General features: G+C 32.2%; 59 protein-coding genes and 1 tRNA gene (2 of these 60 cut by a window edge). 37 read left to right on the forward strand and 23 right to left on the reverse strand.

Features of this window, described 5'->3' with window-relative positions:
• From mnmG to GTZ96_RS00875, 3 genes are all read right to left on the reverse strand, one after another.
• A protein-coding gene (gene mnmG, locus GTZ96_RS00865; protein WP_161640489.1) for a tRNA uridine-5-carboxymethylaminomethyl(34) synthesis enzyme MnmG crosses the window boundary here: on the reverse strand, positions 1-1,398 show its 5' portion. Its footprint begins 474 nt before the window's first position; the window shows 1,398 of its 1,872 coding nt (coding positions 1-1,398); the start codon lies at positions 1,396-1,398; its stop codon lies beyond the left edge, outside the window.
• Between the two features lie 97 nt (positions 1,399-1,495).
• Positions 1,496-1,915 carry an rRNA maturation RNase YbeY gene (ybeY, locus tag GTZ96_RS00870; protein ID WP_161640490.1) on the reverse strand — a complete coding sequence of 140 codons (420 nt, stop codon included), beginning with the start codon at positions 1,913-1,915 and terminating at the stop codon, positions 1,496-1,498.
• Positions 1,912-5,190, reverse strand: a complete 3,279-nt coding sequence (locus GTZ96_RS00875) for a hypothetical protein (protein WP_161640491.1) — start codon at positions 5,188-5,190, stop codon at positions 1,912-1,914. Before GTZ96_RS00875 ends, ybeY begins: the two co-directional genes overlap by 4 nt.
• A 177-nt stretch (positions 5,191-5,367) precedes the next feature.
• Between GTZ96_RS00875 and gltX the strand changes: the two genes are divergently transcribed.
• Complete coding sequence (gltX, locus tag GTZ96_RS00880) at positions 5,368-6,873, forward strand: glutamate--tRNA ligase (protein ID WP_161640492.1); 1,506 nt, start codon at positions 5,368-5,370, stop codon at positions 6,871-6,873.
• Between the two features lie 33 nt (positions 6,874-6,906).
• Here the strand turns inward: gltX and GTZ96_RS00885 are convergent, their stop codons facing one another.
• Complete coding sequence (locus GTZ96_RS00885; protein WP_161640493.1) at positions 6,907-7,548, reverse strand: PorT family protein; 642 nt, start codon at positions 7,546-7,548, stop codon at positions 6,907-6,909.
• A gap of 75 nt (positions 7,549-7,623) precedes the next feature.
• Between GTZ96_RS00885 and GTZ96_RS00890 the strand changes: the two genes are divergently transcribed.
• Positions 7,624-8,604, forward strand: coding sequence for an SPFH domain-containing protein (locus GTZ96_RS00890; protein ID WP_161640494.1), 981 nt, complete (start codon positions 7,624-7,626; stop codon positions 8,602-8,604).
• Positions 8,605-8,622: 18 nt separating this feature from the next.
• Here the strand turns inward: GTZ96_RS00890 and GTZ96_RS00895 are convergent, their stop codons facing one another.
• The 5 genes from GTZ96_RS00895 to GTZ96_RS00915 all read right to left on the reverse strand — a co-directional run bounded on the left by GTZ96_RS00895 (position 8,623) and on the right by GTZ96_RS00915 (position 12,790).
• On the reverse strand, positions 8,623-8,889 hold the full coding sequence (locus GTZ96_RS00895) for a DUF6327 family protein (protein WP_235972821.1): 267 nt from the start codon (positions 8,887-8,889) through the stop codon (positions 8,623-8,625).
• Positions 8,882-9,232 carry a competence protein gene (locus GTZ96_RS00900; protein ID WP_161640495.1) on the reverse strand — a complete coding sequence of 117 codons (351 nt, stop codon included), beginning with the start codon at positions 9,230-9,232 and terminating at the stop codon, positions 8,882-8,884. Before GTZ96_RS00900 ends, GTZ96_RS00895 begins: the two co-directional genes overlap by 8 nt.
• A 26-nt stretch (positions 9,233-9,258) precedes the next feature.
• Complete coding sequence (locus tag GTZ96_RS00905) at positions 9,259-9,555, reverse strand: YtxH domain-containing protein (protein ID WP_161640496.1); 297 nt, start codon at positions 9,553-9,555, stop codon at positions 9,259-9,261.
• A 144-nt stretch (positions 9,556-9,699) separates the two neighbouring features.
• Positions 9,700-10,182 carry a hypothetical protein gene (locus GTZ96_RS00910; protein WP_161640497.1) on the reverse strand — a complete coding sequence of 161 codons (483 nt, stop codon included), beginning with the start codon at positions 10,180-10,182 and terminating at the stop codon, positions 9,700-9,702.
• A gap of 484 nt (positions 10,183-10,666) precedes the next feature.
• A complete protein-coding gene (locus GTZ96_RS00915) occupies positions 10,667-12,790 on the reverse strand; it encodes a glutamine--tRNA ligase/YqeY domain fusion protein (RefSeq protein ID WP_161640498.1) in 2,124 nt (707 codons plus the stop codon).
• Between the two features lie 111 nt (positions 12,791-12,901).
• On the opposite strand from GTZ96_RS00915, the gene GTZ96_RS00920 reads away from it, so the two are divergent.
• From GTZ96_RS00920 to GTZ96_RS00930, 3 genes are all read left to right on the forward strand, one after another.
• Positions 12,902-13,120, forward strand: coding sequence for a hypothetical protein (locus GTZ96_RS00920; protein ID WP_161640499.1), 219 nt, complete (start codon positions 12,902-12,904; stop codon positions 13,118-13,120).
• A gap of 299 nt (positions 13,121-13,419) precedes the next feature.
• The gene (gene folB / locus GTZ96_RS00925; RefSeq protein ID WP_161640500.1) at positions 13,420-13,779 is read left to right on the forward strand and encodes a dihydroneopterin aldolase; all 360 of its coding nucleotides are present in this window, start codon (positions 13,420-13,422) and stop codon (positions 13,777-13,779) included.
• Between the two features lie 116 nt (positions 13,780-13,895).
• A tRNA-Cys gene (locus tag GTZ96_RS00930) sits at positions 13,896-13,966 on the forward strand.
• A gap of 721 nt (positions 13,967-14,687) precedes the next feature.
• Here GTZ96_RS00930 and GTZ96_RS00935 read toward each other — a convergent pair.
• Genes GTZ96_RS00935 through rnr form a run of 3 tightly spaced genes read right to left on the reverse strand, consistent with a single transcriptional unit; the run spans position 14,688 to position 18,271 of the window.
• A complete protein-coding gene (locus tag GTZ96_RS00935) occupies positions 14,688-15,365 on the reverse strand; it encodes a LysE family translocator (protein WP_161640501.1) in 678 nt (225 codons plus the stop codon).
• Positions 15,366-15,404: 39 nt separating this feature from the next.
• Positions 15,405-16,073: a head GIN domain-containing protein gene (locus tag GTZ96_RS00940; RefSeq protein WP_161640502.1), complete on the reverse strand. Its 669-nt coding sequence runs from the start codon at positions 16,071-16,073 to the stop codon at positions 15,405-15,407.
• Between the two features lie 5 nt (positions 16,074-16,078).
• On the reverse strand, positions 16,079-18,271 hold the full coding sequence (rnr, locus tag GTZ96_RS00945) for a ribonuclease R (RefSeq protein WP_161640503.1): 2,193 nt from the start codon (positions 18,269-18,271) through the stop codon (positions 16,079-16,081).
• Positions 18,272-18,388: 117 nt separating this feature from the next.
• Between rnr and GTZ96_RS00950 the strand changes: the two genes are divergently transcribed.
• Both GTZ96_RS00950 and rpiB read left to right on the forward strand, forming a co-directional pair.
• Positions 18,389-18,628, forward strand: coding sequence for a DUF2007 domain-containing protein (locus GTZ96_RS00950; protein WP_161640504.1), 240 nt, complete (start codon positions 18,389-18,391; stop codon positions 18,626-18,628).
• A gap of 664 nt (positions 18,629-19,292) precedes the next feature.
• A complete protein-coding gene (gene rpiB / locus GTZ96_RS00955) occupies positions 19,293-19,724 on the forward strand; it encodes a ribose 5-phosphate isomerase B (RefSeq protein WP_161640505.1) in 432 nt (143 codons plus the stop codon).
• Positions 19,725-19,785: 61 nt separating this feature from the next.
• Here rpiB and GTZ96_RS00960 read toward each other — a convergent pair whose 3' ends face one another.
• The gene (locus GTZ96_RS00960; RefSeq protein ID WP_161640506.1) at positions 19,786-20,049 is read right to left on the reverse strand and encodes a DUF1294 domain-containing protein; all 264 of its coding nucleotides are present in this window, start codon (positions 20,047-20,049) and stop codon (positions 19,786-19,788) included.
• Positions 20,050-20,102: 53 nt separating this feature from the next.
• Between GTZ96_RS00960 and GTZ96_RS00965 the strand changes: the two genes are divergently transcribed.
• The 3 genes from GTZ96_RS00965 (at position 20,103) to GTZ96_RS00975 (ending at position 22,899) form a co-directional block, all read left to right on the forward strand.
• Positions 20,103-22,226 carry a Tex family protein gene (locus GTZ96_RS00965; protein ID WP_161640507.1) on the forward strand — a complete coding sequence of 708 codons (2,124 nt, stop codon included), beginning with the start codon at positions 20,103-20,105 and terminating at the stop codon, positions 22,224-22,226.
• A gap of 104 nt (positions 22,227-22,330) precedes the next feature.
• Entirely contained in the window at positions 22,331-22,561 is a 231-nt protein-coding gene (locus tag GTZ96_RS00970) for a DUF433 domain-containing protein (RefSeq protein ID WP_161640508.1), read from the forward strand.
• Positions 22,558-22,899, forward strand: coding sequence for a DUF5615 family PIN-like protein (locus tag GTZ96_RS00975; RefSeq protein WP_161640509.1), 342 nt, complete (start codon positions 22,558-22,560; stop codon positions 22,897-22,899). Before GTZ96_RS00970 ends, GTZ96_RS00975 begins: the two co-directional genes overlap by 4 nt.
• A 110-nt stretch (positions 22,900-23,009) precedes the next feature.
• On the opposite strand, the gene tatA is transcribed toward GTZ96_RS00975, so the two are convergent.
• Positions 23,010-23,198 carry a twin-arginine translocase TatA/TatE family subunit gene (tatA, locus tag GTZ96_RS00980; RefSeq protein WP_161640510.1) on the reverse strand — a complete coding sequence of 63 codons (189 nt, stop codon included), beginning with the start codon at positions 23,196-23,198 and terminating at the stop codon, positions 23,010-23,012.
• 215 nt (positions 23,199-23,413) lie between these two features.
• Here tatA and GTZ96_RS00985 point away from each other — a divergent pair, with 215 nt between their 5' ends.
• From GTZ96_RS00985 to GTZ96_RS01005, 5 genes are read left to right on the forward strand one after another with little or no spacing between them, the layout of a single operon-like run.
• On the forward strand, positions 23,414-23,917 hold the full coding sequence (locus GTZ96_RS00985) for a peptidase (protein WP_161640511.1): 504 nt from the start codon (positions 23,414-23,416) through the stop codon (positions 23,915-23,917).
• Positions 23,918-23,977: 60 nt separating this feature from the next.
• The gene (locus tag GTZ96_RS00990) at positions 23,978-25,468 is read left to right on the forward strand and encodes a GH3 auxin-responsive promoter family protein (RefSeq protein ID WP_161640512.1); all 1,491 of its coding nucleotides are present in this window, start codon (positions 23,978-23,980) and stop codon (positions 25,466-25,468) included.
• Positions 25,468-27,147: a DUF6909 family protein gene (locus tag GTZ96_RS00995; RefSeq protein ID WP_161640513.1), complete on the forward strand. Its 1,680-nt coding sequence runs from the start codon at positions 25,468-25,470 to the stop codon at positions 27,145-27,147. The genes GTZ96_RS00990 and GTZ96_RS00995 overlap by 1 nt, the downstream gene beginning before the upstream one ends.
• Before the next feature lie 24 nt (positions 27,148-27,171).
• Positions 27,172-28,155: a UDP-glucuronic acid decarboxylase family protein gene (locus tag GTZ96_RS01000; RefSeq protein WP_161640514.1), complete on the forward strand. Its 984-nt coding sequence runs from the start codon at positions 27,172-27,174 to the stop codon at positions 28,153-28,155.
• Position 28,156: 1 nt separating this feature from the next.
• The gene (locus GTZ96_RS01005) at positions 28,157-28,924 is read left to right on the forward strand and encodes a glycosyltransferase family 2 protein (RefSeq protein ID WP_161640515.1); all 768 of its coding nucleotides are present in this window, start codon (positions 28,157-28,159) and stop codon (positions 28,922-28,924) included.
• Here GTZ96_RS01005 and GTZ96_RS01010 read toward each other — a convergent pair whose 3' ends face one another.
• A complete protein-coding gene (locus GTZ96_RS01010) occupies positions 28,925-29,455 on the reverse strand; it encodes an ORF6N domain-containing protein (protein WP_161640516.1) in 531 nt (176 codons plus the stop codon). It lies immediately after the preceding gene.
• 41 nt (positions 29,456-29,496) lie between these two features.
• Entirely contained in the window at positions 29,497-30,819 is a 1,323-nt protein-coding gene (locus GTZ96_RS01015) for a phenylacetate--CoA ligase family protein (RefSeq protein ID WP_161640517.1), read from the reverse strand.
• Between the two features lie 151 nt (positions 30,820-30,970).
• Between GTZ96_RS01015 and purD the strand changes: the two genes are divergently transcribed.
• The gene (purD, locus tag GTZ96_RS01020) at positions 30,971-32,245 is read left to right on the forward strand and encodes a phosphoribosylamine--glycine ligase (protein WP_161640518.1); all 1,275 of its coding nucleotides are present in this window, start codon (positions 30,971-30,973) and stop codon (positions 32,243-32,245) included.
• 84 nt (positions 32,246-32,329) lie between these two features.
• On the opposite strand, the gene GTZ96_RS01025 is transcribed toward purD, so the two are convergent.
• Positions 32,330-32,560 carry a DUF6341 family protein gene (locus tag GTZ96_RS01025; RefSeq protein ID WP_161640519.1) on the reverse strand — a complete coding sequence of 77 codons (231 nt, stop codon included), beginning with the start codon at positions 32,558-32,560 and terminating at the stop codon, positions 32,330-32,332.
• A 143-nt stretch (positions 32,561-32,703) separates the two neighbouring features.
• On the opposite strand from GTZ96_RS01025, the gene GTZ96_RS01030 reads away from it, so the two are divergent.
• The gene (locus GTZ96_RS01030; protein ID WP_161640520.1) at positions 32,704-33,633 is read left to right on the forward strand and encodes a DUF6427 family protein; all 930 of its coding nucleotides are present in this window, start codon (positions 32,704-32,706) and stop codon (positions 33,631-33,633) included.
• Here the strand turns inward: GTZ96_RS01030 and upp are convergent.
• Positions 33,628-34,281: a uracil phosphoribosyltransferase gene (gene upp / locus GTZ96_RS01035; RefSeq protein WP_161640521.1), complete on the reverse strand. Its 654-nt coding sequence runs from the start codon at positions 34,279-34,281 to the stop codon at positions 33,628-33,630. The genes GTZ96_RS01030 and upp overlap by 6 nt on opposite strands.
• A 99-nt stretch (positions 34,282-34,380) precedes the next feature.
• Here upp and GTZ96_RS01040 point away from each other — a divergent pair, with 99 nt between their 5' ends.
• The 4 genes from GTZ96_RS01040 to GTZ96_RS01055 all read left to right on the forward strand — a co-directional run bounded on the left by GTZ96_RS01040 (position 34,381) and on the right by GTZ96_RS01055 (position 39,895).
• Entirely contained in the window at positions 34,381-34,986 is a 606-nt protein-coding gene (locus GTZ96_RS01040; protein WP_161640522.1) for a DUF4254 domain-containing protein, read from the forward strand.
• A 42-nt stretch (positions 34,987-35,028) separates the two neighbouring features.
• On the forward strand, positions 35,029-36,039 hold the full coding sequence (locus GTZ96_RS01045; protein WP_161640523.1) for a glycosyltransferase family 9 protein: 1,011 nt from the start codon (positions 35,029-35,031) through the stop codon (positions 36,037-36,039).
• Positions 36,040-36,280: 241 nt separating this feature from the next.
• Positions 36,281-39,061, forward strand: coding sequence for an outer membrane beta-barrel protein (locus tag GTZ96_RS01050; RefSeq protein WP_161640524.1), 2,781 nt, complete (start codon positions 36,281-36,283; stop codon positions 39,059-39,061).
• A gap of 72 nt (positions 39,062-39,133) precedes the next feature.
• Positions 39,134-39,895, forward strand: coding sequence for a GLPGLI family protein (locus tag GTZ96_RS01055; RefSeq protein ID WP_161640525.1), 762 nt, complete (start codon positions 39,134-39,136; stop codon positions 39,893-39,895).
• Positions 39,896-39,968: 73 nt separating this feature from the next.
• Here the strand turns inward: GTZ96_RS01055 and GTZ96_RS01060 are convergent, their stop codons facing one another.
• From GTZ96_RS01060 to GTZ96_RS01080, 5 genes are all read right to left on the reverse strand, one after another.
• Positions 39,969-40,277 (reverse strand): hypothetical protein, encoded by a 309-nt coding sequence (locus GTZ96_RS01060; protein WP_161640526.1) that lies wholly within the window; start codon positions 40,275-40,277, stop codon positions 39,969-39,971.
• Positions 40,278-40,343: 66 nt separating this feature from the next.
• Positions 40,344-40,643: a helix-turn-helix domain-containing protein gene (locus GTZ96_RS01065; protein WP_161640527.1), complete on the reverse strand. Its 300-nt coding sequence runs from the start codon at positions 40,641-40,643 to the stop codon at positions 40,344-40,346.
• Complete coding sequence (locus GTZ96_RS01070; protein ID WP_161640528.1) at positions 40,627-40,983, reverse strand: type II toxin-antitoxin system RelE/ParE family toxin; 357 nt, start codon at positions 40,981-40,983, stop codon at positions 40,627-40,629. The genes GTZ96_RS01065 and GTZ96_RS01070 overlap by 17 nt, the downstream gene beginning before the upstream one ends.
• A gap of 137 nt (positions 40,984-41,120) precedes the next feature.
• Positions 41,121-41,456, reverse strand: coding sequence for a hypothetical protein (locus tag GTZ96_RS01075; RefSeq protein ID WP_235972822.1), 336 nt, complete (start codon positions 41,454-41,456; stop codon positions 41,121-41,123).
• A gap of 273 nt (positions 41,457-41,729) precedes the next feature.
• Positions 41,730-42,779: a ferredoxin--NADP reductase gene (locus GTZ96_RS01080; RefSeq protein ID WP_161640530.1), complete on the reverse strand. Its 1,050-nt coding sequence runs from the start codon at positions 42,777-42,779 to the stop codon at positions 41,730-41,732.
• Positions 42,780-42,906: 127 nt separating this feature from the next.
• Between GTZ96_RS01080 and GTZ96_RS01085 the strand changes: the two genes are divergently transcribed.
• The 16 genes from GTZ96_RS01085 to GTZ96_RS01160 form a co-directional block, all read left to right on the forward strand.
• Positions 42,907-43,242 carry a PadR family transcriptional regulator gene (locus tag GTZ96_RS01085; RefSeq protein WP_161640531.1) on the forward strand — a complete coding sequence of 112 codons (336 nt, stop codon included), beginning with the start codon at positions 42,907-42,909 and terminating at the stop codon, positions 43,240-43,242.
• An 11-nt stretch (positions 43,243-43,253) separates the two neighbouring features.
• Positions 43,254-43,928: a hypothetical protein gene (locus GTZ96_RS01090; protein WP_161640532.1), complete on the forward strand. Its 675-nt coding sequence runs from the start codon at positions 43,254-43,256 to the stop codon at positions 43,926-43,928.
• Positions 43,929-43,930: 2 nt separating this feature from the next.
• A complete protein-coding gene (locus tag GTZ96_RS01095) occupies positions 43,931-44,602 on the forward strand; it encodes a hypothetical protein (RefSeq protein WP_161640533.1) in 672 nt (223 codons plus the stop codon).
• A gap of 161 nt (positions 44,603-44,763) precedes the next feature.
• Positions 44,764-47,379, forward strand: a complete 2,616-nt coding sequence (porW, locus tag GTZ96_RS01100) for a type IX secretion system periplasmic lipoprotein PorW/SprE (protein WP_161640534.1) — start codon at positions 44,764-44,766, stop codon at positions 47,377-47,379.
• A gap of 5 nt (positions 47,380-47,384) precedes the next feature.
• On the forward strand, positions 47,385-47,774 hold the full coding sequence (locus GTZ96_RS01105) for a bactofilin family protein (protein WP_161640579.1): 390 nt from the start codon (positions 47,385-47,387) through the stop codon (positions 47,772-47,774).
• Positions 47,755-47,988: an AtpZ/AtpI family protein gene (locus GTZ96_RS01110; protein ID WP_161640535.1), complete on the forward strand. Its 234-nt coding sequence runs from the start codon at positions 47,755-47,757 to the stop codon at positions 47,986-47,988. Before GTZ96_RS01105 ends, GTZ96_RS01110 begins: the two co-directional genes overlap by 20 nt.
• 549 nt (positions 47,989-48,537) lie before the next feature.
• On the forward strand, positions 48,538-49,698 hold the full coding sequence (gene atpB, locus GTZ96_RS01115) for a F0F1 ATP synthase subunit A (RefSeq protein WP_161640580.1): 1,161 nt from the start codon (positions 48,538-48,540) through the stop codon (positions 49,696-49,698).
• A gap of 104 nt (positions 49,699-49,802) precedes the next feature.
• The gene (gene atpE / locus GTZ96_RS01120; protein ID WP_170111537.1) at positions 49,803-49,994 is read left to right on the forward strand and encodes an ATP synthase F0 subunit C; all 192 of its coding nucleotides are present in this window, start codon (positions 49,803-49,805) and stop codon (positions 49,992-49,994) included.
• Positions 49,995-50,116: 122 nt separating this feature from the next.
• Entirely contained in the window at positions 50,117-50,617 is a 501-nt protein-coding gene (locus GTZ96_RS01125; RefSeq protein WP_161640536.1) for a F0F1 ATP synthase subunit B, read from the forward strand.
• Position 50,618: 1 nt separating this feature from the next.
• On the forward strand, positions 50,619-51,152 hold the full coding sequence (atpH, locus tag GTZ96_RS01130) for an ATP synthase F1 subunit delta (protein WP_161640581.1): 534 nt from the start codon (positions 50,619-50,621) through the stop codon (positions 51,150-51,152).
• Positions 51,153-51,189: 37 nt separating this feature from the next.
• Entirely contained in the window at positions 51,190-52,767 is a 1,578-nt protein-coding gene (gene atpA / locus GTZ96_RS01135; RefSeq protein ID WP_161640537.1) for a F0F1 ATP synthase subunit alpha, read from the forward strand.
• A gap of 80 nt (positions 52,768-52,847) precedes the next feature.
• Complete coding sequence (atpG, locus tag GTZ96_RS01140; RefSeq protein WP_161640538.1) at positions 52,848-53,708, forward strand: ATP synthase F1 subunit gamma; 861 nt, start codon at positions 52,848-52,850, stop codon at positions 53,706-53,708.
• A 203-nt stretch (positions 53,709-53,911) separates the two neighbouring features.
• A complete protein-coding gene (locus GTZ96_RS01145) occupies positions 53,912-55,387 on the forward strand; it encodes a lipopolysaccharide biosynthesis protein (protein WP_161640539.1) in 1,476 nt (491 codons plus the stop codon).
• 32 nt (positions 55,388-55,419) lie between these two features.
• Positions 55,420-55,854: a dUTP diphosphatase gene (gene dut / locus GTZ96_RS01150; RefSeq protein ID WP_161640540.1), complete on the forward strand. Its 435-nt coding sequence runs from the start codon at positions 55,420-55,422 to the stop codon at positions 55,852-55,854.
• A gap of 165 nt (positions 55,855-56,019) precedes the next feature.
• Entirely contained in the window at positions 56,020-57,030 is a 1,011-nt protein-coding gene (locus GTZ96_RS01155) for a sugar phosphate nucleotidyltransferase (RefSeq protein WP_161640541.1), read from the forward strand.
• A 113-nt stretch (positions 57,031-57,143) separates the two neighbouring features.
• Positions 57,144-57,671: the start of a tetratricopeptide repeat protein gene (locus GTZ96_RS01160; RefSeq protein WP_161640542.1), read on the forward strand. Its footprint extends 822 nt past the window's final position; the window shows 528 of its 1,350 coding nt (coding positions 1-528); the start codon lies at positions 57,144-57,146; its stop codon lies off the right edge, out of view.

Consider the following 57,671-nt stretch of genomic DNA (forward strand, 5'->3'; position numbering starts at 1 on the left):
TTCCATTCTACGTAAACGAGCTTCTGAAGATAAACCTATTTCATATGACATTGGCGTCAACCTAAAATCAGCATTATCCTGACGCAATAAAGTTCTGTATTCAGCACGAGAAGTAAACATTCGATAAGGCTCTTCTGTACCTTTGGTAATTAAATCATCAATTAAAACTCCAATATAAGCTTCATCTCTTTTTAAAATTAGTGGTGCTTTTTCATGCACTTTTAAATGCGCATTAATTCCCGCCATCAATCCTTGAGAAGCCGCTTCTTCATAACCGGTAGTTCCATTAATTTGTCCGGCAAAATACAAACCTTCAACCAACTTTGTTTCCAAAGTATGTTTTAATTGTGTTGGTGGAAAATAATCATATTCGATTGCATAACCAGGCCTGAAGAATTTTACCTTTTCAAAACCGGCAACAGAACTCAAAGCTTTAAATTGAATATCCTCTGGAAGCGAAGTAGAAAATCCATTAACATAAACCTCACAGGTATTCCAACCTTCTGGTTCTACAAAAAGCTGGTGTCTTTCTTTATCAGCAAAACGATTAATTTTATCTTCGATAGACGGACAATATCTTGGCCCAAGACTTTTAATTCTTCCGTTAAACATTGGCGAACGATCAAAACCTTCTCTCAAAATATCATGAACTTCTAAAGAAGTATAGGTCATGTGACAAGATCTTTGATGTGTCAATGGGGAAGTCAAATCAGAATAAGAAAACTTAGAAGGCTTTGCATCACCTTTTTCTTCATTCATTTTTGAATAATCTAAAGAACGCCCATCAACTCGAGGAGGTGTCCCAGTTTTCATTCTACCGGCTTCAAAACCCGCTTCAATCAAATCTTCAGTAATTCCATAAGCAGCACTTTCGCCAGCTCTACCTCCACCGAATTGTTTTTCTCCAATATGAATCAATCCATTCAAGAAAGTTCCATTGGTCAACACAACCGATTTGGAACGAATTTCAATTCCCAAAGAAGTTCTAATTCCTTTTATTTTTCCGTTTTCAATAATCAACCCTTTTACCATTTCTTGATAGAAATCAAGATTTGGAGTTCCTTCTAACATCATTCTCCATTCTTCGGCAAAACGCATACGGTCACTTTGAACTCTTGGAGACCACATTGCAGGCCCCTTTGATTTGTTCAACATCTTAAATTGAATCGCGGTTTTATCAGAAACAATTCCTGAATAACCCCCAAGCGCATCAATCTCGCGAACAATCTGACCTTTTGCAATTCCACCCATTGCAGGATTACAAGACATTTGGGCAATGTTTTGCAAACTCATGGTAACCAACAAAGTTTTGGAACCCAAATTTGCAGCAGCAGCAGCAGCTTCACAACCTGCATGCCCAGCACCCACAACAATTACATCATACTCTTCTAGAAACATTTTTTTATATTTTTCCTGAACACAGGACTTAAATTAAATCTTAAAAATTCCAAATGTTCCACGTGAAACATTTACACTCAAAACAAAAAAAACAATCTTACTGTTCCACGTGGAACATTGCTATCTTTTCATCTTCCTTAGAACGCATCAAACGTTCATCCTCATCTCCCTTATCCTTATAACCGCAATAATGTAAAACTCCATGAACCAAAACACGCTTCAACTCCTCTTCAAAAGAAACATTAAAATCATTAGCATTGTCCTGAACACGTTCAACTGAAACAAAAATATCTCCGTTTAATTCATTCCCTACCGTGTAGTCAAAACTAATAATATCAGTAAGTGTATCGTGGTTTAGATATTCAAGATTAATTTTATGAAGATAATCATCATCACAAAAAATATAATTAATCTCCCCTTCATTCTTCTTTTCAGATGCAATTACAGCCGACAACCAAGTAGAAATAGCTTCTTCGTTATCTAAATTAAAGTCGTTTTCGTAATTAAAATTTATCATTTTGTTTTAAAATATTCTTGAACCTTGCGGTTAAAATTGGAGCGCAAAGGTAATGATTGTCTGTTTAATATCTCTATGCTATTCATATATTCTAACAAAGAATTAGGTAAAACTCTTGAATGATTAAGAAATTCTTTATCATTGGTTTGCGATTGTCTTTTATTTTCTTCTCCTTGTTGTTGAATAGCATTATTCAATTTTAAAAGCTCCTGCTTTAAATTCAATACTTTTTGAAGCGTTTCGTTTTTAAAACCTTTGTTCAATAACTGCTTTTCAATTTGTTTCATTTGCTCTAAAGCATTCTGACCTTTACTTCCTAAACCTTGCTTTTTTAATTCACCATCTAAAACTTCACGCAGTTCTTTCTGCTCTTTGTAAATTTCCATTATAGATTTAGCATCACCTTCTCCTCCTTCACCATCATCATCCCCTTTACCCGAATTAGATTTCCCTTCTTTGCCTTCTCCGGGTTTTATTCCTTTTTTAATTTTATCTCCTAAGCCTTGTTGTTTCGAAATAATATCAGGCAACTGCATTCCTTCGCCCTGACCCGGTTTAGGTTTTCCCTGTCCCATAGAAGACAAAGACATTTGCATATTGTTCAGCATTTCGCTTAAAAAATCTCCTAATTTATTAGCCGAAGCTATAACATATTGCTGATGTGAAACACCCTTAGGAATTTCAGAATAGGATAATTTATCAATAGCTTTATCAATGTTGTACTGAACATTTCCAACTTCTTTCGTAATATCTTCAGTGAATTTTGGATTTCGTAAAGACATTGCGAACAAACTATCATCAACATGTTTGAACTGGATTCGCAAATCTTGTTGTAGTTTTATATTCTTATTAAAAGCTGGCGAAGCTGAATTAAGTGATTTAAAATTCAACATTACGGATTCCTGCGAAAGAGAAAAAGCCAATAAATTATCCAAAATTTGGCGCAGCATTTTAACATCTTCTTCTAGTTGTTCCATTTCAGCACCATCCATTCCCTGATCCATTTTCATCGCCATCGATTTCATTTTTTTGGAAGCACTTTTCTGATTTGGCTTTGCTTTTGAAGTATTGTTTTTTTGCAATTCTTCTGAAGCTTTCTCCAAATCTTCTTCAATACTTTTTTCAGTTTTATCATCGTTAGGAATGTCTAAAGGTGATTTTAATTTTTTATTATCTTTTTCTAAATCATTCAAATCTTCTTGAATTTTATCAAAATCCTTATTTATTTCTTGTTGTTTAGCATTAGTATTTTCCTTTTCATTCTCAGAAAGTTTATCTTGCTTGTCTGATAATTTTTCTAATTTATCAGCAATTTGTTCTGCCTTTTTTTGAACGTAATACTTCTTAGTCAATTCAACTAATTGTTGTAAATTCTTAATCTGATTTTTACTCTTCTGTTTAAACTGATCTAACTTTTCAAGCAAATCTTCATTCTTCATTTTATCATTTAGAGCTTTTAATTCGTCTAAAAGTTTCTTGTTTTTTTCTAATTCCTCATTGTTATTATCAAGACGTTTTTCCAATTCTTTTTTAAAATTATCCTCAGGTTTTGATTTAGATTCGTCTAAATTATTTTTCATTTTATCCATAAAGTTGCGCATCATTTCATCCTGCTTCTTTTGCTGTTGAATAAAATCATTTACTTTTTGTTGGTCATTGAATTCAAAATTTTCTTTTTCTTTTCCTGATTTCTGAATCTTATCCAATTCTGAAAATTGCTTGTCCTGACTCTTTAATGATTTCTGTAAACCTTGAATGTTATCATTTTGTTGTTGCAAAATTAAATCCTGCTTCTCCTGAGCAGTTACAATTCGATTAGAAAAAACAGCCGATTTAGAACTTTTGAAATGATGTAAAACATCATTATCAAAAACTTCAAAATAATAATCATAAGTTACTCCTTCAACAACAGGAAGATTAGCTGGAAATGAAAAAACAAATTGATCAAAAACTCCCGACTTAATAGCAATTGTTCCACGTTTGGCATTAGACCGTTTATTAGATTCATAATAGACAACTTGTAATTTTGATAAACCATTATCATCCCCTATTTTCCCTAAAAGATAATTGGTAGCCAACTTCAAACTATCAGGAGCCTGGTTAACTGTAATAGTTGGGTACTGATCTTTGATAACTGTAAGCTGATAATTCAATTTTTCGAAGTTAGAAACCATATTATTTGAAGTAATAATCTGATAATCTGTATTTTCAATCACTTTTTTTGATAAAACAAAGTTGTTTTCTGATTTAGCAAAAGGATAAACCATATTTGCATTAGAAAATACCACTTTTTGGGTTGCTTGTGTACTCATTCTCCAGGTTACCAATGTTCCTTCGGGAATAATGGCATTTCCTGTACCTTTGATAATTTCAGCTTTTCTATTAAGATGCGATGGGAAGTTCAATTGCATTTCGAAATTTAAAATAGAAGGAACAGCCACAACTTTTAACTCATAATCATCAGATGAAACTGAATTTCCTTTAATATAAAAAGAAATATTCTGAGTGGGTTTTTCAATCTTAAACTCAAATTCCCCAGGCTTAGTGTTCTCCATAAAATAACTTTCATCATCAATGAAAATCATCGCATTTTCAGGAATTACTTTACCCACAGTTTTTACTTTAACAATAAAATCTTTGTTTTGCTCCGTTTGTAAACTAGAATTCAAAAGCACAAATTCAAAAGGAGCCGGAGGCAAAAAAGAAGCATTAAAATGCACTACCCTATTCAAACTTTGAGTCAGTATCGATTTATTACCTGAAATATAAAAAGCTGCAAACAATAAAACAGGAATAAAAGCAAGCGGTAAATATTTTTTATTCGAATTAAAATTAATCGCATTAGAAAAAGGAATGGGTTGCAAAGCATTGGCTTTTTGTTCAATGGAGGCCAAAAGCAATTCGGATTTTGCTGTGTTACTTTCAGGATTTGAAAGCTGAATGAAATTAAGCAGCTTATCTTTCACATCCGAAAAATGATTCCCAATTATAGCCGAAGCATCATTATAATCAATCCCTTTTTGAAATTTAAACAGTTTAAAAGTTGGAAATAAAATATAACGAAAAAGCAAAACGACTTCTACCCCAACAAATGTCCAAAACAAAATAGTTCTTCCTATGGGTTTCAACCAAAGAAAATATTCAATGAAAAGCGTGAAAAGAAAATACAATAAACCCAGACCAATGAAGAAAACCACGCCTCTTATCAGTTCGTTTAAATAATACTTTCTAATAAAAGCTTCTAATTTTTGATATATAAAATTGGAACTATTCAAAGTGTTTTTACTTTTTAATAACCCATAAAAGTAATAATTATAATGATATATATTCAATGTCAAAAATCAATAACAATTACAATATCAAATTTTAATATAAAACTCAATCAACAATCTAAAATCTAAACTCAACAATCTAAAATCTGAATTGTATCTTTGTGGCAAAATTTATAAAAGATGTCAAACCCAATTCGTGTGCGTTTTGCACCAAGTCCAACGGGACCTTTACATATTGGCGGAGTTCGTACTGCCTTATTTAATTATTTGTTTGCAAAAAAAAACGGAGGAACTTTCTTTCTAAGAATTGAAGATACTGACCAAAACCGATTTGTTCCTGGTGCCGAACAATACATCATGGAAGCCTTAGAATGGTTAGGAATTGCTCCTGATGAAACCATTGGAAGAAATGAGAAATTTGGCCCTTACCGACAAAGCGAAAGAAAAGAATTATACAAACAATATGCCGACCAATTGATCAATTCGGGTTGGGCATACTACGCATTTGATACTCCAGAATCATTAGATGCTTACAGAAAAGCGGAAGAAGAACAAGGAAAAACATTTATTTACAATCATACTAACAGAGAAAAACTGGATACTTCTTTAGTTATTTCTGCAGAGGAAACAGCACAAAGAATTGCTAACGGAGAACATTATGTTATTCGATTCAAAACTCCTGTTGACGAAATTTTACATTTAAAAGATATCATTCGTGGAATTGTAAAGTTTGAAAGTAATCTTTTAGATGATAAGGTTTTGTTTAAAAGTGACGGAATGCCAACGTACCATTTAGCGAACATTGTAGATGATCATTTAATGCAAACTACTCATGTAATTCGCGGTGAAGAATGGTTGCCATCTATGCCTTTACACGTTTTATTGTATCATGCATTTGGCTGGGCAGCTCCTGAATTTGCTCATTTACCTTTGATTTTAAAACCTGTTGGAAACGGAAAATTATCAAAACGTGATGGTGATAAATTAGGTTTTCCTGTATTTCCTTTAGAATGGAAAACCGAAGAAGGCATTTCATCAGGTTACAGAGAAAAAGGATTTTTCCCTGAAACGGTTGTTAACTTCTTAGCTTTATTAGGTTGGAATGATGGAACAGAACAAGAGTTATTTTCATTAGAAGAATTAGTTGAAAAATTTGACTTCAACCGAGTTCATAAAGCTGGAGCCAAATTTGATCCGGAAAAGAACAAATGGTTCAATCACCAATATTTAATTAAGCAAAAAGATGAAGATTTGGCGAAAGCCTTCACACCTATTCTTAAAGAAAAAGGGTTCTCGACTTCGCTCGAACTGACAACTAAAATAGTTTCATCAATTAAAGAACGAGCTCATTTTGTAACTGAATTTTGGGATTTGAGTGATTTCTTTTTTGTGGCTCCAACTGCTTATGACGAAAAAGCAAAGAAAAACTGGAAAGAGGAAACACCTGCTTTAATGCAAGAATTGATTTCAGTTCTTGAAGAAATCACCGATTTTACTTCTGTAAATATTGAAACTATCGTTAAAGATTGGTTGACTAAAAACGAAATTGGAATGGGAAAAATAATGCAGCCTTTCCGATTGAGTTTAGTCGGCGCTTTGAAAGGGCCTCACCTATTTGATATTGTAGAAATCATTGGAAAAGATGAAACTATAAAAAGAATTCAAAAAGCAATTGAAACTATATAAAACTAAAAGTCCCGAGATTATCGGGACTTTTTTTTATAAATAAAGAATAACATTTCCGTTTATAATTCCGGGATTTCCTTTAAAATTATAACCCAGATTTTTAGAATTTAAATTGCCCAGCATATTTGAAATTCCGTATTGATAGGAAACATTTAATCTAAAATGTTTGGCTCCGGCTGTAATTCCAACCGTTGGATAAAAATTAAATTTACCAATATCAACAATATCTTTGGCAAGTAAAGTAGTTCCTGAAATTATATTATTGCCTTTATCAGCATCTATTTTAAATTTTCCGTTTACTTGAACCAAAGGACCAAATTCAACTGATAGATGATTATTAATCAAAACATAACTCAATTGCAACGAAATTTGAGCTGAAGGCAATTTGTAATTGACATCTTCTTTACCAAAAACCAACCGGTCAGTAGCTACCGAAAAGTTATTTTCAGAAAACTGAATAGCGTAAACCATATCCCAGTCATCATAAAAATTACCTCTCATTGATAATCCTGCATTCCATCCTGTACCTGGTTTTGTATCAAAATTATTAGTGTTTAAAGTAAATTGATTGATTCCGGCACTAATCCCAATTCGATTCGAATCACGATAACCATATTGAGCAAAACCAAATGCCGAAACTAAAAGGAAATAAAAAGTTAACGATAGCTTTTTCATAATGTGAGTTTTAACAGGCACAAACCTAAAGTTTTTTTGTAATTTAACAGATAATTTTTAACTAATTTATAAACTATGAACATTTCTCTTATTTTCTTGTTATTTATTGCGCTATTTATTCTCCTTTCCTCCTTTTTTACAGTCAAACAGCAAACAGCTGTAATTATAGAGCGTTTTGGGAGATTTTTAAGTATTAGACAATCTGGGCTTCAGCTTAAAATTCCTTTAATAGATAGAATTGCAGGGCGTGTGAATCTAAAAATTCAACAATTAGATGTTATCATTGAAACTAAAACTAAAGACAATGTCTTCGTAAAACTAAAAGTTTCCGTTCAATTTATGGTGGTTAAAGAAACCGTTTATGATGCCTTTTATAAATTGGAATTTCCACATGATCAAATTACTTCTTACGTATTTGATGTAGTTCGTGCCGAAGTTCCAAAGCTAAAATTAGATGATGTTTTTGAACGAAAAGACGATATTGCTGTTGCTGTAAAAAGAGAATTAAACGAAGCCATGACTACTTATGGTTATACGATCATTAATACTTTAGTAACTGATATTGATCCGGATATACAGGTAAAAAATGCTATGAATAGAATTAATGCTGCCGATAGAGAAAAAACGGTAGCCGAATTTGAAGCTGAAGCATCAAGAATTAGAATTGTAGCTAAAGCCAAAGCAGAAGCAGAAAGCAAAAGATTACAAGGACAAGGTATTGCCGATCAAAGACGCGAAATTGCTCGTGGATTAGTAGAAAGTGTAGATGTTTTAAATCGTGTTGGAATCAATTCACAAGAAGCATCAGCTTTAATTGTGGTAACCCAACATTATGATACTTTACAGGCTATTGGAGCTGATACGAATTCAAATTTGATTTTACTACCCAATTCTCCACAAGCAGGAAGTGATATGCTGAACAATATGGTAGCCAGTTTTACTGCAAGTAACTTAGTAGGAGAATCGATGAAAAAGAATATAAAAGTTATTCCCAAAAAGGATAAACCAAAATTAGAAGAACCAGAAAATCCATCAAAAGAAATTGATGAAGTATAAACAAACAAAAAAAGAGGCTTAATCGCCTCTTTTTTTGTTTTTAAACCATTTTACAACTATTGGTATCACTAATCTAAATATTGTGCCGTAGGAGCTAAAAAAAGTACTTTTTACAGTATCTATAACATTAGAAGTAATATTCAAAAAAGAAAAGCTTTCTTTCGTTTTCTGAACACTTAAAACTAACTTTTGATAGCTGATTTCTTTTTCAACTTTTAACATTTCAAGTTCCCTATCAATTTGAGCATAAGAAGAATATTTTTTCGCTTGCATAATATTAATCATTAAAAAATATTTCTGAAAATTTCTCTAAAATAGGTCCTTCAACAATTTTATCTCTAACTAAAAACAATAAAGCTGTTATAACAACATAAATTAATCCAACAGATAGAAAACCAATAGTATAACTACCAAAATAGTTTCCAAGAGCAAATGCTAATGCTACAGAACAGAATAACAAAACCAAACAAATACATAGCAAAATTAAGGTGAACTTAAAAATCATTGTAGTTGATTTCATAGCCATCTTAAATGCTAATAACTTGTAGTAAGAAAGATTCTTTTCTATATACTCTTTCGTTTGTTCTTGGATATTCTCTGAATGTTCTTTTAAATCTTCAAAAGCCATATAGTTTTGATTCAGTTATAAATAAATTATTTATGAAGTTTAGCATTTTGTTCTTTTAAATCCGCTAATTTCTTTTCTAAAAAAGTAATAACATCTTCAGTTTTATAACTCATATTTGAAAGCATTTCTTCATAAGTATGTTCTAAATCAACTTTAGCATTAGCCAATTTAGCTTTCATATCTCTTTCAAGATCTTTGTATCCATCTTTTATTTTTTTTCTTGTTTTATCTCCCTTATCTGGAGCAAACAAAATTCCTAATACAGCTCCTATTGCAGCACCACTTGCAAGAGCTATTAAAGTTTTTCCTGTACTACTTGCCATAATATGTTCTTTTTAAGTTTCTTATAAAGATACTAATTAATTTAAAAATAAAAATTTAAATTAATATTATAAAAAAACAGCTCGAATAGTATTAAAATCTTTCAAAAGATAAAATATTCGAGCTGTTATATTTCTAAAAAAGTATTAATAAGTGTAAGCTATTGCTTCATAAGTTCCGTTATTTTTTTTATTAATGGCAACAAATGGGTAGCCTTGAGCAGCAGCTTTATACTTAACGCTGCGTTTAGTATGCTCAAATTGTTCTGACGAAGATATTCCTTTGGCTCTATTAAGTTGACCTGTAAAAGTAGTCCCTTTTTTTAAACCAACAGCATGATCCTGATGATGCAAAACCTGTACTTTGTGATAATCAGCCTTTGATAAAACCGCTACTTTTGATGAAACCGTTTTATGTTCAGATGATTTTAAATCTTTTAAAGAAGCCACAGCATGCGAACTTATTTTGTGATGTTCATGACTTCCTGGTTGTGAATAATGAATTACATTATTTTCATGTTTAATAAAATTAACTTGATGTGCTATACCATCGTGTTTTACTAATTGATGAGTTTGGGCAAAAGCATTAAAGCCCAAAACTAAGGCTAAGGTTAAAAAAGTAACTTTCATAAAAAACAAATTTTGAATTTGAAATTATAGCTGAAAATTAATTTTAACTGAATATTGATATTATAAATCCATTTGAAAAATAATTTGAATATTATCAAAAAAGAAATTATAATCGTTTTTCTAAGTTTAAAATAATTTTAGAGTTGTTTAAAATATAACTACGAAAACCAACTTGATTTTTTCAAATTAAAATCGCAATAAATAATTTTAACCCTTACGCTTTCTTGTTTTACAATAATATTGCTTTTACTTTAGTTTTTATGTTAATGAACAGTTAAACGAACTTTAAAAAATACTAAAAACTAAAATAAAGACATCTAATAAATAAAAAAACAAAGAATGAGTTTCTTATCAAATCATTTTAAAAAATCGCTTAGAATTAAAATATAAAGGTCGTTTTTAATTATAAATTTCTATGGTTTTAAGAATAAAAATAGATTTTTATAATAATAAAAAAAAGCGCTAATTAAAGCGCTTTTGATAGTTATAACTTATTTAAAAATTGTTCTATAAATTCCTTTTCTCTTTCGGTAGAACTTTTTGGAGGATTCGCTTCTAATTTTAAAATTTCATCTCTAAAAGAATTTACAAAGTCAGATTCAAATTCTAAATGATATAAATTTAAAACTGCTCTTGAACGAACAAAAGTCGATTCGCTTCTAAGAGACATTGTATATAATTTGGTGAGATCATCTTTATCATAATCTGAAGATTTTAAAGGAGCATATTTCAAAATCAAATTGGCAAACAACAATGAACTTTTATTGTTATTGATGTTTTTCTTGAATGAATTTTGTAATAAACTATAATTAGAAATTCCAGCTAAGGTATCCCCTATTTCTTTTCTAATAGCAATACGCTCTTCACGTGTTGCAACTTTAAAATATTTATTGATTTCTTTTAAAGCATTATTAATACTATTGCTGTCTTTTTTTCCTTTTTCTTCCCATGCATCTTTTAGTCCAACAGTCTTATTAAATACTAATTTAGAAGCAGTTGAATCTTTATCAACATTAAAATAACCTAAACGTTGAAACTGAAATTTATCTCCAGAAACAGCTGTTCCTAAACTTGGTTCAACAAATCCTTTTATAATTGATAAAGAATTTGGATTTATAAAATCAAGGAAATTTTTCTCTTTATGACTGTCTGGTGCTTCATCAATAAACAATCTATCGTATAAGCGTACCTCTACTTCTACAGCATGTTGAATAGAAACCCAATGCAAGGTTCCAGCTACTCTGCGTTTAGAAGCTTCAGTTCCACTTCCACTTCTACTGTCTTCATCATAAGTTACATGAATTTCAGTAATATTTCCTTCAGCATCTTTTACAACACTTTCTCCTTTAATGATATACGAATTTTTAAGACGCACTTCTTTACCAATACTTAAACGGAAAAATTTAGCTGGAGCTACTTCTAAAAAGTCTTCTCTTTCAATATAAAATTCTTTAGAAAAAGGTACTTTTCTAAAACCAGCACTTTCATCTTCCTGATTGTTTTCGGCATCCAAAAGTTCTTCTTTTCCTTCAGGATAATTAGTAATTACAACTTTTACAGGATCTAAAACAGCCATAACACGAGGCGCTGTTTTATTCAAATCGTCACGTAAACAAAATTCTAATAAAGAATAATCAATAATGTTTTCGCGTTTTGCAACACCAATATTTTCACAGAATTTTTTAATAGAAGCTGCTGTATATCCTCTTCTTCTTAAACCAGAAATAGTAGGCATTCTAGGATCATCCCAACTATTTACTATATTTTCCTGAACTAATTGTAATAGCTTTCTTTTGCTCATTACAGTATAATTCAGATTCAAACGAGCAAATTCATACTGATGTGGTCTCACTAGATTTTCATCATAAATTTGGTCTAAAAACCAATCGTATAGCTCGCGGTGCATTACAAATTCCAACGTACAAATAGAATGCGAAATTTGTTCTAAATAATCGCTTTCACCATGTGTATAATCATACATTGGATAAATACACCAATCATTTCCTGTTCTATGATGCTCTTTGTGTAAAACGCGATACATAATTGGATCACGCATCAACATATTTGAAGAAGTCATATCAATTTTAGCTCTTAAAATATGAGTTCCTTCTTCAAAATCACCATTTTTCATTCTTTCGAATAAAGCTAAATTTTCTTCTACAGAACGATTTCTATACGGACTATCAACTCCTGCTTGACTTGGCGTTCCTTTTTGTTCAGCCATAGCTTCAGAAGATTGACTATCAACATAAGCCTTGCCTTTATTAATTAAAAGAATAGCCCAATCATATAATTGTTGAAAATAATCAGAAGCATACAATTCCTTATCCCATTGAAATCCTAACCATTGTAAATCCTCTTTAATAGCATCTACATATTCTTGTTCTTCTTTCGCTGGATTGGTATCATCAAAACGAAGATTTACAGGAGCATTGTATTTTAAGCCTAAACCAAAATTCAAACAAATAGATTTAGCATGACCAATATGTAAATATCCGTTAGGTTCAGGTGGAAAACGAAATCTTAATTTATTTTGAGGAAAACCATTTGTTAAGTTTTCTTCTATAATTTGTTCTATAAAATGCAGTGATTTTTCTTCGGTTGACATAATTTTATTAATTGAAGCACAAAGGTAAAAAAATAGATGATAGATAATAGACTTAGGGATAATAGACTTTGAATTATATTTATTAGTATTTTTGTATAAATATTGAAAGTTATGAGACAATTAACTGTTACAATTCCAGACGATTTTTACGAAACTTTCGTTAGTTTCTTCAAACATATTCCTGATGTTTCTATAGATGAAAATCCAGCGGATGAAGTTCCTTTATGGCAACAAGAAATGGTTTTAGAACGTATGAAAAACGCTAAACCTGAAGATTATATTAGCTGGGAAGAATCTAAAAAAAGACTGAACGCCAAATGGAATAAATAAATGTATGAAATAATTATTCTAGTACGTGCTGATTTAGAAGCAGATGAAATTTCTGAATATTATGAATCAGTTTCAAAAGGATTGGGAACAAAATTCTATAATGAATTTTAAAACTATGTAGAAACATTAAAAACATTTCCTTTTTTTGAAGAAAAATACAATATTGTTCGCACATTACCTTTAAAAAAATTCCCTTATACCATTCACTTTACAGTTGACGAATTAGAAAAAATAGTCTCCATACAAGCCGTTACATCCAATTATCAAGATCCTAACACCACAAGATTAAAATTATAAAAATGGAAACTATCAAATTAAAAAATATCCGAACTTTTTCATACCACGGATGTTTAGTTGAAGAAGGAAAAATAGGTTCTGATTATGCTGTTGACTTAGAAATTAAAGCCGATTTAAAGCAATCTACACAATCAGATAATTTAGTAGATACAGTAGATTATGTTCATTTAAACCGAATTGTAGTCGAAGAAATGGCTATTCGTTCCCAATTATTAGAACATGTTGCAAAAAGAATTAATACAAGAGTGCTTGCTGAAATTCCTATGGTAATGAAAACAATTGTCAAAGTTTCAAAAATTAATCCTCCTATTGGTGGTGATGTTGAATCAGTTACTATTATACTTGAAGAAAACAGAAGTTAAATTCCAAATCTTTAAAAAAATTCCAAATTTCAAAGTAATACGATTATGTGTTTTATTTAGAATTTGACATTTGGAATTTAGATTTTTTATATTACATTTGCAGTCCATTAAACAATGGCGTCGTGGCCGAGCGGCTAGGCTGGGCTCTGCAAAAGCTCCTACTCCGGTTCGAATCCGGACGATGCCTCTAAAACCTTCAAGGAAACTTGAGGGTTTTTTTGTGGATAATTTTTAAAAAAAATTAGGTAAAGTTTAGGTTCGAATCCAGACGATGAATCTAAAACCTTCAAGGAAACTTGAGGGTTTTTTTGTATTTAATTTTTAAAAAAAATTAGGTAAAGTTTAGGTTCGAATCCGGATGATGAATCTAAAACCTTCAAGGAAACTTGAGGTTTTTTTTGTGGTTAATTTTTAATAAAAATTAGGTAAAGTTTAGGTTCGAATCCAGACGATGAATCTAAAACCTTCAAAGAAACTTGAGGGGGGGTTTAGTGGATAATTTTTAAGAAAAATTAGGTAAAGTTTAGGTTCGAATCCAGACGATAAATCTAAAACATTCAAGGAAACTTAGAGTTTTTTTTGTGGATAATTTTTAAGAAAAATTAGATAAAGTTTAGGTTCGAATCCGAACTATAACTCTAGAACTTTAAAGGAAAATTAGAGATTTTTAAAACCATAATTTTCCACAAACTTGTCATTCTGAGGAAAGAAGAATCTCCACGACAATTATCCGTAAAGTTTATCAATCTTTGTAGAGTTACTTAAAGAGATTCCTCTTTCGCCGGAAAGACAAACTTTGTGTAAATTGCTAAATATAATTGCTTCCTTTTTCTCGACTACAACAACTTATAAACAAAAAAAAACCTCTGAATTCAGAGGTTTAAATTTATATTTTAGTTGTTAACAGACTACTTTTCTATATGCTGAAAAGCTTTTTTAACCATTTCTTTTTCTTTAGGAAACCAACCCTGAGTGATTAAAACCACTCCAAAAACCATCAAAACGATACTAATTCCTTTTTTAATTTTTAAAATATTAGAAGGAGTCATCTTAGTCTTTAATTGTTTGGCTAATATAATTTTAATACAATCTACTAATATATAAGTGATAATTACAGTACTAAAAAATGTAATCATTCTTGAGGTTTGCATGTCTAATTTAGGGCCTACTGAAATAATCACTGCTAACCAAAAACCTAAAACTCCAATATTGATAATATTCAAAAAAAGACCTTTTATAAAAAGACCTAAATAGTCTTTTTTAATAATTTCATTATCAATTTTTTTAGTATTTATCCTCTTTTCTTTGTGCAAACTTATATACGAAATAACTCCATAAGCAAGCATTAAAATACCTCCAAAAATGAAAAGTGCTGGCTTATCTTTCAAACTTTGAATCAATCTAAAACTACCCAAATAAGCAATTGCAATAAAAATAATATCGCCTGTAACTACTCCTAAATCAAAAACAAGAGCGGCCCTGAATCCTTTTATAATACTGGTTTCCAGTAAAATAAAAAAAACAGGACCAATCATAAAACTCAGGAAAATCCCCCAAGGAATTCCTGATAAAATATCGTTAATCATTAATTTTAGAATTTATTAAAGAATAAAAATACATTTTTTTTATTCTTTTTCTTCAATTTTTCCTCCTAAAATTGTTTCTTGATTAATTTGTTTTGGCTTTCCATAGATAGAAACAGTTCCTCCAGCTTTTACTTTTGCATCGACTAGAGTACTTGCATTAATTTCGGCATTTCCTCCTGCTGAAAGACTTACAGTAGTTTGTGAGGTAAGTAAATTTTTAGATTTTAAAACACCGCCAGACATGATAATTACATCTTGATTCACCGCTTCACCACTCAATTCGATAATTCCTCCTGTAACTGCTTTTACATTTACTTTTTGAGCATCTACTTTTAAGTTAATTCGTGCTCCTTCTTTAGCATTCAAATCAAAAATAGTTTGTTTAAAAACCGCATCACTGGAAATTGAAGAACCTTCATTAGCCGTGATATCATCAATATTTTTATAATATAATTTGATTGAAATAGCATCTCCTGACAACAATTTAGGAAAAGGCATTCTTAATTTTAACTCCCCGTTATTGTTAACAACCTCTACTTCTTTTTCTCTTGTTCCGTTTATAACAACCTTGTTTTCAGTTGAAGCTATTAACTTAACACTCAGTTTATCAAATACTTTTAAAGCATTAAAATCACCTAATTTTTTTGTTACTTGAGCAAATGTTGCTTGTGATACAATAGCAATTGCTACTAAAAATACTTTTTTCATTTTCATTAATTTACGGTTTCTTCTGATCTTCTTAAAAAATTAAAATCCAATTGTTTTTTTACTAAATCGGCATTTTTAACTTTAACGTAAATTTCGTCTCCTAATTGTAACAACTTACTTGAAGTTGCTCCAACTAAAGCATATTGTTTCTCATCGAAAGTATAATAATCCTCTTTTATGTCTCTAATTCGAACCATACCTTCGCATTTATTTTCGACAATTTCAACATAAATTCCCCATTCGGTTACACCTGAAATAACACCCAAAAATTCCTGATCCTGATGATCTTGCATGTATTTCACCTGCATGTATTTTATCGAATCTCTTTCAGCATTGGTAGCTAAACCTTCCATAGTAGAACAATGCACACACTTGGTTTCAAATAATTCTTCATCGACTGATTTTCCTCCGTCAAGATAAAATTGCAACAAACGATGAACCATAACGTCAGGATAACGACGAATAGGCGAAGTAAAATGAGAATAATAATCAAAAGCTAATCCGTAATGTCCAATATTATCCGTAGAATATTTGGCTTTACTCATACTTCTAATAGCCAGTGTATCAATAAGATTTTGCTCTTTTTTACCGTTAACATCTTCCATTAATTGATTCAATGATTTAGAAATATCACCCGGATTACGGAAATCAAGTTTATAACCAAACTTTGCAATTACAGTTTGCATCGCAATTAGCTTGTCTTCATTTGGTTCGTCGTGAATTCTATAAACAAAGGTTTTCTTTTGTTTTCCAATGTATTCTGCCACTTTTTTATTAGCCAAAAGCATGAATTCTTCAATCAAATGATTGGCATCTTTAGAAATTTTAAAATAAACACCTTCAGGTTCTCCTTCTGCATCCAAATTAAATTTTACTTCTACCTTATCAAATGAAATCGCACCATCATTCATTCTCTTTTTACGGAAAATTTTAGCTAATTCGTCTAATTTAAGCGTTGCTGAGACAATTTCAGGAGAAACTTGATACGAAGTACTCGTTAACGAAATTTCTTCCGGAATCACATCATCTTTCGTTTCTATGATGTATTGTGCTTCTTCGTAAGCAAATCGTTGATCTGAATAAATTACTGTTCGACCAAACCATTGATTCACCACCTGACATTTTTCGGTAATTTCAAATACTGCCGAAAACGTATACTTTTCTTCTTGTGGACGTAATGAACAGGCAAAATTTGATAGTACTTCAGGTAACATTGGCACTACTCTATCTACTAAATAAACCGAAGTAGCTCTTTGATACGCTTCATCATCTAAGATAGTTCCTTCTTCTAAATAATGCGAAACATCAGCAATGTGAATACCTATTTCGTAGTTTCCATTTTCTAATTTTTTGAAAGAAAGTGCATCATCAAAATCCTTTGCATCTTTTGGATCAATGGTAAAAGTCAAAGTATCACGCATATCGCGACGCTTTGCAATTTCAGCTTCAGATATTGAAGTATCTATCTTTTGAGCATAGGTTTCTACCTCAATTGGAAATTCAGCCGGCAAACCATATTCGGCCAAAATAGCATGAATTTCAGTATCATGTTCTCCGGGTCTTCCTAAAACTTTAGTCACTTTACCAAAAGGACTATCGGCTCTTTTAGGCCAATCTTCGATATGAACTAATACCACATCTCCATTTTGAGCCTCTCCTAAATTATCTTTTGGAATAAAAATATCAGTATACATTTTTGGATTAGCAGTCGATACAAAAGCAAAGTTCTTTTGAATATCAATTACTCCCACAAAGTCCGTTTTATGTCTTTCTAAAACTTTAATAACCTCACCTTCAGCTCGTCTTCCTTTTCTTCGGTTATAAACATAAACGCTTACTTTGTCTTTATCTAAAGCACGATTTAAATTATTCGTTGGAATAAATACATCTTCTTCAAAATCTTCACAAATAAAATAAGCCGTCTTACGACTGGTCATATCTATTGTTCCTTCGTAATAATCCTGACTTACCGCTTTGATTAAATATTTTCCAGGTTCAGATTCTATAATTTTCTTTTCGGCAGCAAGAATCTTTAAATCCTTTATAATTTGATTTCTACTTTGTGTATCATCTAATTCTAATCTTTCAGCTATTTGCTTATAATTGAATGCTTTATTAGCACTATTAGATAATATTTTTATAATTTTATCTGAGAAACTTTTCTCTTTCTTAGCAGGCTTTCTTAATCTTTTTCCCATACGTCTTTTCTTAAAAGTCGAAAATTACAAAATAGTTCACAGTTAAAAGAATATAAGAACAGTTTTAAAGAAAATATAACGCATTAGCAATCGTTTCAACTTTATAAAAAATTCGATATGGAAACTTTTATTACCATTGCTACTTTTGATTACATTCATCAAATCGAAATTTTAAAACACCGATTGGATCAGGAAGGTTTGCAATACTATTTTGAAAACGAAATCATGTCATCGATTGTTCCAATGTATTCAACAGCATTGGGCGGAATCAAACTTAAAATTCATCCTAACGATATTGAAACAGTAATAGCAATTCTTCAGGAAATGAAATACAATAACAATTTAAATATTGTTTAATTTTTCAAAGTTGTCAACATATATTAATATTATAAAAAAGAAAATTTTAAATTAATTAATTTATTGTTTGTTATTATAGCGTGTTAATAGCTGCAATAATTTTTTTAGAAATTGTTTCTAAATGAAGTTTTAGCATGTTATAAAGACTTATTAACATAGTTATATTTAGCTAAATATTTAGTTTTAAAGTGTTTTTAAAATTTAGTTAACAACCGTTGATAACCTAAAATCATTTTAAAATGTAAATAAGTAATTTTTGAAATTGTATTAATAAACTAGTTTTTTATGTTTATAACTTTTATAAAAATCATCCAAACTTTTTTAGTTTATTAAATTCCAATTTTGGATTAGATTTTTTTTCGATACAACCAAAAAAAACTTCTAATTTTCTATCTCAACTTATCAACAAAAGATGTTAAATTAAAGTTAACTGAAAATCAAGTGATTATGAATTGCTATTAACAATGCAAAATTTTAACAAATTAATTATAGAATACTAATTGATTTTCAATGTTTTATAAATTATTAAAAATGTTAATAACCCCATATACTATTCGTAATCTGATGATTATATATTAAAAGTAGATTTCATTTTTTACTTTTTTTAAAATAATAAAATACAAATAGTTTTGGTAAATTTGCAAAAAAATTAAACAGATATAAAATGAAAATTTCAATAGGAAACGATCACGCAGGTCCAGAATATAAAAAAGCAATTGTAGCAATGCTTAAATCAAAAGGGTATCAAGTAAAGAATTACGGAACCGATACAGAAGCTTCTGTTGATTATCCTGATTTTGGACATCCTGTAGCTTCTGATGTTGCAGAAGGTAAAGCAGAGTATGGAATTGTAATTTGTGGAAGTGGTAATGGAATTGCTATGACTGTTAATAAACATCCAAAGGTAAGAGCTGGTTTATGTTGGATGAAAGAAATTGCATATTTAACCCGTTTGCATAATGATGCTAATATATTATGTATTCCGGCGCGTTATACGTCAGTCCAACAAGCAATGGAAATTGTGGAAACTTTTTTAACTACAGAATTCGAAGGTGGAAGACATCAAAATAGAGTAAATAAAATTTCTTGTAAATAAGATTTTTTGCGGTGCTACGCACCAAAATAAATACTTAGCCCGGTAATTCACCGGGCTTTTTTTATGATTTATAAATCCAAAATACTGTTATTATTTGAATTATTAAAATTCCTATAAACTTGAATAAATAAGAAGCTTTTGCAATTTTATGTCTAAATAGGAGCATGGCTAATCCTGAACCAATTGTTCCTCCTAAGAAAACAACAGTTAATAAACTTTTTTCCGAAATTCTTCTTCTGTCTTTTATGGCTTGTCGTTTATCATAAGCAGTTTGGATAAAAGCAAAAGCATTAACAATCAAAAAATAATAGAATAAAATATCCATTTGTATCAAATTAAAATCAAAGATATTATTTTAGCCAATAGAAAAACAGACCAATGACTAATATACAATTCATCTCAAAAATTGTTGCTACAGCAGCCATAAACATTCAAAAAACCGTTCAATTATTAGAAGAAGATTGCACGATTCCGTTTATTTCCCGTTATCGAAAAGACACTACAGGAAATCTGGATGAAGTACAAATTGAACAAATTGCCAAACTTCAAAAAGAATACGAAGCGATAGTAAAACGCAAAGAAGCGATTTTAAAATCAATTGAAGAGCAAAAGGGATTAACGCCGGAATTAGACAAAAAAATCCAACAAAGTTTTGATTTACAGGAATTAGAAGATTTTTATCTGCCATTCAAAAAGAAGAAAAAAACCAAAGCTGATGTCGCTCGTGAAAATGGTTTAGAACCTTTGGCTAAAATCATCATGGCGCAAAACAATGACGATGTTGATTTTATTGCCACAAAATATTTGAATGATAATGTGATTAATGAAGATGCCGCTTTACAAGGTGCAAGAGATATTATTGCCGAATGGATTAATGAAAATATTTTTGTCCGAAAACAACTCCGAAGACTTTTTCAACGAAAAGCAACGATTACTACTAAAGTGGTAAAAACTAAAAAAGACGAAGCAGATGCTCAAAAATTCAACCAATATTTTGATTGGTCAGAACCGTTGATAAAAGCACCTTCACATCGATTATTAGCGATGCTTCGTGCCGAAAATGAAGGTTTTATTAAGTTTAAAGTCGAAGTCGATATTGAGGAAGCTTATGATATTATTGACGAATTGGTTTTAAAAGGTCAAAATTCCAGTACGCCACACGTTCAATTAGCCATTGAAGACAGTTACAAAAGATTACTAAATCCTGCTATTTCAAATGAAACTTTACAGGAAGCCAAAGCCAAGGCTGATGCCAATTCGATTCAGGTTTTTGCTAATAATTTGGGACAATTATTGTTGGCACCGCCATTGGGTGAAAAACGAATTTTAGCCATCGATCCCGGATTTAGAAGTGGTTGTAAAGTAGTTTGTCTGGACCAAAAAGGTGATTTGTTATACAACGAAACCATTTATCCACACGCACCACAAAATGAAAGCGCTATGGCGATGAAAAAAGTCCGTTCGATGGTGAATGCCTATAATATTGAAGCAATTTCAATAGGAAATGGAACGGCTTCCCGCGAAACGGAGTTCTTTATCAAGAAAATTGCTTTCGACAAACCGATTCAGGTTTTTGTGGTTTCTGAGGCTGGAGCATCGGTCTATTCGGCTTCAAAAATTGCGAGAGAGGAATTCCCAAATTATGATGTGACCGTTCGAGGTTCGGTTTCTATTGGGCGACGATTGAGTGATCCTTTGGCCGAATTGGTCAAAATTGACCCAAAAGCCATTGGCGTAGGCCAATACCAACATGATGTGGATCAAACCAAATTGAAAGAAGAATTAGATACAACAGTTGTTCGTTGTGTGAATTCTGTTGGAATAAATATCAATACGGCGAGTAAACATTTGTTGAGTTATGTGAGTGGAATAGGAGAGAAGCTGGCCGAAAATATTGTCAATTATCGCTCTGAAAACGGACCTTTTGAAGATAGAAAACAGCTGAAAAAAGTACCTCGATTGGGCGAAAAAGCCTATCAACAAGGCGTGGCTTTTATTCGAATAAAAGATGGAAAAAATCCATTGGATAATTCGGCGGTGCATCCGGAAGCCTATCCAATTGTGGAAAAAATGGCAAAAGATTTAAAGTTAAAAGTGACAGATTTAATAGCTAATAAAGAAAAAACGACCTTAATAAAAGTTGAAAATTACATTACACCCGAGATAGGTTTACTAACTTTAAAAGACATCATTAAAGAGTTGGAGAAACCAGGATTAGATCCAAGAAAAGCTGCTAAAGTATTCGAATTTGACCCAAATGTAAAAACGATTAAAGATTTGAAAACAGGCATGATTTTGAACGGAATTGTCAATAACATTACCAATTTTGGTTGCTTTGTTGATTTAGGTATCAAAGAAAGCGGCTTGGTACACATTTCTCAGCTTAAAGCAGGCTTTGTAAGCGATGTAAACGAAGTAGTAAAACTACATCAGCATGTTACTGTAAAAGTCACGGAAGTGGACGAGGATAGAAAACGTATTCAGTTGACGATGGTTTTGTAAAATTCCAATTTTGAAAAGATTAAAATTGATTGATTTGGTCAACATTGTTTACATGACGAAAAACAAAAAAAATTGATTAAATTTGAATATTAAATGAATCAATTATGGAAAATTGGCAAAAATATATTAGTATAAATCCAGAAATTAGAAGTGGAAAACCTTGTGTTTCTGGTACAAGGATTACAGTTTCGGATGTTTTATCCTATCTGGCAGCCGGGATGTCTATGGAAGAAATTATAGAAGATTTTCCAGCCTTAGATAAAGAAAAAATAATAGCAACACTTTCATTTGCAGCTTATAGAGATAATATGACTAAAATTGCTTTTGCATCGTGAAGTTATTATTAGACGAAAATTTATCTTGGCGAATGATAAAAAAGCTCACGCCATTTTTTGCAGAAGTTGTTCACGCATCTGAATTAAAAATCATTCAACCTGCAAATGATATTTCTATTTGGAATTATGCCAAAAAAAATGGATTTACAATCATAAGTAAAGATGATGATTTTGAGAAAATTGTACTTTTAAGAAAAGCACCTCCAAAGTTAATTTATTTGAAAACCTATAATTTAGATACTAGAAAATTAGTTGATTTAATTATAGAAAGTAAAGACAAAATAATAGAGTTTATTAATTCTGATGAAAACGATATTTTCGAAATTTATTCTAATTAGTTTTTAAGGTAAATTAAAATTGACGATGGTTTTGTAAAATTCCAAAAATAAAAAATCCCAAAATCCAAGTATAATTGGATTTTGGGATTTTTAATAAAAAACAGAATTTTTTATTTTGTTTCTTCTTCGCTTTTTTCTTCTTTTTTATCAGCTGCTTGTTGATCGTCTTTTGCAGCGTTTTTGAATTCTTTGATTCCACTACCTAGACCTTTCATTAATTCCGGAATTTTTTTACCTCCAAAAAGTAATAAAACAACTGCCAATATAATAAGGATTTCTGGTAAACCTATTCTTCCCATGATTGAATAATTAATGCCGAAGCAAATTTGTAATAAAAACTGGCAGCAAAGATAATTAGAATAACTGAACAGGAACTCATTTTAAGGCAATTATTTAGTTTATATAACGTTAAAAATTATCTAATTTTTTTTCCATATATTTATAATGATAAGCTAATGCGGCCAAAGCACAATGATTGACATTAATTATTATATTTGTGAAATAAAGAAAAACCATGTCAGGGAAAAGATTGAAAAGAAAGAAACTTCACAGGAAATTATTCACTAAAAACCGATTGGTCATATTGAATGAGGATACTTTTGAAGAAACTTTTTCTTTAAAACTGACTTTAATGAATGTTTTTGTGGTGGCTACACTGGGGGCTATTTTCTTGATTGCAGTAACCACTTTTATCATCGCTTTTACACCGCTGCGCGAATATATTCCGGGATATTCTTCTTCTCAATTGAAAAAAGACGCTACCGAATTAGCCTTAAAATCCGATTCCTTAACAGCGGCACTTAAGAAAAATGAAGCCTACATTCAATCGATTCAAAAAGTGCTTAATGGACAATTAGATTATGCCAAATTCAATAAAGATTCCATCTTAGCATCAGTGACAGATACAATTCAAAAAGTAGATTTATCGCCTTCAAAAGAAGAATTAGAATTGAGAGCCGAAGTGGAGAAAGAAGATAAAAAAGCACAGCAAATGGCGTCTAAAAAGAAGAAAAAATAGGCATTTGATTTCTGAAAATGGAATTCATTTTTTCTCAATAAATTATAATCAGCAAACAAAATGTCAATAAAATCAATAGCGGCAAAACTATTTGCTAAAAATATTTATAAAAAAACGCAGCTTTGGGCAAGGAATCCGGTAGCGACTCAACAAGCGGTTTTTGAAAGTTTAATCAAAGACGCGCAACAAACGCAATTTGGAAAAGACCATCATTTTGACCAAATTAAAACCACCGCCGATTTTGCCAAGCAAGTTCCTATTCGCGATTACGAAGATTTAAAATCGTATGTGGAGAAAGTAGTAAAAGGTGAGGAAAATGTGTTGTGGAAAGGTAAACCCTTGTATTTTGCTAAAACTTCGGGAACGACTTCTGGAGCTAAATACATTCCGTTAACTAAGGAATCGATGCCGTATCATATCGAAGCGGCTCGAAATGCCATTTTGCATTACATTCATGAAACAGGAAATGCTGATTTTGTAGGCGGAAAAATGATTTTTCTGCAAGGAAGTCCCATTTTAGAAGAAAAGTACGGAATCAAATTTGGACGACTTTCCGGAATCGTAGCGCATTTTGTTCCGAGATATTTACAAAAAAACCGCATGCCTTCATGGGAAACCAATTGTATCGAAGATTGGGAAACTAAAATTGATGCGATTGTTGAGGAAACTTTTGATGAGAATATGACGGTGATTTCGGGAATTCCGTCTTGGGTGCAAATGTATTTTGAGCGTTTGCAGCAAAAAGGAGGAAAGCCTGTTGGTGATATTTTCAAAAAATTTAATTTGTTTATTTACGGTGGTGTCAATTACGAACCGTACAGAGCCAAGTTTGAAAATCTAATCGGACGAAAAGTAGACAGTATTGAATTGTTTCCAGCTTCGGAAGGATTTTTTGCGTATCAGGATTCCCAAAAAGAAAAGGGAATGTTGTTGTTATTAAATTCTGGAATTTTCTACGAATTCATAAAATCGGATGAATTTTACACTGAAAATCCAAAAAGATATACGATTGGCGAAGTCGAATTGGGTGTGAATTATGTGTTGATTATTTCTACCAATGCAGGACTTTGGGGGTATAATATTGGTGATACGGTTCAGTTTACCAGTTTAAAACCCTACAGAGTAATTGTTTCGGGTCGAATCAAACATTATATTTCGGCTTTTGGCGAACACGTAATTGGCAAAGAAGTAGAAAGTGCTTTGCAGGAAGCAATGGAAGGAACCAATATTCGAGTGAATGAATTTACCGTTGCACCACAAATCAATCCTGAAAGCGGTTTGCCGTATCACGAATGGTTCATTGAATTTGAAAACGAACCGGAAAACAGCGACACTTTTGCGGAAGCGATAGACAATGCCATGCGCAAGCAAAACATTTACTACGACGATTTGATTGTAGGCAATGTGTTGCAAAAAGTTGTGGTTACCAAAGTGCCTAAAAATGGTTTTCAGGAATACATGAAATCTATTGGAAAATTAGGAGGTCAAAATAAAATTCCAAGACTTTCCAACGATAGAAAAATTGCTGATGTTTTATCAAAAAGTAACTAATGAAAGAAGCTAAAAACATATCGAGAACCAGAGCTCAGGAATCTTCGGCGGCTATTGAAAAAATGTACATTACGATGCGTCATTTGTTCAATAGAGGTTTTTATAAGCCGATGGGAATTTCGGGCGATACCTTGCGTGAAGCATTGATGACTTTACGTCCCGAAATTTATGGAAATATCGCTGACGAAAAAGTAGAATTAAAAGGACTTTTGTATGTTATAGAGCGATTGCCACTAGGAATCGAAGAATGTCGTTTTATCAATTTGACTTCGGATGAGGGTTATTCTAAATCGCATTTTCAAGCCATTGTTCCACCCAAAAGAAGGCGCAATTGTTACCGAATTGATGATGAACAAATGAATATCGAAATTACCCGGGGACGTTCGGATATTTATGATATTTTGACGCATCTGACTTTTATTTTTATCGAATCGCATAAGATTAAAAACCGCGTTTTATTAGATGATGGAGGCGAAGTTTCGCGCGATTGGGAGAAATTAGAACAGGCAGTTTTACACAATGAAAAATTAGGCTTGGTCGAAAAGGAGATTGCCATTTCGCATGCGGCTAATATTCTGGGTCGAACGTTTGAAGATGTATTGGATATTTACGATGATTTTGGTTCAGGAGCATTACCGGATCGTTTTTTACATATTATTTTTTGGTTGGGAAAATTGGCCATCGAAGAAGTAATGAATAACAACAAAAGAACCATTACTTTCAGTCCTATTCTCAGAGAACGTTTAGGGCATCATATTCACGGCGAAATATGGGCAACGAACATCAAGGAAATATTAAGAGAAAATCAGCTTTTAGAGCGTCCTATTCATATCATTAGTGCCAATATGCACTCGGTAATGAACTCTATTTTTGCTAAAAAGGTTTTAAAAACTACTTTTAAAGGTAAATCGGATTTTGAGATTTTTGAAGAATTAAGCAAACCTACTGCCAATGGATCCAGAAGTAAGGTTGAAGAAGAAGCTATCAAACAAGGAATGATTTCCTTACCGGAGACGGTAGGAACTAATATTGACGTTCAAATTTTTGACACCGCTAAGATTGATTGGGCTACAAGCGCTTTTCCGGAGGCTTATTTTGAAGCGGAAAAACCAGTTTTGATTGTAATGGATTATGCTTTTGGCGAACAGGCTTATGAAACTGTTGATGAGTTATTGAAACCTTATAAAAAGAATATTTTTCTGAATGTTCAGTCGGTTTCTATTATGGGAAAAGCAGGAATTCTCGAAGGCGGAAAAGGCGATATTATGATTCCGAATGCACATATCAACGAAGGAACTGCTGATAATTATTTTTTCGAAAATGAATTAACTGCCGAAATGTTTCAAGGCAATGGCATTGCGGTTTATGAAGGGGCTATGGTTACCGTTTTAGGAACTTCGTTGCAAAACAGGGATTTATTGAAGTTTTTCCACGAATCGACTTGGGGTGTTATCGGTTTGGAAATGGAAGGTTCACATTATCAAAAAGCGATACAATCGGCTTCAAAAATCAGGAAAAGTATCCCAAAAGATGTCAAGGTGCGTTATGCGTATTATGCTTCGGATAACCCATTGGAAACAGGAAGTACGTTGGCTTCAGGTGGATTGGGAACTTCTGGGGTAAAGCCTACTTATTTGATTACCATTAAAATATTGGAACAAATTTTTAATATCAATTAGAAAGTAATTGATGAATAGATAGTTATGAAAAGAATATTGATTACAGGTGCTGCAGGATTTTTAGGGTCACATTTATGCGATCGTTTTATCAAAGAAGGTTATTTTGTTATAGGAATGGATAATCTCATTACGGGAGATTTGAAAAATATAGAACATTTGTTCAAACTCGAAAATTTCGAATTTTACCATCATGATATTACTAAATTTGTTCATGTTCCTGGCGAATTGGATTATATTTTGCATTTTGCTTCACCGGCAAGTCCAATCGACTATCTAAAAATTCCAATTCAAACCTTGAAAGTAGGTTCTCTTGGGACGCATAATCTTTTAGGATTAGCAAGAGTAAAAAAAGCGCGAATTTTGATTGCTTCTACTTCTGAAGTTTATGGAGATCCATTGGTGCATCCTCAAACTGAAGAATACTACGGAAATGTAAATACGATTGGACCAAGAGGAGTTTATGACGAAGCTAAGCGTTTTCAGGAATCCATTACAATGGCCTACCATACTTTTCATGGTGTAGAAACCAGAATTGTTCGAATTTTTAATACTTATGGACCAAGAATGCGATTGAACGACGGTCGTGTAATTCCGGCGTTTATTGGTCAGGCAATTCGTGGTGAAGATTTAACCATTTTTGGTGATGGGTTGCAAACGCGTTCGTTTTGTTATGTGGATGATCAGGTAGAAGGAATTTACAGATTGCTGCATTCTGATTATGTATATCCGGTAAACATTGGTAATCCAGACGAAATTACCATTAAAGATTTTGCCGAAGAAATCATTAAATTAACAGGAACCAATCAAAAAGTGGTGTATCATCCGTTGCCAATAAATGATCCATTACAACGTCAACCTGATACAACTAAAGCCAAAGAACTATTAGGTTGGGAAGCTAAAGTGGGTCGTGCCGAAGGAATGAAAATCACTTACGATTACTTCAAATCTTTGTCTCCTGAAGAACTTTCTAAGGAAGAGCATAAGGATTTCACGGATTATATTAAATAGAATGGAAAGTGCTTTAGTATCTGTAATAATCCCAACATTTAATTCTGAGAAATACATTTCAGATACTATTATTTCTGTCCAAAATCAAACGTATCAAAACTGGGAAATACTATTAGTTGACGACGGTTCCACTGATACTACTCAAACAATAATTACTACTTTTCTAACGGATAAAAGAATTCAATTTTATCCGTTAGAAAAAAATTCAGGTACGGGAGTGGCACGAAATTATGGAGTTTCTAAAGCTGCTGGAAAATACATCTCGTTTCTAGATGCTGATGATTTGTGGAAACCTGAAAAATTAGAAAAGCAAGTCAACTTCATGCAAATGAAAAATTTGCCATTTACTTTTTCGTTTTATGATTGCATTGATGAGCAAGGAAATTCATTAAATAGAAGAATCGAAGCACCCCGAAATTTATCGTATCGCCAACTATTTTTCTGTAATTATGTGGGTAATTTGACGGGAATTTATGATGTGGAATATTTTGGAAAAATTAGTATTTCCAACATTCGAAAACGCCAGGATTGGATGCATTGGTTGACCATTTTGAAAAAGATTAAAATAGCAAAACCAGTTCCTGAAAGTTTGGCTTTTTATCGCATTCGGGAGAATTCGCTGTCCACTTCTAAAACTGCTTTAATCCAATATAATTTTGCAGTTTACAGGCAGTTTTATGGCTTTAACTTAGTAGTTTCTATGTTGTGCATGATTGGCTTTTTATTTACCCAATTGCTTATAAAAACACGTTATTCTAAATCCATTTAATTATTTTTTGTAACCAATTTTTGTTCTTGGTTTTTGCTCTTCTTTTTTCTCGGTTAATTCATCTAAATAGGAGAAAACCAATTCAATATTTTTCCCTTGATTTTCCAGTTTTTTCTGGATTTGAACAATATCTAGTTTCATTTCGGTGGTGTCAAGAAGCATTTGTCTTACTTTAGTGAAAATTCGCATAAATTGAATGTTGGTTTGAATTGCTTTTTCGCTATTCAAAACGCTAGATAACATTAAAATGCCGTGTTCAGTGAAGGCAAAAGGCAAATATTTTTGATGTTTACCTCTTCCATTCTTTAAGGTCACAATTTGTGATCTTAAAGAATCGTATTCTATTTTTGAAAGTTCAAACATAAAATCTTCTGGAAATCGGGATATATTTCTTCTTACGGCTTGTTTTAAAACTCTTGTTTCAATACCATAAAGTATTGCTAAGTCCCTATCCAGGATCACTTTTTGATTTCTAATGTAGTAAATGGTGTTAGAAATTGTTTCTTCCGAAAGAATAAGTTTAGAGTCCATCTCTTAATAGTTTAAGACACTAATATACGATTTTATTTACATTATAAAAATGATGTAAACTGTTTTAGTTTTCCTCTTGCTGTTCTTTCTAAAGTATTTTTTCTAATAAATTCAAAATGTAGGTTGGGCTCTAAATATAAAGCGATGGCTTCTTCTATTTTTTGAATTTGTGCCAAATCTAATTCATTTTCACTTACGTATTCAATCTCAAAACTATCTATTTTTCGTTGTTTGATGACAAATTCTTTGACATTTCCATCGTCTTCAATAATGGATTTGGTTACGTAATAAAATGTCAATCCCGGCGATTTTTTGCCACTCGGTAAAAAAGCAATATCATTGGTTCGACCAATAAGCTGTCTCAGAATAGGTTTTTCTAAAGTACTTTTTTCGTCCAAAATTCCGATGTCACCTATGTCATAACGAATGAATGGATGCGCTTTGTTGAATAAAGAAGTTATCACAATGCGACCTGCTGATCCGTAAGGCAAAACCTGATTGTTCTCGTCCAGAATTTCCACAAAAAGTGTTTCGGCATTGATTTGCCATTCGCCTTCAGTCCCGACACTTCGGGATTCAAAAGCAATTAAATCCAGTTCGGAGGCACCATATTCATTGACAATTGGAATTCCGAATTGTGTTTCTAACAATTTCCTATCGTCTTCAAAAAGCATTTCGGAGGTAACCATACACACTTTTAAAGTGGGGCAAATGTCTTTTAATATGATATTTCGCTTTCGTAAAAATTTAGCAAACAATACAATCGAACTCGTATAACCGTTGAGGTAATCGAATTTTGTATTCTGAAATTTTTTCAGCATTTTTTCTAAAACCACATCCGATAAATCAAAAATAGGAAATCGAAAACGTTTGCTCAAAAAATCCTTAAAACGTTCTTTTTTGTAACCTATAAAATCTAATGGGATACCGTAAAATCGCGCTTGTAGCGACCGATTAAAATCGATTCCAAACCAGCTAAAACGATACATATTAGAAGCCCAAGTAAGCGCATGAGCATATTTGTCTTTGGCAAAAATAAAAGGCTCACCACTGGAACCGGAAGTTTTGTTGATGTAGCTGTTTTTAGTTGTAAAACCTTTCGAAAGTCTGGATTCTAATGGACTTTGAAGATTGGTTTTGTTTAAAACGGGTAAATCTCCCCAGTTTTTATAGTCTTTCGAACCAACTAATTTTTGATAAAAAGCATTGTTTTCTAAATGAAATTCAACAATAGCTTGCTTCTGATTTTCAATAAATTGCTTTTTTTCTTGAGGAGAAAGCGCAACTATTTTGTCCAAATCGGATTTTGCTTTCTTGATTGGGAAAGCATTTAATTGCAGCGAAAAGTCGAAAATAGAAAACATGCGAGTGCTTATTTCTTCAAAAATAAGATTATAACAAGAACTAAAGGTGGAGAATCGACAACTTTTTAAAAAATAATTATTTTTTAAGTTCAAAAGCAATTATTTTTGCAGCACTCTAAAAAATGAGTTTTTGCAACTAAAATTAAAAGACATGAATATATTACTATTGGGTTCAGGCGGAAGAGAGCATGCATTTGCATGGAAAATGGTTCAAAGTCCACTTTGTGATACCCTTTTTATGGCGCCTGGAAATGCTGGTACTGATGCAATTGCTACCAATGTTGCTATTGCTGTAACCGATTTTGAAGCCATTAAAGCTTTGGTTATCAAGGAAAACATCGAAATGGTTGTTGTAGGCCCTGAAGATCCATTAGTAAAAGGTATTTATGATTTTTTCTTGAATGATGCACAGTTGAGTCATGTTCCTGTAATTGGTCCTTCAAAAATTGGAGCACAATTAGAAGGAAGTAAAGAGTTTGCCAAAGAATTTTTGGTAAAACACAAAATCCCAACTGCTGCTTACGATAGTTTTACGGCTGAAACAGTAGAAAAAGGATGCGATTTCTTAGAAACTTTGCAACCACCTTACGTGTTGAAAGCAGACGGATTAGCAGCTGGAAAAGGAGTTTTGATTATTCATGATTTGGCCGAAGCCAAAGAAGAATTGAGAAATATGTTAGTAGGTCAAAAATTTGGTGCTGCGAGTTCAAAAGTAGTTATCGAAGAGTTTTTGGACGGAATTGAATTAAGCTGTTTTGTACTTACTGATGGGAAAAGCTATAAAATTTTGCCAACAGCTAAAGATTACAAGCGTATTGGCGAGGGTGATGCAGGATTGAATACAGGTGGAATGGGAGCAGTTTCTCCAGTTCCTTATGTTGATGCGGTGTTGATGGAAAAAATTGAAACTCGCATTGTAAAACCTACGATTGAAGGTTTTCAAAAAGATGGAATTCCGTACAAAGGATTTGTTTTTATTGGATTAATCAACGTTAAAAACGAACCTATCGTAATTGAATACAATGTGCGTATGGGTGATCCGGAAACCGAAGTGGTTATTCCAAGATTGAAAACGGATTTAGTAGAATTGTTCCTGGCTGTAGCCACTGAAAAATTAGACAAAATTGAATTAGAAATAGACGAAAGAAGTGCTACTACAGTAATGCTTGTTTCTGGCGGATATCCTGAAGATTTTGAAAAAGGAAAAGTGATTTCGGGATTAGAAAACGTGCATAATTCTATTGTTTTCCATGCGGGAACCAAATTAGATAACGGAAATGTATTAACTAATGGAGGAAGAGTATTGGCGGTTACTTCTTACGGTGATTCTTTTCAGGAAGCTTTGGCACAATCGTACCAAAACATTGAGGCAATCCATTTTGACAATGTGTATTTCAGAAAAGATATTGGTTTCGATTTAGTTTAATCAAAACCATAATGATATAAAAAAACCGAATTGCACTTTAAAATGCAATTCGGTTTTTCTTTGAAATCTATTTGTATTCTATTCTTATTTTAAGAAAGAATGCGCAGTAGTATCTTGATTTTCAGTTCCTGCATCATCAAAAATACGTAATTGTTTAATCCAGTAAACCATTGCAGATGCACAGATAATCATAAAAATCCAGTTGATAAAGTTTGCACCAAACCAAGAAACTAGTTCACATGAACGTAATAGATCTAATGGTTTGAAAAGAAAATCAACAAAAAGAGTTTGTATTCCTTCGAAAAATGCTTTCATGATGTATAATTTAAAATTTTATGAATCGTTTTATAATTGAGTAAATAATTAAAAATTTCATTAGTCCAATAAAATTTTATTATAACTCGTTTCCTTTTTAAACAAGTATTATATTTACAGTCACAAAAGTATAAAATATCCTTATGATTACAAGTGTTTTTAAAAAATCTACACTATTAAATTTTTCTTTAGTAGTATTTTTGATATTGTTTTTCGATTTTATATATCAAATTCAAGATTTAGCTTGGTCAAATTCGGCTGTTTTAGTTTTTAAAAAGACTGCAATAGGAATTGTAATTTTGGCTTCGGCATTGATTACTAATTTTATATCTAAAAGAAATGGTCTCAGTAAAGACAGTGGGTATAGCATTTTATTCTTTCTCTTGTTCCTCCTTTTTTTTCCATCACTTTATGATAATATCAATCTTGTTTTTGCTAACTTTTTTATTCTTTTAGCTTTTCGAAGATTGATTTCGTTACAATCTCAAAAGGCGTCCAAAGAGAAAATTTTTGACGCTTCCTTATGGATTTTTGTAGCTGCCTTATTTCATTTTTGGTGTATTCTGTATTTGGTATTGGTGTTTATTTCTATTATTTCACATGTTTCGGGGGATTATAGAAACTGGCTTTTACCTTTTATTGCCTTTTTTGCAATAGCTATTATTTTTGCTTTGTATTCGTTAGTATTTAATGCCGATGCGATTAGTTATATTACTAATGGAATAGAAACTAATTTAAGCATTGATTATTTTACCAATAATTATCAGAATGCAGCGCTGTCTATTTATGCCACGGTGGCTTTGTTTTTTGTTATTTCGATGCTAATGACCTTATCTTCCAGACCATTATTATTGCATGCTTCGTTCAAGAAAATTATTATTGCGTTTTTAATTGCTGTAGTAATTTATGTGATTTCGACTCATAAAAGCAATGATTTATTGGTGTTTACGATTGCTCCTTTGGCAATGATGGCTACTGGTCATATCGAAATGCCACAGTTAAAATTAAATCAGGAACTGGCTTTAGGCGTTTTAATGTTGTGTAGTTTATTTGCTTTTTTCTCTCAATTATAATTTGATTCCGTAAGCTAAGTCGCCAGCGTCTCCAAGACCAGGAACAATGTAGCTGTGCTCATTTAGTTTTTCGTCTAAAGCGCCTATCCACAAATGGCAGTTACCAGGTAAATGTTTTTCTAAATAGGCAATGCCTTCTGGCGCGGCAATTGTAACGGCTATATGAATTGTTTTTGGCGTTCCTCTTTCCATCAATCTATTGTAAACCACAACTATAGATTGACCCGTAGCAAGCATAGGATCGATTAATAACAAGCATTTGTTATTGATATCAGCAATGGCTTGGTATTCGACTTTTATTTCAAAAAAATTATCATTATTGGGATGGTGTCTGTAGGCCGAAATGAATCCATTTTCGGCTTGGTCAAAATAATTTAAAAATCCCAAATGCATACTTAAACCCGCTCTTAAGATGGAACAAAGTACAATAGCATCGGCAATTTGAGTTGTTTTTTTGGTTCCAAGAGGAGTTTGAATTTCGATGGTTTTATACTCTAATTCTTTGCTCAATTCGTAAGCCATAATTTCGCCGATACGCTCTATATTTCGTCTAAAACGCATTGCATCTTTATGGATGTTTACATCTCTTATTTCTCCTAAAAAATGGTTTAAAATGCTGTTTTTTTCTGATAAATAATGGATTTTCATAGGAGAAGAATTGTTAGTTAGGAATGCGAAACAGAAAGTTAAAATGTAATTTTTTTATAAAAGTATAAAAAGTATCTTTGTCTAAATAAAAAGATAAATATGTTTTCAAAATTAGCTTATTCCGTTTTTGAACAAAGTATAAAAGATTATCACCAATTTGATAATGTAGACCAACCGATAAACAATCCTTTTCCTAAGGAACAGTTTGAGCATTTATTGTACCTGAAAAATTGGATTGACACTGTACAATGGCATTTTGAAGACATTATTCGTGATCCACAAATTGACCCAGTTGCTGCTTTGACTTTGAAAAGAAGAATTGATGCATCTAATCAGGAGCGTACTGATATGGTGGAATATATTGATAGTTATTTTCTACAAAAATACAGTAAGGTTGTTGTAAAAGAAGCGGCTAAAATCAACTCAGAAAGTCCAGCTTGGGCATTTGACAGATTGTCAATTTTAGCATTGAAAATTTACCACATGACTGAAGAAGCTAATCGTGCAGAGGCTTCACAAGAACACAGAGACAAATGTCAGGAAAAACTAAATATACTTTTAGAACAAAGAACTGATTTATCAACTGCTATTGATGATTTGTTGACTGATATTGAAAATGGAGATAAATTCATGAAAGTGTACAAACAAATGAAAATGTACAACGACGACGAATTGAATCCTGTTTTATACCATGGGAAGAAATAATTGAATAGTCAATTGACTCCAAAAATAAAGCATATAGCCGTCATGAGACTCTCCGCAATGGGAGATGTTGCCATGACGGTTCCTGTTTTACGCGCCTTTGTAAAACAGTATCCAACGGTTCAAATTACCGTGGTTTCACGACCATTTTTCAAACCTTTTTTTGACGGAATTCCGAATCTTTCGTTTTTTGCTTTTGATGAAAAAGAGCGTCATAAAGGTTTTCAAGGTTTGCTGCGATTGTTTCAAGAATTAAGAAAGTTAGAAATCGATGCTTTTGCCGATTTGCATAATGTGCTTCGTTCTAAAATTGTGCGAACACTTTTTGCCTTAAGCGGAAAAAAAGTAGCTGCCGTTGACAAAGGACGTGAAGGGAAAAAGGCATTAACCGCTCTTGAAAACAAGGTGTTCAAACAACTCCCAACGATGTTTGAAAACCATACTCAGGTATTTCAAAAATTAGGTTTTGCTGTTGATTTATCGAATCCGGAATTTCCTGAAAAAGCAGATTTAAGTCCTGAAATTGTTTCGATAATAGGTGAAAATCACCAAAAATTAATCGGAATTGCACCTTTTGCACAATACGAATCTAAAGTCTATCCTTTGGATTTAATGCAAGAAGTAATTGCTCAATTAGCTGAATCCCGAAGTTTCGGGACAGAAAATAAAATTTTACTTTTTGGTGGAGGAAAAAAAGAAATCGAAATCTTAGATTCTATTTCGTCTCCATACAAAAACGTTATCAATATGGCGGGGCAACTTAAATTTCAACAAGAATTACAACTTATTAGTAATCTTGATGTGATGCTTTCTATGGATTCCGGAAATGCGCATATTGCAGCAATGTTAGGGGTAAAAGTAGTCACACTCTGGGGCGCTACACATCCTTTTGCTGGTTTTGCACCATTCAATCAACCACTCCAAAATGCGTTGGTTTCCGATAGAAATTTGTTCCCTAAATTACCCACTTCTGTTTACGGGAACAAAAAAGTAGAAGGTTATGAAGACGCTATGCGAACGATTTCCGTTGATTCTATTGTGAAAGTTTTAAAGTAATGTAAACTAGTGAATTGAATCAAATTCATAGTTTTGTTTATTGTTGTTTTTCGTGATTTTTTTGAAAGAATAATTTTATCAATTATTTAACTAATAGCTTTTAAATTATAAGTGTAAAAAATACTATTTTGGCTCGCTGTGAGTTAGGTCTTACAACTCAAGGTTAATCTAGGGAAAAGAGGACTTTTTTTATCGAGTTGCTTTTTTTTTAATGTTAATACAATATAAACAGAAACTATTTATGCCAAAAATTACATTAACAATTGCAATTTTGTTCTTATTCTCTTTTTCAGCATTTTCTCAAAAAGCAAATCTTTCGGGTACTTTAACCGATGGTAATGAAAAAGCACCCGTTTACAATTCGGTTGTCGCTTTATTAACCCCCGTCGACTCTATTTTATATAGGTTTACCCGATCGGACAAAAAGGGGAACTTTAATCTCAAAAATGTAAAAGCAGGAAACTATATTTTGATGACTTCTCATAGTCAATATGCCGATTATGTAGATGGCGTAATCGTTAATGAAAACGATAAAAATATGGGGTCAATTGCTTTGAAAAGCAAAATAGAAGTGCTTCGAGAAGTAGTTATAAAGACGGGTTCCATTAGAATTAAAGGAGATACTACCAGTTACAGGGCAAGTGATTTTAAAGTAGATGCCAATGCCAACGTAGAAGAATTATTAAAAAAACTGCCAGGAATACAAGTAGATAAAAATGGCGTTATAAAAGCCATGGGTGAAACAGTGCAAAAAGTATTGGTAGATGGCGAAGAATTTTTTGGTGATGACCCGGGCATGGCGGTAAAAAATTTACGTGCAGATGCAGTAAAAGAAGTACAGGTTTTTAATAAGAAAAGTGATCAGGCCGAGTTTACAGGAATAGATGATGGCGAATCAAAAAAAACAATTAACCTGAAATTAAAAGAAGATAAAAAGAAAGGTTATTTTGGTAAAATAGATGCTGCAAATCAACCATTTTCAGATGAGGATTCCCGATATAATACTAATTCGATGTTTAGTAGTTTTAAAGGAAAAAGAAAATTATCTGCTTTTTTACTGAATGGAAACACGGGTCAGGATGGACTTAGTTGGCAAGACAGTGAGAAATTTGGAGGACGAGATGATGTAAGCATGAACATGGATGACGATGGAAATGTAAGTTATGAATGGACAGGTGGCAATAATGATGAGGAACCTTATATTAATACTCAAAATGGTTTTATCAAAAACACTAACGCAGGGTTGCAGTACAGCAACAAGTGGAATGATAAACAAACATTGAATGTTTCGCCAAAATTTAATAAGCAAATTTACACCAACAATAATAGCAGGTTTACCCAAAGACAAGTAGGAGAAACTCAGTTAAATGAAAACACATCGACAGTAAGCAATGTAAACAGAAGTAATTTTAAACTAAATGCTACTTACGATGTAAAATTAGATTCTTTAAATTCCATAAAATTTACCGCCAAAACCAATTTTTATAATACAGAAAGCGATGAATTTACAGATGGAACCACTACTGGAGCTGATGGAGTGCTAAAGAACAAACAGCAAAAAACATTTACTACAAATTCAGATAAGGAATCTTTGTTTGCAAGTGTTTTGTTTAAACATAAATTCGCTAAAGCACGTCGTACATTTTCTGTAAACAGTAGTTGGAGCAGCTTGAATACAAATTCAGATAATTTTTTAAAGTCTTTCAACGAAAGTTATGATGGAGGTGTTTTTTCGTCTAGGACTGATGTAGATCAAAACAAAGTAGGAGAGAAAACAACTCAAAATCTAGCTGTAAACCTTACTTATACAGAGCCTCTTAGTAAAAAATTCGCATTACAATTTGCTTATCAACTTACTCATAACACTGGCGACAGCGATTATTTAACCTATGATTATTCGGATGTTACAGGCAAGTATGATGTGGTTGTAGATGATTTATCAAATCAGTTCAAGCATTCGATAACAACGAATAAGCCCAATTTAAAATTGAGTTACAATTCTAAAAAAATAAATTATAGTTTTGGAAGTGGTTTTGGTTTTACAACATTTGATTTGCAAGATCAGACTATGAACAAAGAATATAAACGCAGCTATACCAACCTTTTTCCAGCCGCAAATTTTAATTATAAGTATAAAAGCAACAGTAATTTGCGTGTTGATTATCAAGGAGCAACCAGACAGCCTAGCATTGATCAATTACAGCCTTTGAGAAACAATCAGGATTTCTTTAATCAAGTTGTAGGTAATCCTGATTTAAAGCAATCTTTTACCAATAATGTAAGGATATCACACAGTAGTTATAGTATTTTGACAGAGACGCATTTTTACCAAAGTATTAATTTAAGAACGACTTCCAATTTAATTTCTTACAACAAAGATATAGATCCGGAAAGCGCTAAAACAATTTCTACACCCATAAATACAAATGGTAATTTTTCCGGTAATTTTTATTTTGGATATGGATTTAAGATAAAAAAAATAGATTTACATGTTAATCTTAATCCGTCTCTTAGCTATAACAAATCAGTAATTAGTATTAATAACAAAATCAACGATTCAAAAAATTTAAATTCAGGATTTTCAATTTATTTAAATAAATCAAAAGAAAAGAAATACGAATTTAGTTTAAGCAATAGTTTTTCGAATAACAGAAACAGTACTTCTCAAAATGATGAAACAAAATCATTTAATACCAATAATTTGAGTTTGGATATGGGGATTTATTTCAGAGAAAAATGGAAACTGTCCACAGACTACAATTTAAATTCTCGTCAAAAAACAACCGATTTTCAAGACAATCTTACCAATCAATTGTGGAATGCAAGGCTTCAACGTACCTTTAAAAAAGATGAGTTTACGGCTTATATCATGGTACGAGACATTTTGAATCAAAATGTAGGTATAAATAGATATAATTATGAAAACATAATAGGAGAGGAACGAAATGATAGGCTCAAAAGATATGTGATGGTAGGTTTTACCTGGAATTTTAAAAACGGGGGCGAAACAGCAAAAAAATAAATTAGTAACTGTTCTGAAAGAAGTTTATCAAACAGCAATAAAGAGCATTCAAAAAATCAAAATTTACATACTATGAAACCAATACTTTTTTTTATAGCAGCACTAATTTTTACAACCACATCACAGGCACAGCAATTTGTAGACAAGGCTGTAATTGAATATGAAGTAAATACCAATCTCAAAAAAACAATGAGTAATGACAGCTGGGACGAGATGATGAAAGACAACCTGTCTGACCTAAAAATATCTTATTTCACCTATACTTTTGCAGACAACAAAAGCCTGTTCAAATTTGACAGATGGAGTCCAAAAACAAGAGTTCCAAAATATTATAAAGATGCAGATGAAGAAAACACCTGGTATTTTGATTTTACAACCAGAAAAATGAATATGCAAAAACAAATAGTAGGAACTAATTTTGTTATAGAAGATAGCATACCCAATATACAATGGAAAATCACAAATGAAAATAGAGAAATAGCCGGTTATAATTGCCGAAAAGCCGTAGGTAAAATAATGGATGATGTATATGTATTTGCGTTTTATACGGATGACATTACCATTTCGGGCGGTCCATGTACTATAAATGGTTTGCCGGGTATGATTTTGGGTCTTACAATACCAAGATTATACACCTCATTTATTGCTACCAAAGTAGATTTAACATTTACTAACGCCTCCGACATAAAGCCCATTACAGCCAAAAAAACGTACGACTTCATAGGTCTAAAATCGATGATAGAAGAAAAAACAAAGGAGTGGTTTAGCTATGGCGAGGATAAAGAAGAAAACAAAAGACAAAAAAATCTTTTCTTGTGGAATGCTTTTTTATAGCAAGTAGCAATAAAAAATTCCAAATCCCAATTTTATGCAGTTGGAATTTGGAATTTTTTAATTGGAGTTTTATCTACAAATATATCTTTTCGTCTTTACATCTGCCATAAATGTATCTTTTTAGATTCGAAATGGTTTCTTGATAAGCTGGAGCTTCAAAACCAAAACGCTCGTGCTCCATTTGCTGTTTTTCGATGGCGTTACAGCCTTTAATAACTTCTTTGAGCATATCGAGCATCGCCAGTTCTTTATTGTTTGTTTTTTGAAATTTAAACTCTACAATTTCGTCCTGCAATTGTTCGCAATAATCTAAAAGTTGCATTACTTCCGGTTCGTCAAGAAGGGAAGGATTGTTCTTGAAAATTTCTCGAATGGATTTCATGATATGAAGACTTAAATAGAATTAGTTAAATGTTCACGAATGAGATGTTTGTGTCAGTTGGAGTATTTATGCTATCGAAATTGAAATTTTTTTCCCTAATCCAATTTCTAACAATCGGTATAAAGTGGAAAGCTGAATATCAGTATGACCGTTTTCAATTCTTGAGATAAAACTTTTTTTAGTTCCAGTTTTGTCTGCTAATTCTTGTTGAGTCAAATGGGCTAGTCTGCGTTCTTCTTTAATAAGTTCACCAATTGCAAATGCTTTAGCTTTAATTTCGAAATTGATTCTTTCTGAAGTTCCAGATTTTCCGTATTTGGAATCTAAAAGTTCATCAAAAGTCGTAATCTTATTTTCTTCTTTCATTGTCTTTTATCTTAAAATATTCTTCTTTAAGTTTTTCGGCTTTTTCTATTTCGTTTTTTGGAGTTTTTTGAGATTTCTTTTGGAAACCATTAAAAAGAACAATCAATTTTCCTTCGTCAAAACAACAAAATACTCTAAATATATTTCCGCCAAATTCTATTCTAATTTCATACAAACCATTTGTTCCGCTCAAATGATCAAAGAACTTTTTAGGAATTCTTTCTAAAACAGTTATCATAAAAAGAACTTCATCAATTTTCTTTTGGACTTTTTCGTTTTGAAGATTATAAAACTCCAAAAAATAATCTTGATAAAATATGATTTGTCGAATCCTTTCCATAGCAAAGTTAACTAATAATGTAACATTAAATGTGGTTTTCTTTAATTTTTTAGACTAATATAAGAAAAGACAGATGTTTATAAAACAAAAAAACTTCCCTTTTCAGAGAAGTTTTTGTTATGAATATCGGAAAACAATTAAGCCACTAAGTCGTATTCTCTAGCTTGATTGAGAAGGTAATAACCGATTGTTTTATTTTTGTTTTTATCTACAACAATTACAACAAAATTATTTTCTTTTTCGGTAGCTAGTAAAATGTGTTCAAAATCCTCCGTTGAATTTCTATAAACTTTATAAATCAACTCACGCTCTTTAATTTTGTGTGAGAGAATTTTAGCTGTTTTTAATTGACTTACAAACGGCCAGATGTTAAAAACCGTTATGTCGTTGTTTGTTATTTCTAACATTTTCCCCATCATCGTTGAGCGATATTTTTCTTCAGTAAGCTGTTTAGGGACTTTTTTAGTATTCAATATTTTAATAATAATGAAGGCACAAAAAAGAGCCGTTATTACAAATAGTAAAATAAAAGAGAGATGAAGAGGGTGGATTTGGTTGTGGATTGTCATAATATTTAATGTTTTAAACGGGTTGACAAATAGGTTGGACTCTACAAATCTATCCTAAGTTTAGAAAGATTGCGATTATCTTAAATTTAACACTAAGATAATAAATTAAATAAAAAAAACTTCCCTTTTTAAAGAGAAGTTTTTAGTTATTGGAATTTCAATATTGGAATTTATTGTTTAAACATCATCATAATCCACATAGATCGTTTCTGACGTTGGGTGTGCCTGACAGCTTAGTATTAGTCCATCGGCAATTTCTTTATCGGTTAGGATGGAGTTTTTCTTCATTTCGGCGCTTCCTTCAGTTACGCGGCAAAGACAGCTGCTACAAATTCCGCCTTGGCAAGAATAAGGTGCGTCGATTCCTTGTTTTAGGGCCGCTTCCAGAATGGTTTGTTTTTGAGACATTTCGAATGACGTTTCTTCATCGTCAACCATAATGGTAATTTTCGAATGGCCGCTTAAATCTTTTATTTCGTGTTCATGAACTGAAGCCGAAAAAAGCTCAAACTTAATAGCTGAATCTTTTACGTTTTTCTCTTTCAAAATACCGGAAACAGTATCAATCATGGCTTCAGGACCACACAAGTAGAATTTTTCAAATTCTACTGCAGCGTGTTTGTTGTTCAGGACATAATTTACCACCGATTTGTCAATTCGACCAAATAATGCTTCATCAGCTTTGGCCTGACTGTACACATAATGTACAAACAAACGATTTACATATTGCAAATGCAAATCATGTAATTCCTGGTGAAAAATAGTTTGTTCAGGCGATTTATTTCCGTAAACCAATACAAAAGAACTTTTTGGCTCGCTTTTTAAAACCGATTTTAAAATAGATAAAACGGGAGTAATTCCGCTACCGGAAACAAAAGCAACATAGTTTTTTTGTTTGTGGGCTTCTGGTTCAAAAATGAATTTACCTTCCGGTTTTCCTACTTCAAGAACATCTCCCGCTTTTAGTTTAGTGTTGGCAAATTGAGAAAAAGCCCCGTCTTTTACCGCTTTAACGGCAATGCGCAATTCGCCACTTTCCGGTGAAGAGCAAATAGAATAGGCACGACGAATTTCTTTTCCATCTAAAGTAAGTCTTAGATTTACGTATTGCCCTGCAATGAATTCATAATTGTCTTTTAATTCTTCAGGAACATTAAAAAGAATCGAAACGGCAGCTGCGGTTTCTCTTTTAACCTCTTTTATAAGGAGTTTAAGAAAATTTGGCATGAGATATAATTTTTGACAAAGATAGCAAACGGAATAGGTTCTTAAAATCAAAAGAGGAAAATTTCATACCTAAATTTGTTATGTATAAGAATCTTATGTATGTTTGTTATTCAAAATGAAAGCGATTATGAAAAATTCACAATTATACAAAGGGAGCTTGAATACCATTATCATGAAATTATTAGAAGAAAATGGTAAGATGTACGGTTATGAAATTACCCAAAAAGTAAAAGCAATTACTCAAGGAGAATTAAATATTACCGAAGGCGCTTTGTATCCTGCTTTGCATAAACTGGAAGCCGAAGGTTTCTTAGATGTAGAGATTGAAAAAGTAGATAATCGAATGCGAAAGTATTATAAACTAACTGAATCGGGAGAAAAGGAAACTGTCAATCGACTTTCGGAATTAGAAGATTTTATTAGGAATATGCAGAGTTTAGTGAACCCAAAATTAGAATTTTAATTTCTTGAGCTATGAAATTAACCAACCAACAAATCGCAATAATTGATCAGACTTTAGTTTTAAACGGAGTAGTTTATGATGATGTAAAATTGGAATTGATAGATCATATTGCAACTGATATTGAAAATCAGTTAGAGAATCAGGAATCTGATTTTGAAGTTGCTTTAAAAAAATCTTTTGAAAATTGGTCAGATCAATTACAGCTGGCGAATTCATTTTGGGTTAATACTAAAAAAGCAGTTCCTAGAATGTTGTTAGACAAATGGATTTTGGATGCTAAAAAAAAGCTGATAAAAGGAAGTGTCATTGCCATTGTATTGACTGTATTGATTACAAATATTGAAAGAATAGCGGATAATGAAATTGTCATAATAAACACAAGAAGAATTTTACAAGTAATTTTTTCACTAGAATTAGCGACAATTTTAGTTTTCAAGTTTATTATTTGGAAATCAGATAGAAAAACTTTTTCTGGATTTCTTTTTCAAACTCAAACTCGATTTGCAGTTCTTTTTATGATGTTCATCTTCTGTTTAAAAGGAATGCCATTATTGAGTTTAAGCCCTGATTTAAAAATCAATTTAGCTTCTAATTTTATGGCAATGTTTTATATGGTTTTGCCACTATTTTTTCTCCAACTCGCCTTTAAACATTTTCAATTTATTCAAAAATTTAAAATTTCTTAAATATGAAATTAACAACAGAACAAATCGAAATAATTGACCAAACTTTAATAGATAAAGGTGTGGTTTATGATGATATTAAACTGGAATTGCTGGATCACATTATAACGGATATTGAATTAGAAACTGAAGGATCTAATTTTGATGTTACTTTTTCTAAGGTTATGCTTAAATGGGAAAGAGAATTGGAAGAAGTTAATCCTTCGGGAAAATTTGCAGCTCCAAGAATAGTTATGGAAAAATTTTCTTCATTTTTTAAAAGTCAATATAAATTTTTGTTTCCAGTTGCTGCTGCATTTAGTTTTTTAATAGCAATCATTACCACACTATATCCAGAAGAATTTGTTTATAATACTGTAAAGCTAGTTTTTTATTCAGTATATTTATTATTGTGTTTGACCGGGATAATTAGTATATTTTTTATTTCGAAAACAAAATCAAAAACAACTTCTGGAAAATTGATTCAAAAGAGTTGGTGGTTTCTTGTTTTACAATTTTGCGCTATTTACATATATTCAAGTAGCTATAGTCGTTTGTATCGCAGGTATAATAATGAACCTTTTTTGGGAAAATTTATCGGATGGTTTATGCCTTGTTACTTCTTTTTGGTGGCTTTCCATTTAATTATGATTGCAGTAGAGCATTTTAGAATAGTCAAAAAATATAAATTGGTTTGATTTTTTTGTAAAACATATAAAATCAATAAGTTAATAGCATAAAATGATTCAACAGAAAAGAATAGATGTTTAAATTTCTATATTTCAAAAAGAAACGTATTTTTACCAGTCATTATACTAAAAAAACTTTTTAAAAGTTTAATGATAAAACCAGCGAATCATTGAAAACCAACAAATTTAAATATTCAATTCCCTTAGGGTGTTTGTGTGTTTTGGTAGCTTGTTCTACTAGGAATGATACTTTTTTGGCTCGAAATTCACATGCTTTAAGTACAAAATACAACATTTTATACAACGGGCAAAAAGGATTAGACAAAGGAATTAAGTCCATTGAAGCCAATAATCAAGATGACTTTTGGGAGATTTTGCCTGTTGAGGCCATGAAAATTGATGAAGATGTGGTTGCTGACACCACTAAAAATGCCGATTTTAAATTGGCGGAGACCAAAGCAACTAAGGCCATCCAAAAACACTCCATGAATATTGGCGGTAGAGAACGCAATTCTCAAATAGACGAAGCCTATTTATTATTAGGGAAATCCCGTTATTACGACAAACGATTCATTCCCGCGCTGGATGCTTTCAACTACATTTTATACAAATACCCAAATAGCAGCCGAATTGATGAAGCTAAAATTTGGCGCGAAAAAACCAATATGCGTTTGGGCAACGATGCCTTAGTAATAAAAAATATTACTAAAATGCTCAAAGAAACCAAACCTAAAAAACAGGTTTCGGCTGACGCCAATGCGCTTTTGGCATCGGCGTTTTTAAATTTGGAAGAAAAAGACAGTGCGATTGTCAAATTAAAAAAGGCAGTCAACTTTAGCAAACGCAATAATGAAAAAGCGAGGTATCGTTTTATCCTGGGACAGCTTTATCAGGAAATGGGTCAAAATGATCAGGCAAGAGAATATTATGAAGCGGTGATTAAGATGAATCGAAAATCCGACAGGAAATACATGATTCAATCGCAGGTGAGATTAGCACAACTGTTCGATTATCAAAATGGCGATAAATTTGCTTTTGATGAAAAGTACCATAAACTTTTAGAAAACCGGGAAAATCGTCCTTTTCTGGATGTTTTAAATTACCAAATGGCCGTTTTTTATGATAAACAAGGTAAGGATGAGAAAGCTTTACAATATTACAATGCTTCTTTAAAAAAGGCTAAAACCGATAATTATTTAATAGCATCTGATTATAGAAATATTGGAAATTTGCATTTTAAAAATGCCCGTTATCCAATTGCTGCCAAATACTACGACAGTACTTTAGTAAAACTCAATCCTAAAACCAGAGAGTTTATTCACATTGAAAAAGTGCGTAAAAATCTGGACGATGTTATTTTTTACGAAGGGATTGCCGTTAGAAATGACAGCATTCTAAAAGTGGTTTCGTTGCCTGAAACGGAGAAAGTGGCTTATTTTGATGGCTATATCGAAAAATTGAAAAAGGCAGATGAAGCCAAAAAGATTTTAGAAGAAAAAGCAGCTGAGAAGCAAAAAAATATTGAAAGAAACAGTAAATCAACAACTGCAGATGCTTTGGTTTCGAATGGAAAACCAGTGGTTAAAGCGCCATTTACTCCGCCATCTATGGCTGGTCTTCAATCGGAAAACAGCTTTTATTTTTACAATCCATCCACGGTATCTTTTGGAAAAGTAGCCTTTAAGAAAAATTGGGGTAAACGTGTTGCAGGAGGATTCTGGAGGCTTTCTTCATCTACTAATATAACTAATGCAGCGGTTGCTCAAGATTCTACAGCGGTTCCAGAACAGGAATTAGTATCGGATAAAATTTCGAAAGAAAAGGAAACAGAACCTAAATATACGGCTGATTTTTATTTAAAACAACTTCCCGTTGCAGCAACAGCGATTGACAGTATTGCCAAAGAACGCAATGATGCTTATTATCAGTTAGGTGTTATTTATAAAGAAAAATTCAAAGAATACAACTTGGCTGCTCAAAAATTAGAGCAATTATTAGTCAATAAACCGGAAGAAAAAATAGTACTTCCTACATGGTATAATTTGTATAAAATTTATCAAATTACTAACAGTGAGAAAGCCGAAGCAATCAAGAACAAGATCGTTACTCAATATCCTAATTCGCGTTATGCACAAATTCTAAACAATTCTAATGTAATTATTGAAGAAGGAAGTCCGGATGCGGTTTATAAAAAACTATATCAACAATATACTAACGAAGAATTTGATGCCGTTGCTGCAAAAATTGACGGATTGATTAACCAATTTTCGGGTGAAGAAGTGGTGCCTAAACTGGAGCTTTTAAAAGCGAATACCATAGGTAAACAAAAAGGATTAGCTGCTTATAAAGCAGCATTAGAATTTGTGGCCGATACTTATCCTAATACCGAAGAAGGCAAAAAAGCACATAGTATTTTGGCAGACCAAATTCCACAATTGGAAAAAATGGATTTCGATTTCAAAACCTCAAATCAATGGAAGATACTTTATCCTGTAGCCTTAAATGCCAGCAATGATAAAAAAGCAATAGAGGAAAAAATCAGCAAGTTTATGAGTACTGAGAACGGTCAGAAATTAAATCTTGCCTATAATTCGTATGCTGATAACGAAGGATTTGTTATCATTCAAGGGATTACTACGGAAGAATATGCAACCAGTGTAGCCAATGTTTTAAAAGAAAATCCAAGTTATAAAATAGCAATTCCGGCAGTAATTATTTCTAACGAAAATTATAAAATAGTTCAAATCAAGAAAAATCTAAAGTCTTATTTAGATGCCAAAAAATAATCATGATGTTTAATAAAAAAGATAAACCTTATACTGACCTTTTAGGAAAAACCAACAGGATTGTTGAAGGAACTATAATAAAAGGAGATATTATTTCGAAGGCTGATTTTAGATTAGATGGCGAACTAATTGGGAATTTTCAATCTACAGGCAAATTAGTTATTGGCCCTACAGGAAGTGTTACAGGTGATATTAGTTGTAATAATGCCGATATTGAAGGGAAATTTAGCGGAACTATTCAGGTAACAGAATTATTAAATATAAAGTCCAAAGCCAGTATTCATGGCGATGCCACCGTGGGTAAATTATCAGTAGAACCAGGAGCCGATTTTAGTGCTTCTTGTATCATGAAAGAAAATGTAAAACCAACAAGCGATGGAAGAGAAACCGAATAACAAAAGGCCCAGTGGTAAATGGCTGGCTTTAATTAATATTCCCATTCAAATGGGAGCAATCATTTTTGCGTTTTCTTATTTGGGCGATTGGCTAGATGAAAACCATCCACATCCTAAAATCTATTATAATAAAATATTAGTTATGGTAGGAGTCTTTCTAGCCTTATACAATGTGATAAGACAGGTAAACGAAATTAATAAAGAAAAAGATTAATCTTTAAAAACAGCAAGATTTTTAGATAAAACAAGATTCATGATTTTAAAAAATTACAAGACATTTCGCTTTTTGTTAATTTCAGTAGGCATAGCATATGTGTTGCATAAATTGATTTTTTATTTTTTTCAAATCAACCAAAAGACTTTTTATTATAGTTTAGAAAGATTGTATGCTGTCTTTTTTGCCCTTTCGTTTGTAATAATTTTCATCTTGCTCAAGATAAAAGAACGCAATTTTGATCAGTTAGGAATGTCTTTCTTGCTATTAACCAGTAGCAAAATGGTTTTCTATTATTTTCTGTTAAAGCCAATTTTGAAGATTAGGCATTATGACATCCCAATAGAGAAGATCAATTTTTTTGTACTATTTGTCCTTTTTTTGACAATTGAGGTAGTTGTAACTATAAGAATACTAAGCGAAAAGCAATAAAAAACCGGCTTAATTAAGGTATTGAAAAAAATATATTTTTATATCCTTTTAGATATTAATAAAAAATGTACCTTTGCGCCAAATTTTAGAAACGTAAATATAACATATTTAGTAATTATGGTGATTTTAAAGAGACCACTTAGATTGATAATAGCAACATTTTTAGCGTGTCTTCCATTGATGAGTTTTGCAAATCAAGAAGTTGATACGGCAAAAGTAAAAGTAGAAGCAACTCACGAAGTAGTAGCCGAAGGGCATCAAGAAGGAGCTCATGCTGAACCAACAGATTTAAAATCTAAAATTAAAGCGTTCATTGGTCACCACGTTTTGGATTCTCATGATTTCTCATTAACTCAAGACAATGAGACAGGAGAATCTTGGGGTTTTCCATTACCTGTAATCTTATGGGATAATGAATTACACGTTTTCTCTTCTGCAGCATTCCACCACGGAAAAGAAACAGCAGAATCTAATGGTAAATATTATGCTATCAACCACCACGATGGTAAAATTTACAGAACAGATGCTTCAGGAACTATTACTGAGAATGAAGAAACTGGTTTTCCATCTAATGTTCGTCCTATTGACTTTTCAATTACTAAAACGGTAGTTTCAATTTTTGCTGCTGCTATATTAATGTTTTTGATTTTTAGTAATTTGGCTAAATCATATGCTAAAAATGGAGGAATTGCTTCTGGAGTAGGTCGTATTTTTGAACCATTAGTAGTTTACATTCGTGACGAGATTGCTATCCCAAACATTGGTGAGAAAAAATATAAAAACTACATGAGCTATTTATTGACAATATTCTTTTTTGTATTGTTCTTAAATATCTTCGGATTAACTCCACTGGGAATTAATGCTACAGGTAACTTAACCATTACTTTCTCATTAGCATTTTTAACTTTCTTAATTACAAACTTAACAGCTAATAAAAACTATTGGGGACACATTTTCTGGATGCCAGGTGTGCCAAAACCAATGCGTATTATTTTAGCACCAATTGAGTTGTTAGGCGTTTTTATTAAACCATTTTCATTAATGATACGTTTGTACGCAAATATTTTTGCAGGACACATTGTATTGATGAGTATTATTGGTTTAATGTTTATCTTTAAAAGCTGGATTGGAAGTAGCTTGTCATTTGGATTGTCATTTTTGCTTTCTATTCTTGAAATATTAGTAGCATTTTTACAAGCGTATATTTTTACGATGTTATCTGCACTTTACTTTGGTTCTGCTGTAGAAGAGCATCATCATGAAGAAGGGCACCACTAAAATGTTTATTGTTTGTTGTTTAGAGTTTGTTGTTTTGCAACGATAAACCATAAATTACAAACCATAAACCCAACAAAGAATGTTTAATTTTTAATATATATATCATGGAAATTCCACAAATTATTGGAGCTGGATTAATCGTTATCGGAGCAGGTTTAGGTATTGGTAAAATTGGTAGTTCAGCAATGGACGCTATTGCTCGTCAACCAGAAGCTTCAGGAAAAATCCAAACAGCTATGCTTATCGCTGCTGCACTTATTGAAGGTATTGGTTTTGCTGCGTTATTCGCATCTTAATTAAAACACAAAAAACAATAGTTGCAACGGTTGGTTGTAACTATTGTTTTTAAAATTAAAACATTACATTGCAGCAATGCAACTGGATTAAATTTAGAATATAAAATTTAGAATTATATATAATGGAAAAGTTAATAAATCAGTTTGAGTTTGGTTTGTTTTTTTGGCAAGTATTAATATTTGTTGGATTAATATTATTATTGAAAAAATTCGCTTGGAAACCTATTCTTGATGCAGTTAATGAAAGAGAAGAAGGAATCAAAAATGCATTAGAATCAGCAGAAAATGCTAGAAAAGAAATGCAAAATTTGCAGGCTGATAACCAAAGAATTTTGAACGAAGCTAGAGCAGAGCGTGATGCTATGTTGAAAGAAGCTCGTGAAATGAAAGAGAAATTGGTTGCTGATGCAAAATCTGAAGCGCAGGCACAAGGATTAAAAATGATCGAGCAAGCTAAAGCTGCAATTGAAAGTGAGAAAAACGCAGCTATGGCTGAATTGAAATTACAAGTTTCTACTTTGTCATTGAGTATTGCAGAAAAATTATTGAAAGACGAATTATCTAATACTGAAGCTCAAACTAAATTAGTTGAGAAAATGTTAGGTGATGTAAAGCTAAACTAATATTATGAGTACAAGAGCAGCAATTCGTTACGCAAAAGCAATTCTTAGTTTGGCAGATTCTATTGGAGTGGCCAATGAGATAAATAACGATATGGTTTTAATTGCTTCAACTATTAAAGCAAACTCTGAATTAAATTCTTTTATTCAAAGTCCTACAATAAGTGTTGATGTAAAAGAAAATGCATTATTGGAAGTTTTTGCTAATGTTAATGGCGTTACTAAAGGTTTCTTTCATTTATTATTCGAAAATAAAAGATTTGAAATTCTTGAAGCTATTGCAGTAGCATATTCTGAATTATTTGATGAGGCTAATGGTTTAGAAGTAGCTATAGTAACTACTGCTATTCCGATGGATGCTGATTTAGGAGCTAAAGTTTTAGCTAAAATCTCATCATTGTCAGATAAAAAAGTAACAATTGAAAATGTAGTAGATCCTGCTATCATTGGAGGATTTATTCTAAGAATAGGTGATAAGCAATACAATGCTTCAATTGCTAACAGATTACAAGTATTAAAAAGAGAATTAAGTAACTAGTTTTATTGCACATTAAGTGTCTAAATTATAAATTAAGATGGCGGAAATCAAACCTGCTGAAATTTCAGCAATATTAAGAAAGCAAGTAGAAGGTTTTGAATCTGGCGCTACGCTAGAGGAAGTAGGAACGGTACTTCAAGTTGGAGACGGTATTGCTCGTATTTACGGGCTTTCGAATGTACAATATGGAGAGTTAGTAGAATTTGATAATGGTCTTGAGGCTATTGTATTGAATCTTGAAGAAGACAATGTAGGTGTGGTACTTTTAGGACCATCTACAGGAATCAAAGAAGGATCTACTGCTAAAAGAACGCAACGTATTGCTTCTCTTAAAGTAGGAGAACAAATGGTAGGACGTGTTGTAAACACTCTTGGTTTTCCTATTGATGGAAAAGGACCAATAGGTGGTGACTTATACGAAATGCCTTTGGAAAGAAAAGCTCCTGGAGTTATCTTCCGTCAACCAGTTACTGAACCATTACAAACAGGAGTAAAAGCAGTAGATGCTATGATCCCGGTAGGTCGTGGACAACGTGAGTTGGTTATTGGTGACCGTCAAACAGGTAAATCAACTGTTTGTATTGACACTATCTTAAATCAAAAAGAATTTTATGATGCTGGTAAACCAGTATTTTGTATCTATGTTGCAATTGGACAAAAAGCGTCAACTGTAGCAGGAATTGCAAAAATGTTAGAAGAAAAAGGAGCAATGGCTTATACAGTTATTGTTGCTGCAAATGCTTCTGATCCAGCTCCAATGCAAGTTTATGCTCCTTTCGCAGGTGCTGCAATTGGAGAATATTTTAGAGATTCAGGTCGTCCAGCTCTTATTGTTTATGATGATTTATCTAAACAAGCTGTTGCTTACCGTGAGGTTTCTCTTTTATTAAGAAGACCACCGGGACGTGAGGCTTATCCTGGAGACGTTTTCTACTTACACTCTCGTTTATTAGAAAGAGCTTGTAAAGTTATCGCTGATGACGGAATTGCTAAAAACATGAATGATTTACCAGATTCATTAAAAGGAATCGTTAAAGGTGGTGGTTCATTAACAGCTTTACCAATTATCGAAACTCAAGCGGGTGACGTTTCTGCATATATCCCAACAAACGTAATTTCGATTACTGATGGTCAGATTTTCCTTGATGGAGATTTGTTTAACTCAGGGGTTCGTCCAGCAATTAACGTAGGTATTTCTGTATCTCGTGTTGGAGGTAATGCTCAAATTAAATCAATGAAAAAAGTTTCTGGAACTTTAAAATTAGATCAGGCTCAATTCCGTGAATTGGAAGCGTTTGCTAAATTTGGTTCTGACCTTGATGCTGTTACTTTAAACGTAATTGAAAAAGGAAAAAGAAACGTTGAAATCTTGAAACAAGGTTTGAATGATCCTTATACTGTCGAAGACCAAGTAGCAATTATCTATGCTGGTTCTAAAAACTTATTGAGAAATGTTCCTGTAAACAAAGTAAAAGAATTTGAGAAAGATTTCTTAGAATTCTTAAACGCAAAGCACAGAGCTACTCTTGATGCTTTAAAAGCAGGTAAATTAACAGACGAAATTACAGATGTAATCGAAACTGTAGCGAAAGAAGTTTCAGCAAAATATAATTAAGACAGAAGTTAGAAGCTGGAAGTAAGAAGTTAAAATCTTACTTCCTACTTCCATCTTCCAACTCCAAACTTTTACAAAAAATGGCAAATTTAAAGGAAATCCGTAATAGAATTACTTCCGTTTCATCTACGATGCAAATCACATCTGCGATGAAAATGGTATCTGCAGCCAAGCTTAAAAAAGCTCAGGATGCAATTACAGCCATGCGCCCTTATGCCGAAAAATTAACGGAATTATTACAAAGTCTTTCTGCAACTCTTGATGGAGGAACAGGGGAAGAATTTACTACACAACGTGAAGTAAAGAAAGTATTATTAGTAGCTATTACTTCTAACAGAGGTTTGTGTGGTGCTTTTAATACCAATGTAATTAAAGAAGCTAAAAATCGTGCAGCCTATTTTGCTGGGAAACAAGTAGACATTTTTGCTATTGGTAAAAAAGGAAATGATGTTTTAAGCAAAACAAATACAGTAATTGACAATCAAAGTGCTGTTTTTGATGATTTGACTTTTGATAATGTTGCTGCTATTGCTGAAACATTAACTCAAAAATTTGTTAGTGGTGAGTACGACAGAATTGAATTGATTTATAACCAATTTAAAAATGCGGCTACTCAAATCGTTCAAAACGAACAATTTTTACCATTAGCTCCTGTGAAATCTGATTTAAATGTTACTGCTGGAGATTATATTTTTGAACCATCTAAAGAAGAAATTGTATTGACTTTGATTCCTAAATCATTGAAAACACAATTGTACAAAGGAATCCGCGATTCATTTGCTTCAGAACATGGTGCGCGTATGACAGCTATGCACAAAGCAACAGATAACGCAACTGAATTGAGAAATCAATTGAAATTAACGTACAACAAAGCGCGTCAGGCTGCGATTACCAGTGAAATCCTTGAGATTGTTGGTGGAGCCGAAGCATTGAACGGATAAGAATACTTACTTTATATATTAAGGCGGTTGAAATTTTTCAACCGCTTTTTTTGTTTAATAAGCGAGCTGAAAAATACTATTTATCGTTTATTGAGGTTACTATATAAGTGATTATAAGAAAAAAAATCATTACAAATCCAATACTGATAAAACCAAAGATTTAGTTATTTTTGTTTTTGTAAAAACTAATAAGACACCACATTTTGGGATTATATAAAAATCTTTTCAAACAAACAGCCATTTACGGACTTGCTACGGTTATACCCAGGATGTTTAGTTTCCTGTTAGTGCCACTGTATACTGATTTACTTCCAAAAGACGAGTACGGGAAAGTCACCATTATATTTGCCTGGATGATTTTTTTCAATGTAATCTTGGCTTACGGAATGGAAACGGCTTTTTTTAGATTTTATAACAAGGAAGAGAATAAAAAAGCAGTGGTCGAAACTTCGATGGTTTCTATCTTTTGGACCACCATTGTCTTTCTGGTTGTAGCGCTTTTATTTCGAACTACATTAGCTGATTGGTCTGGTATCGATTCCCAATACATTACGTATAGCATTTGGATTTTGGCATTGGATGCCTTGGTTATTATACCTTTTTCAAAATTAAGAGCTTTTCAAAGACCGATGATGTATGCCATTATTAAAATTGGAAATGTATTGGTGAACTTATTATTAAGCGTCCTTTTTTTAATTTATTTACCCAAACTGGCGACGCTGAATCCTACGGGCATGATTAGTTCGTTTTATATAGAAAATTTCCAAATTGGCTATATTTTCCTTGCTAATATTATTGCCAGTTTATTGACTTTTGTAGTTTTGTCTCCTGATTATGTTTTTCTAAAATGGAAATTCGATTTCAGTTTATGGAAACGAATGATGGTTTACGGATTGCCAATTTTAGTTGCCGGAATTGCCTTTGCCATCAACGAGCAATTTGATAAAATTCTTTTAGACAAATTATTGCCTCAAAATATCGCTGCCGATGAAGTGGGAGTCTATTCCGCTTGTTATAAATTAGGTTTGTTTATGGTTTTGTACCGTACAGCTTATACGCTTGGAATTGAACCTTTCTTTTTTAGCCATGCTTCTAACGAAAATGCGCCGCAAACGTATGCGATGGTGACCAAATATTTTGTAATCTTCGGATCGTTTATTATGTTAAGCGTTATTGTTTTTGCCGATTTGTTTAAACGTTTAATGATTCTTGACGAATCTTATTGGGTAGCAATGAAGGTGGTGCCATTGATTATTTTGGCAAATTTCTGTTTGGGAATTTATACCAATCTTTCTGTTTGGTACAAATTGATTGACAAGACCTATATTGGTGCTTATATTTCAATTGTGGGAGCTATTATTACTTTGGTACTTAACTTTTTATTAATTCCGTCTTATAGTTATTCGGGTTCAGCCATTGCAACATTAGCTGCTTATGGAAGTATGATGTTGATTTCCTATTATCTTGGAAATAAATATTATCCTATTCCCTATGATTTCAAAAAAATAGGGGGATATCTTGGCTTGTCTATCCTCTTCTCAGTGGTTTCCTTTTATGGTTTTAGAGAAAATTATTTTGTTGGAATTGCGTTGTTACTTTTGTTTCTCTATTTCATCTACCACAATGAGAAAGCTACTTTGATGAGTATTCTTAAACGAAAAAATAATCTGCAAGGATAAGCTTTGACTTGTTCCTGCATCAAAATAAAAAAATGAAAATAAATATTATTAATAAATCGCAACATGCCTTGCCTAGCTATGAAACCATTGCTTCGGCAGGAATGGATTTAAGAGCTAATTTGACCGAATCGATACTCTTGCAGCCTTTAGAAAGAACTATTGTTAAAACAGGTCTTTTTATCGAATTACCGATAGGTTACGAAGCACAGGTGCGACCGAGAAGCGGTCTGGCTTTTAAAAACGGAATCACCGTATTGAATAGTCCTGGAACGGTAGATGCCGATTACCGTGGAGAAATTGGTGTAATTTTAGTTAATTTATCTAATCAGGCTTTTGAAATTCAAAACGGAGAAAGAATTGCACAATTAATTATTGCTAAACACGAACGAGCCGAATGGTTTGAAGTCCAAGAATTATCAGAAACTTCAAGAGGAGCTGGCGGATTTGGTAGTACTGGAGTGAAATAGTGATCAGTTTTCAGTTTGCAGTTATTAAATCGGTTAAATTCTTTTAACAAATTTCAAATAAAAAATCCGTGGAAATCGTTTTAATCCGTGGCTAAAAAAATATTAAATCCTTCGTGAACTTTGCGAAAGCTTCGTGAACTTCGCGGTTAAAAACAATAAAAAAGTATGAAAATAATAGTGCCTATGGCTGGTAGAGGATCTCGTCTACGCCCACATACATTAACCATTCCTAAACCATTAATTCCAGTTGCCGGAAAACCAATCGTTCACCGATTAGTAGAAGATATCGCTGGGGTTTTGAATCAAGATATTGAAGAAGTAGCTTTTGTAATTCATGAAAGTTTTGGGGAAAAAGTAGAGCAGGATTTAATTGCCATTGCCGAAAAATTAGGAGCAAGAGGAACTATTTATTATCAAAATGAAGCTTTAGGAACAGGACATGCGATTATGTGTGCCAAAGATTCACTTTCCGGTCCTGCAGTAATTGCATATGCCGATACTTTGATTAGAGCCGATTTTGAATTGGATCCAGCTGCTGATGCGGTGATTTGGGTAAAACAAATTGAGAACCCGGAAGCTTTTGGTGTTGTCAAATTAAACGATAAAAATGAAATCATCGAATTGGTTGAAAAACCAAAGGAATTTGTGAGTGATTTGGCTGTTATCGGGATTTATTATTTCAAAGATATTGCTGTTTTGAAACACGAGTTACAAAATGTTTTAGATAATAATATCCAAAATGGAGGTGAATACCAAATTAACGATGGTATCAAAAACATGATGGCTAACGGGAAAATCTTTAAAACAGGTGAAGTAAGCGCTTGGATGGATTGCGGAAACAAAAATGTTACTGTAGAAACTAATTCGAGAATGCTTTCTTTCTTGGCAAAAGACAAGATTGATTTGGTTAACAAAAATATTAAACTTGAAAATTCAACTATCATTGAGCCTTGTTATATTGGTGAAGATGTAGTTTTAATAAACGCTACAGTTGGTCCAAATGTTTCTTTAGGAAACGGATGTCACGTAGTGGATAGCAGCATTAAAAACAGTTTGGTACAAACGCATGCACACATCAAAAATGCTAATTTAGATAACGCCATGATAGGAAATCATGCTAGTTTTGATGGTCAATTTACAAGTGTTAGTATTGGAGATTATTCGGTGTTAGAATAATCTCGATCTCTAATAAAAAACATTTTACCATTAAGAAATTAAGTTCATTGAGCTTAGGCTCTTAATTTTTTAATGGTAAATTTATGAAGTACTTTGAAGTTTAATTGGTAAAAATGAAAAAGGCAGTTTCTTTACTGATAATGGTGGTTTTGCTATGCAATTCGGCTTTGTCATGGGGACAAACTGAACCAGAAGAAATTAAACTCGAAGACAATAAATTTAAAGAGTATTTTTTCGAAGCTTTAAAGCAAAAGGGAATTGAAAATAACGATAAAGCTATTGTGGCTTTAGAACGTTGTTTGAAAATAGATGCTAATAATGCCACTATTTACCACGAATTAGGCAAAAATTATTTTGCTTTAAAAGACTATAAAAACGCCTATTCTTCATTCGAAAAAGCCAATACCTTAGATCCTAAAAACAAATGGTTTTTGATAGGGATGTATGATGTTGACTATGAAACTAAGGATTATGCAGATGCAGTTAAGGTAATTAACAAACTCATTCTATTTGATTCCAAGTTTAAAGAAGATTTGACTTCACTTTATATGAATACAGGCGAATTTGAAAAAGCCCTCGCGCTTATCAATGAGCTGAATGAAACCACAGGTAAATCGGAGAGGAGAGATGCTTATAAACTT

The organism is Flavobacterium undicola (assembly GCF_009909155.2).
Classification (GTDB): domain Bacteria; phylum Bacteroidota; class Bacteroidia; order Flavobacteriales; family Flavobacteriaceae; genus Flavobacterium; species Flavobacterium undicola.

Coding starts and splice junctions, on each gene's coding strand:
- ybeY (WP_161640490.1), bottom strand. CDS start 1,915: ATGATAAATTTTAATTACGAAAACGACTTTAATTTAGATAACGAAGAA.
- gltX (WP_161640492.1), top strand. CDS start 5,368: ATGTCAAACCCAATTCGTGTGCGTTTTGCACCAAGTCCAACGGGACCT.
- GTZ96_RS00885 (WP_161640493.1), bottom strand. CDS start 7,548: ATGAAAAAGCTATCGTTAACTTTTTATTTCCTTTTAGTTTCGGCATTT.
- GTZ96_RS00890 (WP_161640494.1), top strand. CDS start 7,624: ATGAACATTTCTCTTATTTTCTTGTTATTTATTGCGCTATTTATTCTC.
- GTZ96_RS00895 (WP_235972821.1), bottom strand. CDS start 8,889: ATGATTAATATTATGCAAGCGAAAAAATATTCTTCTTATGCTCAAATT.
- GTZ96_RS00900 (WP_161640495.1), bottom strand. CDS start 9,232: ATGGCTTTTGAAGATTTAAAAGAACATTCAGAGAATATCCAAGAACAA.
- GTZ96_RS00905 (WP_161640496.1), bottom strand. CDS start 9,555: ATGGCAAGTAGTACAGGAAAAACTTTAATAGCTCTTGCAAGTGGTGCT.
- GTZ96_RS00910 (WP_161640497.1), bottom strand. CDS start 10,182: ATGAAAGTTACTTTTTTAACCTTAGCCTTAGTTTTGGGCTTTAATGCT.
- GTZ96_RS00915 (WP_161640498.1), bottom strand. CDS start 12,790: ATGTCAACCGAAGAAAAATCACTGCATTTTATAGAACAAATTATAGAA.
- GTZ96_RS00920 (WP_161640499.1), top strand. CDS start 12,902: ATGAGACAATTAACTGTTACAATTCCAGACGATTTTTACGAAACTTTC.
- folB (WP_161640500.1), top strand. CDS start 13,420: ATGGAAACTATCAAATTAAAAAATATCCGAACTTTTTCATACCACGGA.
- GTZ96_RS00935 (WP_161640501.1), bottom strand. CDS start 15,365: ATGATTAACGATATTTTATCAGGAATTCCTTGGGGGATTTTCCTGAGT.
- GTZ96_RS00940 (WP_161640502.1), bottom strand. CDS start 16,073: ATGAAAAAAGTATTTTTAGTAGCAATTGCTATTGTATCACAAGCAACA.
- rnr (WP_161640503.1), bottom strand. CDS start 18,271: ATGGGAAAAAGATTAAGAAAGCCTGCTAAGAAAGAGAAAAGTTTCTCA.
- GTZ96_RS00950 (WP_161640504.1), top strand. CDS start 18,389: ATGGAAACTTTTATTACCATTGCTACTTTTGATTACATTCATCAAATC.
- rpiB (WP_161640505.1), top strand. CDS start 19,293: ATGAAAATTTCAATAGGAAACGATCACGCAGGTCCAGAATATAAAAAA.
- GTZ96_RS00960 (WP_161640506.1), bottom strand. CDS start 20,049: ATGGATATTTTATTCTATTATTTTTTGATTGTTAATGCTTTTGCTTTT.
- GTZ96_RS00965 (WP_161640507.1), top strand. CDS start 20,103: ATGACTAATATACAATTCATCTCAAAAATTGTTGCTACAGCAGCCATA.
- GTZ96_RS00970 (WP_161640508.1), top strand. CDS start 22,331: ATGGAAAATTGGCAAAAATATATTAGTATAAATCCAGAAATTAGAAGT.
- tatA (WP_161640510.1), bottom strand. CDS start 23,198: ATGGGAAGAATAGGTTTACCAGAAATCCTTATTATATTGGCAGTTGTT.
- GTZ96_RS00985 (WP_161640511.1), top strand. CDS start 23,414: ATGTCAGGGAAAAGATTGAAAAGAAAGAAACTTCACAGGAAATTATTC.
- GTZ96_RS00990 (WP_161640512.1), top strand. CDS start 23,978: ATGTCAATAAAATCAATAGCGGCAAAACTATTTGCTAAAAATATTTAT.
- GTZ96_RS00995 (WP_161640513.1), top strand. CDS start 25,468: ATGAAAGAAGCTAAAAACATATCGAGAACCAGAGCTCAGGAATCTTCG.
- GTZ96_RS01000 (WP_161640514.1), top strand. CDS start 27,172: ATGAAAAGAATATTGATTACAGGTGCTGCAGGATTTTTAGGGTCACAT.
- GTZ96_RS01005 (WP_161640515.1), top strand. CDS start 28,157: ATGGAAAGTGCTTTAGTATCTGTAATAATCCCAACATTTAATTCTGAG.
- GTZ96_RS01010 (WP_161640516.1), bottom strand. CDS start 29,455: ATGGACTCTAAACTTATTCTTTCGGAAGAAACAATTTCTAACACCATT.
- GTZ96_RS01015 (WP_161640517.1), bottom strand. CDS start 30,819: ATGTTTTCTATTTTCGACTTTTCGCTGCAATTAAATGCTTTCCCAATC.
- purD (WP_161640518.1), top strand. CDS start 30,971: ATGAATATATTACTATTGGGTTCAGGCGGAAGAGAGCATGCATTTGCA.
- GTZ96_RS01025 (WP_161640519.1), bottom strand. CDS start 32,560: ATGAAAGCATTTTTCGAAGGAATACAAACTCTTTTTGTTGATTTTCTT.
- GTZ96_RS01030 (WP_161640520.1), top strand. CDS start 32,704: ATGATTACAAGTGTTTTTAAAAAATCTACACTATTAAATTTTTCTTTA.
- upp (WP_161640521.1), bottom strand. CDS start 34,281: ATGAAAATCCATTATTTATCAGAAAAAAACAGCATTTTAAACCATTTT.
- GTZ96_RS01040 (WP_161640522.1), top strand. CDS start 34,381: ATGTTTTCAAAATTAGCTTATTCCGTTTTTGAACAAAGTATAAAAGAT.
- GTZ96_RS01045 (WP_161640523.1), top strand. CDS start 35,029: ATGAGACTCTCCGCAATGGGAGATGTTGCCATGACGGTTCCTGTTTTA.
- GTZ96_RS01050 (WP_161640524.1), top strand. CDS start 36,281: ATGCCAAAAATTACATTAACAATTGCAATTTTGTTCTTATTCTCTTTT.
- GTZ96_RS01055 (WP_161640525.1), top strand. CDS start 39,134: ATGAAACCAATACTTTTTTTTATAGCAGCACTAATTTTTACAACCACA.
- GTZ96_RS01060 (WP_161640526.1), bottom strand. CDS start 40,277: ATGAAATCCATTCGAGAAATTTTCAAGAACAATCCTTCCCTTCTTGAC.
- GTZ96_RS01065 (WP_161640527.1), bottom strand. CDS start 40,643: ATGAAAGAAGAAAATAAGATTACGACTTTTGATGAACTTTTAGATTCC.
- GTZ96_RS01070 (WP_161640528.1), bottom strand. CDS start 40,983: ATGGAAAGGATTCGACAAATCATATTTTATCAAGATTATTTTTTGGAG.
- GTZ96_RS01080 (WP_161640530.1), bottom strand. CDS start 42,779: ATGCCAAATTTTCTTAAACTCCTTATAAAAGAGGTTAAAAGAGAAACC.
- GTZ96_RS01085 (WP_161640531.1), top strand. CDS start 42,907: ATGAAAAATTCACAATTATACAAAGGGAGCTTGAATACCATTATCATG.
- GTZ96_RS01090 (WP_161640532.1), top strand. CDS start 43,254: ATGAAATTAACCAACCAACAAATCGCAATAATTGATCAGACTTTAGTT.
- GTZ96_RS01095 (WP_161640533.1), top strand. CDS start 43,931: ATGAAATTAACAACAGAACAAATCGAAATAATTGACCAAACTTTAATA.
- GTZ96_RS01105 (WP_161640579.1), top strand. CDS start 47,385: ATGTTTAATAAAAAAGATAAACCTTATACTGACCTTTTAGGAAAAACC.
- GTZ96_RS01110 (WP_161640535.1), top strand. CDS start 47,755: ATGGAAGAGAAACCGAATAACAAAAGGCCCAGTGGTAAATGGCTGGCT.
- atpB (WP_161640580.1), top strand. CDS start 48,538: ATGGTGATTTTAAAGAGACCACTTAGATTGATAATAGCAACATTTTTA.
- atpE (WP_170111537.1), top strand. CDS start 49,803: ATGGAAATTCCACAAATTATTGGAGCTGGATTAATCGTTATCGGAGCA.
- GTZ96_RS01125 (WP_161640536.1), top strand. CDS start 50,117: ATGGAAAAGTTAATAAATCAGTTTGAGTTTGGTTTGTTTTTTTGGCAA.
- atpA (WP_161640537.1), top strand. CDS start 51,190: ATGGCGGAAATCAAACCTGCTGAAATTTCAGCAATATTAAGAAAGCAA.
- atpG (WP_161640538.1), top strand. CDS start 52,848: ATGGCAAATTTAAAGGAAATCCGTAATAGAATTACTTCCGTTTCATCT.
- dut (WP_161640540.1), top strand. CDS start 55,420: ATGAAAATAAATATTATTAATAAATCGCAACATGCCTTGCCTAGCTAT.
- GTZ96_RS01155 (WP_161640541.1), top strand. CDS start 56,020: ATGAAAATAATAGTGCCTATGGCTGGTAGAGGATCTCGTCTACGCCCA.